Origin of the sequence: Microbacterium yannicii, assembly GCF_024055635.1 — a bacterium.
In the GTDB taxonomy this organism is placed as follows: Bacteria; Actinomycetota; Actinomycetes; order Actinomycetales; family Microbacteriaceae; genus Microbacterium; species Microbacterium yannicii.
In genome coordinates, this window is the sequence record NZ_JAMXMB010000010.1 from 1 (window position 1) to 55,917 (window position 55,917).

The 55,917-nt window shown below is 70.2% G+C and carries 56 protein-coding genes and 2 tRNA genes (1 of these 58 only partly in view); 13 read left to right on the top strand and 45 right to left on the bottom strand.

Annotated elements, in window-relative coordinates; translation table 11 throughout:
• Window positions 1-31: 31 nt before the first annotated feature.
• From NCG93_RS04825 to NCG93_RS04840, 4 genes are all read right to left on the bottom strand, one after another.
• On the bottom strand, window positions 32-301 hold the full coding sequence (locus NCG93_RS04825) for an HPr family phosphocarrier protein (protein ID WP_194415165.1): 270 nt from the start codon (window positions 299-301) through the stop codon (window positions 32-34).
• 63 nt (window positions 302-364) lie between these two features.
• A complete protein-coding gene (locus NCG93_RS04830) occupies window positions 365-2,425 on the bottom strand; it encodes a PTS fructose transporter subunit IIABC (protein ID WP_194415164.1) in 2,061 nt (686 codons plus the stop codon).
• Window positions 2,426-2,454: 29 nt separating this feature from the next.
• Window positions 2,455-3,396 (bottom strand): 1-phosphofructokinase family hexose kinase, encoded by a 942-nt coding sequence (locus NCG93_RS04835; protein WP_194415163.1) that lies wholly within the window; start codon window positions 3,394-3,396, stop codon window positions 2,455-2,457.
• A complete protein-coding gene (locus NCG93_RS04840) occupies window positions 3,393-4,172 on the bottom strand; it encodes a DeoR/GlpR family DNA-binding transcription regulator (RefSeq protein WP_194415162.1) in 780 nt (259 codons plus the stop codon). The genes NCG93_RS04835 and NCG93_RS04840 overlap by 4 nt, the downstream gene beginning before the upstream one ends.
• 92 nt (window positions 4,173-4,264) lie before the next feature.
• On the opposite strand from NCG93_RS04840, the gene NCG93_RS04845 reads away from it, so the two are divergent.
• A complete protein-coding gene (locus NCG93_RS04845) occupies window positions 4,265-5,212 on the top strand; it encodes an aminoglycoside phosphotransferase family protein (RefSeq protein ID WP_252787448.1) in 948 nt (315 codons plus the stop codon).
• A gap of 133 nt (window positions 5,213-5,345) precedes the next feature.
• On the opposite strand, the gene NCG93_RS04850 is transcribed toward NCG93_RS04845, so the two are convergent.
• The 3 genes from NCG93_RS04850 to NCG93_RS04860 all read right to left on the bottom strand — a co-directional run bounded on the left by NCG93_RS04850 (window position 5,346) and on the right by NCG93_RS04860 (window position 8,035).
• A tRNA-Gln gene (locus NCG93_RS04850) sits at window positions 5,346-5,420 on the bottom strand.
• Window positions 5,421-5,489: 69 nt separating this feature from the next.
• Complete coding sequence (gltX, locus tag NCG93_RS04855) at window positions 5,490-7,019, bottom strand: glutamate--tRNA ligase (RefSeq protein WP_194415161.1); 1,530 nt, start codon at window positions 7,017-7,019, stop codon at window positions 5,490-5,492.
• Window positions 7,020-7,030: 11 nt separating this feature from the next.
• The gene (locus tag NCG93_RS04860) at window positions 7,031-8,035 is read right to left on the bottom strand and encodes a LysR family transcriptional regulator (RefSeq protein WP_241742180.1); all 1,005 of its coding nucleotides are present in this window, start codon (window positions 8,033-8,035) and stop codon (window positions 7,031-7,033) included.
• 81 nt (window positions 8,036-8,116) lie between these two features.
• Here NCG93_RS04860 and NCG93_RS04865 point away from each other — a divergent pair, with 81 nt between their 5' ends.
• Complete coding sequence (locus NCG93_RS04865) at window positions 8,117-9,181, top strand: aminotransferase class V-fold PLP-dependent enzyme (protein WP_194415159.1); 1,065 nt, start codon at window positions 8,117-8,119, stop codon at window positions 9,179-9,181.
• Between the two features lie 74 nt (window positions 9,182-9,255).
• Here the strand turns inward: NCG93_RS04865 and NCG93_RS04870 are convergent, their stop codons facing one another.
• The 5 genes from NCG93_RS04870 to NCG93_RS04890 all read right to left on the bottom strand — a co-directional run bounded on the left by NCG93_RS04870 (window position 9,256) and on the right by NCG93_RS04890 (window position 15,248).
• A complete protein-coding gene (locus NCG93_RS04870) occupies window positions 9,256-10,542 on the bottom strand; it encodes an MFS transporter (RefSeq protein ID WP_194415158.1) in 1,287 nt (428 codons plus the stop codon).
• A 75-nt stretch (window positions 10,543-10,617) separates the two neighbouring features.
• The gene (locus tag NCG93_RS04875) at window positions 10,618-11,385 is read right to left on the bottom strand and encodes a fumarylacetoacetate hydrolase family protein (protein WP_194415157.1); all 768 of its coding nucleotides are present in this window, start codon (window positions 11,383-11,385) and stop codon (window positions 10,618-10,620) included.
• Window positions 11,386-11,485: 100 nt separating this feature from the next.
• Window positions 11,486-12,598, bottom strand: a complete 1,113-nt coding sequence (locus tag NCG93_RS04880) for a branched-chain amino acid aminotransferase (RefSeq protein ID WP_194415156.1) — start codon at window positions 12,596-12,598, stop codon at window positions 11,486-11,488.
• 39 nt (window positions 12,599-12,637) lie between these two features.
• Complete coding sequence (locus tag NCG93_RS04885) at window positions 12,638-13,699, bottom strand: 3-isopropylmalate dehydrogenase (protein ID WP_194415155.1); 1,062 nt, start codon at window positions 13,697-13,699, stop codon at window positions 12,638-12,640.
• Window positions 13,700-13,706: 7 nt separating this feature from the next.
• Window positions 13,707-15,248 (bottom strand): MFS transporter, encoded by a 1,542-nt coding sequence (locus tag NCG93_RS04890; RefSeq protein WP_194415154.1) that lies wholly within the window; start codon window positions 15,246-15,248, stop codon window positions 13,707-13,709.
• Between the two features lie 63 nt (window positions 15,249-15,311).
• On the opposite strand from NCG93_RS04890, the gene NCG93_RS04895 reads away from it, so the two are divergent.
• A complete protein-coding gene (locus NCG93_RS04895; protein ID WP_194415153.1) occupies window positions 15,312-15,857 on the top strand; it encodes a TetR/AcrR family transcriptional regulator in 546 nt (181 codons plus the stop codon).
• A gap of 83 nt (window positions 15,858-15,940) precedes the next feature.
• On the opposite strand, the gene NCG93_RS04900 is transcribed toward NCG93_RS04895, so the two are convergent.
• From NCG93_RS04900 to NCG93_RS04970, 15 genes are all read right to left on the bottom strand, one after another.
• On the bottom strand, window positions 15,941-16,450 hold the full coding sequence (locus NCG93_RS04900) for a DUF2867 domain-containing protein (protein WP_252787449.1): 510 nt from the start codon (window positions 16,448-16,450) through the stop codon (window positions 15,941-15,943).
• A 3-nt stretch (window positions 16,451-16,453) separates the two neighbouring features.
• Entirely contained in the window at window positions 16,454-18,058 is a 1,605-nt protein-coding gene (gene serA / locus NCG93_RS04905; protein WP_194415152.1) for a phosphoglycerate dehydrogenase, read from the bottom strand.
• Window positions 18,059-18,228: 170 nt separating this feature from the next.
• The gene (locus tag NCG93_RS04910; RefSeq protein ID WP_241742179.1) at window positions 18,229-18,645 is read right to left on the bottom strand and encodes a bacitracin resistance protein; all 417 of its coding nucleotides are present in this window, start codon (window positions 18,643-18,645) and stop codon (window positions 18,229-18,231) included.
• Between the two features lie 8 nt (window positions 18,646-18,653).
• The gene (locus tag NCG93_RS04915) at window positions 18,654-19,238 is read right to left on the bottom strand and encodes a DNA polymerase III subunit gamma/tau (protein ID WP_194415151.1); all 585 of its coding nucleotides are present in this window, start codon (window positions 19,236-19,238) and stop codon (window positions 18,654-18,656) included.
• Between the two features lie 75 nt (window positions 19,239-19,313).
• Window positions 19,314-20,168: a peptidoglycan-binding domain-containing protein gene (locus NCG93_RS04920; RefSeq protein WP_194415150.1), complete on the bottom strand. Its 855-nt coding sequence runs from the start codon at window positions 20,166-20,168 to the stop codon at window positions 19,314-19,316.
• A gap of 103 nt (window positions 20,169-20,271) precedes the next feature.
• Window positions 20,272-20,988, bottom strand: a complete 717-nt coding sequence (locus NCG93_RS04925) for a copper homeostasis protein CutC (RefSeq protein WP_194415149.1) — start codon at window positions 20,986-20,988, stop codon at window positions 20,272-20,274.
• Between the two features lie 80 nt (window positions 20,989-21,068).
• Window positions 21,069-21,275, bottom strand: a complete 207-nt coding sequence (locus NCG93_RS04930; RefSeq protein WP_194415148.1) for a hypothetical protein — start codon at window positions 21,273-21,275, stop codon at window positions 21,069-21,071.
• An 88-nt stretch (window positions 21,276-21,363) separates the two neighbouring features.
• On the bottom strand, window positions 21,364-23,202 hold the full coding sequence (locus tag NCG93_RS04935) for a 5'-nucleotidase C-terminal domain-containing protein (RefSeq protein ID WP_194415147.1): 1,839 nt from the start codon (window positions 23,200-23,202) through the stop codon (window positions 21,364-21,366).
• A 194-nt stretch (window positions 23,203-23,396) separates the two neighbouring features.
• Window positions 23,397-24,659, bottom strand: a complete 1,263-nt coding sequence (locus NCG93_RS04940) for an alpha-L-fucosidase (protein WP_194415146.1) — start codon at window positions 24,657-24,659, stop codon at window positions 23,397-23,399.
• 158 nt (window positions 24,660-24,817) lie between these two features.
• Entirely contained in the window at window positions 24,818-26,065 is a 1,248-nt protein-coding gene (gene ilvC, locus NCG93_RS04945) for a ketol-acid reductoisomerase (protein ID WP_345508265.1), read from the bottom strand.
• Complete coding sequence (gene ilvN, locus NCG93_RS04950) at window positions 25,965-26,474, bottom strand: acetolactate synthase small subunit (RefSeq protein WP_194415144.1); 510 nt, start codon at window positions 26,472-26,474, stop codon at window positions 25,965-25,967. Before ilvN ends, ilvC begins: the two co-directional genes overlap by 101 nt.
• Before the next feature lie 4 nt (window positions 26,475-26,478).
• The gene (locus tag NCG93_RS04955; RefSeq protein ID WP_194415143.1) at window positions 26,479-28,284 is read right to left on the bottom strand and encodes an acetolactate synthase large subunit; all 1,806 of its coding nucleotides are present in this window, start codon (window positions 28,282-28,284) and stop codon (window positions 26,479-26,481) included.
• 47 nt (window positions 28,285-28,331) lie between these two features.
• Window positions 28,332-30,050 carry a dihydroxy-acid dehydratase gene (gene ilvD, locus NCG93_RS04960; RefSeq protein ID WP_194415142.1) on the bottom strand — a complete coding sequence of 573 codons (1,719 nt, stop codon included), beginning with the start codon at window positions 30,048-30,050 and terminating at the stop codon, window positions 28,332-28,334.
• A 60-nt stretch (window positions 30,051-30,110) separates the two neighbouring features.
• On the bottom strand, window positions 30,111-30,905 hold the full coding sequence (gene otsB, locus NCG93_RS04965; RefSeq protein WP_194415141.1) for a trehalose-phosphatase: 795 nt from the start codon (window positions 30,903-30,905) through the stop codon (window positions 30,111-30,113).
• Entirely contained in the window at window positions 30,902-32,380 is a 1,479-nt protein-coding gene (locus NCG93_RS04970) for an alpha,alpha-trehalose-phosphate synthase (UDP-forming) (protein ID WP_252787450.1), read from the bottom strand. Before NCG93_RS04970 ends, otsB begins: the two co-directional genes overlap by 4 nt.
• 138 nt (window positions 32,381-32,518) lie before the next feature.
• On the opposite strand from NCG93_RS04970, the gene NCG93_RS04975 reads away from it, so the two are divergent.
• Window positions 32,519-32,773 (top strand): hypothetical protein, encoded by a 255-nt coding sequence (locus NCG93_RS04975; protein WP_194415140.1) that lies wholly within the window; start codon window positions 32,519-32,521, stop codon window positions 32,771-32,773.
• A 297-nt stretch (window positions 32,774-33,070) separates the two neighbouring features.
• Here NCG93_RS04975 and NCG93_RS04980 read toward each other — a convergent pair whose 3' ends face one another.
• The 3 genes from NCG93_RS04980 to NCG93_RS04990 are packed head-to-tail and all read right to left on the bottom strand — an operon-like array spanning window position 33,071 to window position 35,707.
• On the bottom strand, window positions 33,071-34,255 hold the full coding sequence (locus NCG93_RS04980; RefSeq protein ID WP_194415139.1) for an acetyl-CoA C-acetyltransferase: 1,185 nt from the start codon (window positions 34,253-34,255) through the stop codon (window positions 33,071-33,073).
• On the bottom strand, window positions 34,252-34,905 hold the full coding sequence (locus NCG93_RS04985) for a 3-oxoacid CoA-transferase subunit B (RefSeq protein ID WP_194415138.1): 654 nt from the start codon (window positions 34,903-34,905) through the stop codon (window positions 34,252-34,254). The genes NCG93_RS04980 and NCG93_RS04985 overlap by 4 nt, the downstream gene beginning before the upstream one ends.
• A 1-nt stretch (window position 34,906) precedes the next feature.
• A complete protein-coding gene (locus NCG93_RS04990; protein ID WP_194415137.1) occupies window positions 34,907-35,707 on the bottom strand; it encodes a CoA transferase subunit A in 801 nt (266 codons plus the stop codon).
• Between the two features lie 187 nt (window positions 35,708-35,894).
• On the opposite strand from NCG93_RS04990, the gene NCG93_RS04995 reads away from it, so the two are divergent.
• Window positions 35,895-36,683 carry an IclR family transcriptional regulator gene (locus NCG93_RS04995; RefSeq protein WP_194415136.1) on the top strand — a complete coding sequence of 263 codons (789 nt, stop codon included), beginning with the start codon at window positions 35,895-35,897 and terminating at the stop codon, window positions 36,681-36,683.
• 15 nt (window positions 36,684-36,698) lie between these two features.
• Here NCG93_RS04995 and NCG93_RS05000 read toward each other — a convergent pair whose 3' ends face one another.
• From NCG93_RS05000 to NCG93_RS05040, 9 genes are all read right to left on the bottom strand, one after another.
• A complete protein-coding gene (locus tag NCG93_RS05000) occupies window positions 36,699-37,592 on the bottom strand; it encodes an alpha/beta hydrolase (protein ID WP_194415135.1) in 894 nt (297 codons plus the stop codon).
• Window positions 37,589-38,341, bottom strand: a complete 753-nt coding sequence (locus NCG93_RS05005; RefSeq protein ID WP_194415134.1) for a 3-hydroxybutyrate dehydrogenase — start codon at window positions 38,339-38,341, stop codon at window positions 37,589-37,591. Before NCG93_RS05005 ends, NCG93_RS05000 begins: the two co-directional genes overlap by 4 nt.
• A complete protein-coding gene (locus NCG93_RS05010) occupies window positions 38,341-39,027 on the bottom strand; it encodes a TetR/AcrR family transcriptional regulator (protein WP_241742177.1) in 687 nt (228 codons plus the stop codon). Before NCG93_RS05010 ends, NCG93_RS05005 begins: the two co-directional genes overlap by 1 nt.
• A 2-nt stretch (window positions 39,028-39,029) precedes the next feature.
• Window positions 39,030-40,658 carry a class I adenylate-forming enzyme family protein gene (locus NCG93_RS05015; protein WP_194415132.1) on the bottom strand — a complete coding sequence of 543 codons (1,629 nt, stop codon included), beginning with the start codon at window positions 40,656-40,658 and terminating at the stop codon, window positions 39,030-39,032.
• The gene (locus NCG93_RS05020) at window positions 40,655-41,722 is read right to left on the bottom strand and encodes a branched-chain amino acid ABC transporter permease (protein ID WP_194415998.1); all 1,068 of its coding nucleotides are present in this window, start codon (window positions 41,720-41,722) and stop codon (window positions 40,655-40,657) included. The genes NCG93_RS05015 and NCG93_RS05020 overlap by 4 nt, the downstream gene beginning before the upstream one ends.
• 152 nt (window positions 41,723-41,874) lie before the next feature.
• Window positions 41,875-42,750 carry a branched-chain amino acid ABC transporter permease gene (locus NCG93_RS05025; protein WP_194415131.1) on the bottom strand — a complete coding sequence of 292 codons (876 nt, stop codon included), beginning with the start codon at window positions 42,748-42,750 and terminating at the stop codon, window positions 41,875-41,877.
• On the bottom strand, window positions 42,747-43,523 hold the full coding sequence (locus tag NCG93_RS05030) for an ABC transporter ATP-binding protein (protein ID WP_194415130.1): 777 nt from the start codon (window positions 43,521-43,523) through the stop codon (window positions 42,747-42,749). The genes NCG93_RS05025 and NCG93_RS05030 overlap by 4 nt, the downstream gene beginning before the upstream one ends.
• A complete protein-coding gene (locus NCG93_RS05035) occupies window positions 43,520-44,338 on the bottom strand; it encodes an ABC transporter ATP-binding protein (protein ID WP_194415129.1) in 819 nt (272 codons plus the stop codon). Before NCG93_RS05035 ends, NCG93_RS05030 begins: the two co-directional genes overlap by 4 nt.
• Window positions 44,339-44,465: 127 nt before the next feature.
• Window positions 44,466-45,665, bottom strand: coding sequence for a substrate-binding domain-containing protein (locus NCG93_RS05040; RefSeq protein ID WP_194415128.1), 1,200 nt, complete (start codon window positions 45,663-45,665; stop codon window positions 44,466-44,468).
• Between the two features lie 203 nt (window positions 45,666-45,868).
• On the opposite strand from NCG93_RS05040, the gene NCG93_RS05045 reads away from it, so the two are divergent.
• The gene (locus NCG93_RS05045) at window positions 45,869-46,327 is read left to right on the top strand and encodes a MarR family winged helix-turn-helix transcriptional regulator (protein ID WP_194415127.1); all 459 of its coding nucleotides are present in this window, start codon (window positions 45,869-45,871) and stop codon (window positions 46,325-46,327) included.
• Entirely contained in the window at window positions 46,324-47,556 is a 1,233-nt protein-coding gene (locus tag NCG93_RS05050) for an MFS transporter (protein ID WP_194415126.1), read from the top strand. Before NCG93_RS05045 ends, NCG93_RS05050 begins: the two co-directional genes overlap by 4 nt.
• A gap of 137 nt (window positions 47,557-47,693) precedes the next feature.
• Here the strand turns inward: NCG93_RS05050 and NCG93_RS05055 are convergent.
• Window positions 47,694-47,769: transfer RNA gene (locus NCG93_RS05055), tRNA-Lys, on the bottom strand.
• 96 nt (window positions 47,770-47,865) lie between these two features.
• Here NCG93_RS05055 and NCG93_RS05060 point away from each other — a divergent pair.
• The 3 genes from NCG93_RS05060 (at window position 47,866) to NCG93_RS05070 (ending at window position 49,980) form a co-directional block, all read left to right on the top strand.
• Complete coding sequence (locus NCG93_RS05060; protein WP_194415125.1) at window positions 47,866-48,735, top strand: inositol monophosphatase family protein; 870 nt, start codon at window positions 47,866-47,868, stop codon at window positions 48,733-48,735.
• A 56-nt stretch (window positions 48,736-48,791) separates the two neighbouring features.
• Window positions 48,792-49,370: a hypothetical protein gene (locus NCG93_RS05065; RefSeq protein ID WP_194415124.1), complete on the top strand. Its 579-nt coding sequence runs from the start codon at window positions 48,792-48,794 to the stop codon at window positions 49,368-49,370.
• A 70-nt stretch (window positions 49,371-49,440) separates the two neighbouring features.
• Window positions 49,441-49,980, top strand: a complete 540-nt coding sequence (locus NCG93_RS05070) for a YaeQ family protein (RefSeq protein ID WP_194415123.1) — start codon at window positions 49,441-49,443, stop codon at window positions 49,978-49,980.
• 44 nt (window positions 49,981-50,024) lie between these two features.
• Here the strand turns inward: NCG93_RS05070 and NCG93_RS05075 are convergent, their stop codons facing one another.
• The gene (locus tag NCG93_RS05075; RefSeq protein ID WP_194415122.1) at window positions 50,025-50,441 is read right to left on the bottom strand and encodes an NUDIX hydrolase; all 417 of its coding nucleotides are present in this window, start codon (window positions 50,439-50,441) and stop codon (window positions 50,025-50,027) included.
• A 49-nt stretch (window positions 50,442-50,490) separates the two neighbouring features.
• Here NCG93_RS05075 and NCG93_RS05080 point away from each other — a divergent pair, with 49 nt between their 5' ends.
• Both NCG93_RS05080 and NCG93_RS05085 read left to right on the top strand, forming a co-directional pair.
• Window positions 50,491-51,972 (top strand): SDR family NAD(P)-dependent oxidoreductase, encoded by a 1,482-nt coding sequence (locus tag NCG93_RS05080; RefSeq protein WP_194415121.1) that lies wholly within the window; start codon window positions 50,491-50,493, stop codon window positions 51,970-51,972.
• Window positions 51,966-52,181 (top strand): putative acetyltransferase, encoded by a 216-nt coding sequence (locus tag NCG93_RS05085; protein WP_252787451.1) that lies wholly within the window; start codon window positions 51,966-51,968, stop codon window positions 52,179-52,181. The genes NCG93_RS05080 and NCG93_RS05085 overlap by 7 nt, the downstream gene beginning before the upstream one ends.
• A gap of 101 nt (window positions 52,182-52,282) precedes the next feature.
• Here NCG93_RS05085 and NCG93_RS05090 read toward each other — a convergent pair whose 3' ends face one another.
• Complete coding sequence (locus NCG93_RS05090; protein WP_194415120.1) at window positions 52,283-53,260, bottom strand: zinc-binding dehydrogenase; 978 nt, start codon at window positions 53,258-53,260, stop codon at window positions 52,283-52,285.
• 237 nt (window positions 53,261-53,497) lie between these two features.
• Between NCG93_RS05090 and NCG93_RS05095 the strand changes: the two genes are divergently transcribed.
• Window positions 53,498-53,818 carry a hypothetical protein gene (locus tag NCG93_RS05095; RefSeq protein ID WP_194415119.1) on the top strand — a complete coding sequence of 107 codons (321 nt, stop codon included), beginning with the start codon at window positions 53,498-53,500 and terminating at the stop codon, window positions 53,816-53,818.
• Window positions 53,819-53,875: 57 nt separating this feature from the next.
• On the opposite strand, the gene NCG93_RS05100 is transcribed toward NCG93_RS05095, so the two are convergent.
• From NCG93_RS05100 to NCG93_RS05110, 3 genes are all read right to left on the bottom strand, one after another.
• Window positions 53,876-54,634 carry an SDR family oxidoreductase gene (locus NCG93_RS05100; protein ID WP_194415118.1) on the bottom strand — a complete coding sequence of 253 codons (759 nt, stop codon included), beginning with the start codon at window positions 54,632-54,634 and terminating at the stop codon, window positions 53,876-53,878.
• A gap of 86 nt (window positions 54,635-54,720) precedes the next feature.
• Window positions 54,721-55,077, bottom strand: a complete 357-nt coding sequence (locus tag NCG93_RS05105; protein ID WP_194415117.1) for a sigma-70 family RNA polymerase sigma factor family protein — start codon at window positions 55,075-55,077, stop codon at window positions 54,721-54,723.
• 59 nt (window positions 55,078-55,136) lie between these two features.
• Window positions 55,137-55,917 carry the 3' portion of an RNA polymerase sigma-70 factor gene (locus tag NCG93_RS05110; protein ID WP_194415116.1) on the bottom strand. It continues 128 nt past the right edge of the window, so only the last 781 of its 909 coding nucleotides appear in the window; its start codon lies off the right edge, out of view; its stop codon occupies window positions 55,137-55,139.

Consider the following 55,917-nt stretch of genomic DNA (forward strand, 5'->3'; position numbering starts at 1 on the left):
CCGAGACGGGGACGCCCGCGGCGACACGGGACTATTGCGCGTCGAGGTCCGTCTCGAGCAGGGCGACCAGCGTGTCGAGCGCCTCATCGGCGCCGTCGCCATCCGCCTTCAACGTCACGACGGTGCCCTGCGAGGCGCCCAGCCCCATCAACGACAGGATGCTGCCCGCATTGAGGTCGGCGCCCCCTTCGACGGCGATAGTGACCGGGACCGACTGGGCCTGCACGGCCTGCACGAACAGCTTCGCGGGACGGGCGTGCAGCCCGGAGCTGCTGGCGATGGTCGCCTGACGTTCTGCCATGGTTCTCTCCTGTCTGCGTCGAACCGCGACGGTCGACTGCTCCGATTCTGTCGGACGACGGCGTCAGGCCGCCACGGGTACGGCCGACTCCAGCGCTTCCGCCTGCTCGAGCTCTTTGCGGCCCACCCACTTCTTCAGCGCGATGACGGCGAACGCAGAGACGATCGTGCCGGCCGCGATCGCCACCAGGAAGCCCCACACGGGGTTGATGGCGAAGAACACGAAGATGCCGCCGTGGGGTGCGAGCGATTGCACCGCGAACGCCATGCTGAGGGCGCCGGTCACGGCACCGCCGACAAGAGACGCCGGGATGACGCGCAGCGGATCCGCGGCAGCGAACGGGATCGCGCCCTCGCTGATGAATGCCGCGCCCAACAGCCACGCCGCCTTGCCGTTCTCCCGTTCGACGGGCGGGAAGAGGTCGCGCGCGAGGACCGTGGATGCCAGAGCCATCGCGAGCGGCGGCACCATCCCCGCGGCCATCACCGCGGCCATGATCAGGTAGGGCGTGGTGTTCTCCGGAGAGGCGGTGGCCAACCCCGCCACAGCGAAGGCGTAGGCGACCTTGTTCACCGGCCCGCCCAGGTCGAAGCACATCATCAGGCCCAGGACGATGCCGACGACGACGATGCCCGATGTGCCCGCCAGCTCGTTGAGCCAATCGGTCAGCCACACCATCAGTGTCGCGATCGGACGACCGAGGAACAGCACCATGAGCCCGGACGCGACGATGGAGGCCAGCAGCGGGATGATCGCGACGGGCATGAGCCCGCGCAGCCAGCGCGGAACGCGCCACGTGCCGATCCACCACGCGGTGACGCCCGCGAGCAGGCCGCCCACGATGCCGCCGATGAAGCCGGCGTTCATCGTCACCGCGATCGCTCCGGCGACGAAGCCCGGCGCGATGCCCGGGCGATCCGCGATCGCGAAGGAGATGTACCCCGCGAGAGCCGAGACCAGGAAGCCCATCGACGCCGCACCGATCGCGAAGGCGACAGAGCCCAGATAGATCCCGAGGCCGCCTTCGGGCAGGTCCCACAGCGAGTTCGTGACGATCACCGTCGTCGCATTGTCCGGCGCCGAGTAGTCGTCCCCGAAGAACAGGAAGCCGAGGGCGATCAGCAGCCCGCCACCGGCCACGAACGGGATCATGTAGCTCACCCCGGTGAGAAGGATCCGCTGGATGCGGGCACCCCACGAGAGCTTCTCACCCGCGACGCTCGTCGCGGCGGCCGCCTCACCGCCGACGCGGGTTGCGTTCGGGTTGTTCGCCGCGGCGACGGCCTCGGCGATGAGCTGATCGGGCTGTTCGATCCCCCGCTTGACGCCGGAGCGGACGACGGGTTTGCCGCCGAATCGCTGCGGCTCGCGGACGTCGACATCGGTGGCGAAGATGACGGCGTCGGCGCTCTGGATGACCTCCGCCGGCAGTGCCTGGTAGCCGCTCGAGCCCTGCGGCTCGACGACCAGGTCGACGCCGGCCTTCTTGCCGGCTGCCGTCAGTGCGTCCGCGGCCATGAAGGTGTGGGCGATCCCCGTCGCGCAGGCTGTGACGGCGACGATGCGAGCGGGCCTGCCGTCGACGGCGAGGCCGGTGGTCTCGGCGGGCGCCACAGGCGTCGTCGCCGCCGCCCCCGCACCTTCCGCCGGCGCCGCCGCGGCAGCGGCATCCCGCTCACCGATCGCCGTCTGCACGATCGCGACGACCTCGTCGTCGGTCGTGGCCGCGCGCAGTCCCGCGGTGAAGTCGGCCTGCATGAGGCTGCGGGCGAGCTTCGACAGCACGGCGAGGTGCGCCTCGGCGGCGTCGGCGGGCGCGGCGATGAGGAACACCAGGTCGGCCGCGCCGTCGGGCGCGCCGAAGTCGACCCCCGGACTGAGGCGGGCGAAGGCGAGCGACGGGGTGGTGACGGCCGCGCTCTTGGCGTGCGGGATGGCGATGCCGCCGGGAAGCCCGGTCTCGTCCTTCTCTTCGCGGGCCCACGCGTCGTCGAAGAGCGCCTGGGCGTCCGTCGCCCGGCCCTCGGCGACCACGCGTGCGGCGAGGGAGCGGATGACGTCGGATTTCGCCGCGCCGAGCGGCACGTCGAGGCTGACCAGGCCTGGGGTGATGGTGTCGGACACGGTGACCTCCTGCGGTCGTGGGGTGGGTTCTAGGCGAGCCGGGCGACGAGCACGTCGTCCGACGGAAGATCTGCGGGGGTCGGCGCTTGCGTACCGGGGAGGGATGCCGCGGCCGCGCCGTAGCGGATGGCGAGGCGCAGCCGCTCCTCGCTGTCGGCTCCCCTCGTCGCGGCGAGCACGTAGCCGGCGAGGGAGCTGTCGCCCGCCCCGACGGTGCTGCGGACCTGGATCCGTGGCGGCCGCGCCAGCCAGGCGCCATCGGCGGTGACCAGCAGTGCGCCGCGAGAGCCGAGCGTGATGAGGGCGGCGCCCACGCGGGCCGGCACCAGTGATCGCGCGACCCCGAGGACGGCGGCGGTGTCGGCGCCGTCGAGCGGCGTGGCGACAAGCTCGCCGAGCTCGTCGTCGTTGGGCTTGATGAGGTCGGGGGCGCCGTCGGCGACCACGGCCGCCAGAGCCGGACCCGACGCGTCGACCGCGATGGATGGGGCGGCGGTGCCGTGGGCGGCGCGCACCGCACGGGTGATTCGCACGTAGAAGTCCTCGGTGACACCGGGAGGCAGCGAGCCGGCGAGGACGAGCCAGGAGGCGCCGGCGGATGCGCTCACGACGGCGTCGACGACCGCGGCTGCCTCGTCAGCCGACAGCTCGGCTCCCGGCAGGTTGAGCTTCGTCGTGACGCCGGCAGGATCCGTGATCGCGAGGTTCGCGCGGACGTGACCGGCGACGGGCACCGGCTGGGTACGGAGAGCGGCCAGCTGGAGCGCCGCCTCGAACGGGTCCCCCGCAGCGAGAGGCAGGACGGCGAGGCAGCCCTCACCCGCGGCGGCGACCGCGCGGGCGACGTTGATGCCCTTGCCGCCGGCATCCTCCCGCGCCGAATCAGCACTCTGGACATCGCCGACCTGTAGCGGAGCGGGCAGCACAACGGTGCGGTCGAGCGAGGGGTTGGCGGTCAGCGTGACGATCATGCGAGCCAGACCTCCACGTCGGCATCCGCGAGCGCGTCCGCCAGTTCGGGGTCGGGTGCGGCATCCGTGACGAGCACATCCACATCCGACAGCGACGCGAACCCCACGAGCAGTTCCGCTCCCAGCTTCTCGGCGTCGGCGACGACCACGACGCGTCGTGCTGATGCGACGATCGCGCGCTTCACGGCCGCCTCGTCGGGGTCTGGCGTGCTGAGACCGAAGGACGCCGACACACCATTGGTGCCGACGAAGGCGACATCCGGCCGCATCCCCCCGATCGCCTGCACGGTATCGGCGCCCACGGCGGCGGCCGTGAGCCCACGCACTCGCCCGCCCACGAAGGAGAGTGAGGCGCCGGGGACGCCGGCGAGGGCGTTGCCGAGAGTGAGCGAGTGGGTGACGACCTCGATGGGAGCGTCAGCGAGGCGCGGAACGAGCGCCGAAGCGACCGCCGCGGTGGTCGTGCCGGCGTCGAGGAACACCGAGCCGGTGAAGTCGCGGCCGAGCGCGTCCAGCGCCCGCCGGCCGATCGCCTCCTTGGCTGTGCCGTGGTGGTCGCGTCGCTCGGCCAGTGAAGGCTCTCGCGTGCTCCCGCGCTCGGGTCCCACGGCTCCGCCGTGCACCCGGCGCAGTGCGCCCGCGGACTCGAGGTGGTCGAGGTCGCGGCGGATGGTCTCGGTGGTGACCTCGAAGCGGTCCGCGAGGTCGACGACGCTCACGCGGCCCTGCGCGGCCAGCAGGCGCTCGATCTGCTCGTGGCGCTCCGTTGCGTACATCTGCACAACCCTCCGTTGGATTCCCACACAATACAACACATATCAACATAAACACAACCATGGTGCAAACACTCGGCGAGTATCTTCGGGCGGTGACCGAGTATCTTCGTACGGTGCCCGACAAGCCCGCCGCCGAGATCGCGATCGACAGCGGCCTGGTCCGCGCGCTGCTGGTGGCCCAAGCCCTCGATGACATCCCCGATGCGGCGGACCTCCCACTCGTGAAGATCGCCGAGGGCTGGGACAGCGAAGTGTGGCGCCTGGGGCACGCCCATGCCGTGCGCCTGCCCCGCCGTGCGCTGGCCGCGCCGCTCGTCCGGCACGAGCAGGCCGTGCTGCCAGGCGTGGCCGAGCAACTCGCGCCGACCGGAGTGCGTGTCCCGTTGCCCGTCGTCGACGGCGTCCCCGCTGCGGGCTATCCATGGCCGTGGTCGGTCGTGCCGTGGATGGAAGGCGAACGCGCCATGGATGAGTCACGCGCCGCACGCGGATCATGGGCGCCGACGCTCGCCCGCGCGCTCGACGCGCTCCACGTCGACGCGCCTGAGGAGTATCCGATGAACCCGTTCCGCGGTGTCCCACTGGCGGGGCGTTCCGAGGCGATCGCGGAACGATTCGACGCCCTCCGCGCGGCAGGCACGCTGGACGCGGAAGCCGCCACCGCATTCGAGGACGTCTGGCGCCGGGGCCTCGAGGCCGCCCCGTGGGACCGGCCACCGGTCTGGATCCACGGCGACCTGCACCCCGGAAACCTCGTCTCGCACGAGGGTCGACTGGTGGGCATCATCGACTTCGGCGACGTGACCGCCGGCGATCCGGCGTACGACCTCGCGGTCGCGTGGCTCGCGTTCGACGGCGCCGGCCGGTCCCGATTCATCGCCGCGGCCGGCTCGCACTACGACGCCGCCGTCTGGATCCGCGCCCATGCGTGGGCCGCCGCGGTGGCTGCCATGCTCCTCGCCCACAGCGACGACAACCCGGACTACTTCGCGCTGGGACGGGATGCCGCGACCGAGGTGCTGGCAGACGCCGCAGGCTGAGGCATCCGCCCGGATCACTGCCTGACGGCCACTCCGCGCAACCGGGACGGCGGCCGGTGCGGGGCATCCAGCGGCCGAGCGGACAAAGCCTTCAGAGAAACGAAAAACCCCCGCTCAGCGGGGGTTTTCTCGTTGGCTGGGGTACCTGGACTCGAACCAAGAACAACGGTACCAGAAACCGCCGTGTTGCCAATTACACCATACCCCAAGGCTGTCAGCCGAAGCCGTGCCGAGGAATGAGTCTACGCGACGCCGGCGCGTGCTCCAAACCGAGGCGTCAGCCGCGCGCGTCGGCCAAGGCGCGCAACCTGCGGATCGACTCGGGCTTGCCGAGCAGCTCCATCGACTCGAACAGCGGCGGCGAGATGCGGCGTCCGCTCAGCGCGAGGCGCAGCGGGCCGTACGCGACGCGCGGCTTCAGACCGAGGCCGCCGTCCTCGATCGGCGAGATGAGGGCGACGGCGAGGGCGTCCTGCACGGCTGCGGCGGTGAAGTCGCTGTCGGGCACCCGCTCGAGTGCGCCGACCGACGCGACGAGCACCTCGTTCGCGTTCACCGGCAGGGATGCGAAAGCGTCCTCCTGGTAGCTCCCGACATCGGTGAACAGGAAGCCCAGCAGCGCGGGCGCTTCGCCCAGCAGCTGCATCCGCTCCTGAACGAGCGGAGCGGCCGCCGCGAGCATCGCCGCCTGCGTCGGGGTGGGGTTCGCGTCGATCAGGCCGGCGGCGGAGAGGTAGGGGACCAGGCGCTCGGCGAAGTCCGCGGGCTCCAGCATCCGGATGTGGTCGCCGTTGATCGACTCCGCCTTCTTCTGGTCGAACCGGGCCGGGTTCGGGTTGACATCGACGATGTCGAACGCGGCGATGAGCTCCTCGAGCGAGAAGACGTCGCGGTCCGGTGCGATCGACCAGCCGAGCAGGGCGAGATAGTTGAGCAGCCCCTCGTGGATGAAGCCCTTCTCACGCTGCAGGAACAGGTCAGCTTTCGGATCGCGCTTCGAGAGCTTCTTGTTCCCCTCCTCGCCCAGCACGAGAGGCATGTGCGCGAAGCGCGGGATGAACGTCGTGATGCCGGCATCCACGAGTGCCCCGTACAGCGCGAGCTGGCGCGCCGTCGACGGCATGAGATCTTCGCCACGGATGACGTGCGTGATGCCCATCAGCGCATCGTCGACGGGGTTCACGAAGGGGTACAGCGGCACTCCCCCGGCCCGCACCAGCACGAAGTCTGGGAACGATCCGGCCGGGAACGTCACTTCGCCGCGGATGAGGTCGACATAGGTGAGGTCCTCATCGGGGACGCGCAGACGCCAGGCCGGCTCACGCCCCTCTGCGCGGAACGCGGCCTTCTGCTCGTCGGTGAGGCCGCGGTCGTGATTGTCGTAGCCGAGCTGCTTCGCGCGGCCGTTGGCCTCGTTGCGCGCGTCGATCTCTTCGGCCGTCGAGTAGCTCTCGTACACGGCCCCCGCGGCGATGAGGCGGTCGAGCACCTCGCGGTAGATGTCGTGGCGCTCGGACTGCCGGTACGGCGCGTGAGGCCCGCCCACCTCGACGCCCTCGTCCCAGTCGATCTTCAACCACCGCAGCGCGTCCAGGAGCTGCAGGTAGCTCTCCTCGCTGTCGCGGGCGGAGTCGGTGTCTTCGATCCGGAACACCAGCTTGCCGCCGTTGTGACGCGCGTAGGCCCAGTTGAACAGGACGGTGCGGATCAGACCGACGTGCGGCAGTCCGGTGGGCGACGGGCAGAAGCGGACGCGGACGTCGGCGCCGGTGGCGGTCGTGGTGCGGGGATCAGGCGAAGAAGGCATCGGGTGAGAGTTTAGTCAGCAGCAGCCGCGCCCGTCGGTGCCGCGGGACGAGCGGATGCCGCGGAAGCGTGCTCGTCGGCGCCGCGCTCGATGAGACGCCCCAGGGCGTCGAGCGTCGCGCGTACCGCGGGCACGCGATCGGCACCTCGAGCCGTCACGGTGTGGATGCGCCGCTGCTCGCCGGCCGGCAGAGGCACGATCGCGACACCGGGAAGGAGCGGGAACGACTCGACAGCCATCCTGGGCAGCGTCGCCACGCCGATGCCCTGGGCGACCAGGCCCTCGACGGCAACGAAGTTGTCCGTCTCGAACGCGATGCGCGGCGAGAAGCCGGCGCGATCGCACAGCTCGAGCAGGTGACCGCGGCAGCGAGGACATCCCGCGATCCAGTCTTCGTCGGCGAGCATGCCGACGTCGAGGGCGGCCGGGCCCGCCGCAGGATGGCCGGTGGGCAGGACGGCGAGCAGCTCGTCCGCGCCGACGGTGTGCACCGAGAGCCCGCGCGCGCTGGAACCGTGCGGGTCGTCCCGATCGCCCGGGTAGCTGAACGTGAGGGCGATGTCGGTGCGATCCTCGCGCACCGCCTCGACGGCTTCCGGCGGCTCGGCCTCGACGTACGTGAGAGAGATCCCCGGATGCCGCTGCGCGAGGTCCGCCAGCAGGCGCGGCACGATCGTGGGCGACGCGGACGGGAAGGCGACCAGCCGCACGCGTGCGGCGCGGAGGCCGCGCAGCTCGGCGAGCTCGCCGGCCGCTGCATCCAGCGCCGTGGTCACTGCCGGTGCGTGCCGCGCGAGGATCCGTCCCGCATCGGTGAGCCGGACGCTGCGTCCGACCCGCTCGACGATGGCGATCCCGAGGCGCTGCTCGAGACGCTTGAGCTGCTGGCTGACGGCCGGCTGGCTGTAGCCCAGCGTGAGGGCCGCGCCGGTGATCGACCCGGCGTCGGCGACGGCCTTCACGACCCGCAGCTCGCGGGCGTCGAAGCCGGGATCGTCCTCGAAGACGTCGGTCATGACCAAATCATAATCTCGAGTTATGTTTCTCATGGAACACCGGCCGTAGACGCAGGGAATCGTCGCCGTCACGCTGGTGGCATGCCCACGATCGCCCACTCGGCCGCGCTCGACGCCGCACGACGCGAGTTCGCCGGCCGCGACTACCTCGCCGCCTGCACGGTCGGCCTGCCCAGCCGGGCGACCCGCCGCGCCGTGATCGCCGACCTCGATGCCGCCGGAGCCGGTCGCCCGGACCTCGCCGCCTACTGCGCCGCCGTCGAGCGTTCGCGAGGACTGTTCGCGTCACTGGTCGCCGTCGGCGCGGACCGCGTGGCGATCGGCTCGCAGACCTCCGTCGCTGCCGGGATGGTGGCATCGGCTCTCCCCCACGGCGCCGAGGTGCTCGTCCCCGACGGCGAGTTCTCGTCGATGGTGCTGCCCTTCGTGCACTCCGGCCGCGATCTCGTCGTGCGGACGGCTCCCCTTCACGACCTCGCCGCGCACGTGCGGCCCAGCACGGCGCTCGTCGCGTTCTCGGTGGTCCAGTCGGCCACGGGTGAGGTGGCGGATGCCGCGGCCATCGTCGCGGCCGCTGCCGCGCACGACGCCCTCACGCTGTGCGACGCGACCCAGGCCGTCGGATGGCTGCCGGTCGAGGCATCCGCTTTCGATGCCGTGGTGTGTCATGCCTACAAATGGCTCTGCGCGCCGCGAGGGGTGTCGTTCCTGACCGTCTCGGACCGGCTCGCCGCACGGATGACCCCCGTCAACGCCGGATGGTACGCGGGCGAGGATCCGTGGGCGTCCTGCTACGGCGGCGAGGTGGACCTCGCCCCCGACGCGCGGCGGTTCGACGTGTCGCCCGCGTGGCAGGCGTTCGTCGGGGCGGCGCCCGCGCTGGCGCTGTTCGCCGCGCTCGATCCGGGGGAACTCCATGCGCACGCGACGGGCCTCGCCGCCGCGTTCCGCGCCGGGCTCGGCATCGCCGAGCCGGAGCGCGCGTCGGCGATCGTCGCCTGGGACGACCCGGAGGGGTGCGACCTCGGCCGGCTGATGTCTGCGGGCATCACTGCGTCCGGACGGTCAGGGCGCGCCCGCGTCGCGTTCCACGTCTTCAACGACGAGGACGACGTCGACCTGGCTCTCGCCGCGCTCGGTCACTGACACCGCCCGCGGCCACGGGGCCGACGAGGCGAGGAACGACGAAGCAGAGGCTCCGCCCGACCTGCGCCGCCCCGTTAGCCACCGGCAGGCGCGTCGCCCACCGGTGCGGGGCGCCGCGACGCCCGCCAGCCCAGCGGCGCGAGCAGCACCGATGCCGCGACCAGCACCAGCACCACGAGGGCGAGGCCCCCGTACCCGATCCCGCCGAGCACCGCGCCGGCCGCGATCGCGCCGAGGCCGCCCACGATGCTCATGGTGAAGTCGCTGATGCCCTGACGCCGGGTGCGCAGCGCCTCCGACGACGATTCGGTGAGCAGGGTCGAACCGGCCACGGTCGATGCGCTCCACCCCAGACCGAGGAGCACGAGCGCGACCGTCACCGCTGTCGTCGAGAGCTGCCCGAACGAGGCGGTGAGGAGGGCCGCGACGAGCAGCACTTGCCCGATGAGGATCGTCGGCACACGTCCGACCTTGTCGGCGAGGATGCCGAAGACCGGCGAGAGCACGTACATCCCCGCGATGTGGAGGCTGATCGTCAGCCCGATGATCGAGAGCGTCGCGGCCTCGGTCGCACCGTGGGTCAGATGCGCCAGGTGCACCGGCGTCATGGCCATTACCGACACCATCGTGCCGTGCGCAGCCGCCACCGCGAAGATCGCGTAGCGGGCGGCGACCGGCCGATCGGCCTTGGCGATGGTGCGGCTTTCTGCCCGCGCCGACGCGACGACACGCTGTGCGAGGAGCAGCGGATCCGGCCTCATGGCGACGAGGTACAGCACGATGGCGAGTCCCTGTGCGACGAGGGTGAACAGGTACGGTCCCGTCAGCGGCGGCATGCCGATCGCGCCGCCGATGATCTCCCCGGGGCCGGTGAGGTTCGGGCCGAGCACGGCGCCCACGGTCGTCGCCCACACCACGATCGACAGATCGCGACCGCGCGAGGCATCCGTGGCGAGGTCTGCGGCCGCGAAGCGCGACTGCAGGTTGGCCGCCTGGCCCGCGCCGATGATGAGGAAGCCGACGAGCAGCAGCGGGAACGCCCGCAGCGAGACGGCGACGATCACCAGTCCCACGCCGACGAGGGCGACCGCCATGCCCGTCGTGAGCGAGCGCCGGCGCCCGCGCCGGCGGGCGATCGCGGCGAGCGGCACGGCCGTCATCGCCGTGCCGAAGGTCACCGCCGCCGCGGCGAGCCCCGAGAATGCGTCCTCGCCCGAGAGTTCGGCCGCGAGCACGGCACCGAGCGACAGCGTGGCGCCGAAGGCCAGTCCGCCGAGCACCTGACCGAGCGAGAGAACCCAGACGGTGCGCCGCTGGACGCCGGCCACCTCTTCGGCGGTCGTCCCGCTGTCGGTCCTCACCCCGACAGGATCGGCGTGCGGTGCGCTGCCGACCTCGTCAGGCTTCACGGGCCGCGTCACGCATCTCGGGTCGTCTCACGCATCTCTCGCCGAGTTGCGCAGGATGCCGAGGCCGGTGATCTCGACCTCCACGGTGTCGCCCGCGACGATCTGGCCGACGCCGGCCGGGGTTCCGGTGAGGATCACGTCCCCCGGCAGCAGCGTGAACGCCGCCGAGGCGAACGCGATCACGTCGGCGAGCGAGAAGATCATGTCGCTGATGGGGCCCTGCTGTCGCACCTCTCCGTTCAGGCGCGTGGTGATCACGGCGGGTCCGTCGACGTCGAAATCCGTCTCGATGGCGGGGCCGAGCGGGCACGACGTGTCGAAGCCCTTCGCGCGGGCCCACTGTCCGTCGGACTTCTGCCAGTCCCGAGCGGTGAGGTCGTTGGCGATCGTGTAGCCGAAGACGTAGTCGAGCGCGTTCTCTGCCGGCACGTTCTTCGCGATGCGGCCGATGACCGCCGCCAGCTCGCCCTCGAAGCTGATGAAGTCGGACCCCTTCGGCAGCACCACGGCGTCGCCGGGGCCGACCACCGTGGTGTTGGGCTTGAAGAAGAGCATCGGTGCCGTGGGGACGTCGTTGCCGAGCTCTGCCGCATGATCGCGATAGTTGCGGCCGACGCAGACGAGCTTCGAGCGAGGGATGACCGGTGCCAGCAGCGCGACATCCGCGAGCGGAACCCGCTCCCCCGTCGTGTCGTACCCGGCGAACATCGGGTCACCGGCGAGGACGACGAGCTCGCCCTCGTCGACGATCCCGAACTTGATGGCGTCGTTGTGGCTGAAGCGCGCGATCCTCACCGGATCAGCCTAGCCACCCGGTCCGACACGGACAGCCCCCGACGGAGAAAGCCCCGAGCCCGCGGAGCGCGCCGGCCCGGGGCATCCGGAGAACCAGTGATCAGCCGTCGAGGCGCGTCAGCCACCCGTGGCGATCGGCCACGCGCCCGTACTGGATGCCGGTGAGCTCCTCGCGCAGCGACAGCGCCAGCTCGGACGCCGCATCGCCCTCATGCACGATCTCGTAGTCGTCGGCCACGAGCTTGCCGATCGGCACGATGACCGCCGCCGTGCCGCACGCGAACGCGCCCACGATGGAGCCGGATGCCGCGCCCTCGCGCCACTCGTCGATCGAGACCTTGCGCTGCTCGACGACGAGCCCGCGATCCTGTGCCAGCTGCAGCACCGACGCCAGCGTGATGCCCTCGAGGATCGAGTCCGACTCCGGGGTGATGAGGCGGCCGTCGTCCGTCACGAGGACGAGGTTCATGCCCCCGAGCTCCTCGATGTAGCCGTCGTCGAGGAAGAGCACCTGCTGGCAGCCCTTCTCGTACGCCTCGGCCTGCGGCAGCAGGCTCGACGCGTAGTTGCCGCCCGTCTTCGCCGCGCCTGTGCCGCCCTTTCCGGCGCGCGCGTAGCGGCTCGACAGGGCGATGTTGACGGGCTGCACGCCCCCGGCGAAATACGCTCCGGCGGGGCTGGCGATGAGGTAGTACCCGACCTTCTTCGCCGCGCGGACTCCCAGGAACGCCTCCTTCGCGAACATGAAGGGGCGCAGGTAGAGGCTTGTCTCGGCGGCGGTGGGAACCCACGCGCCATCCACGGCGATCAGCTCGCGCAGCGACTCGAGGAAGTACTCGGCGGGCAGCTCCGGCAGAGCGAGGCGCTGAGCCGAGCGCTGCAGGCGCGCCGCGTTGCGGTCGGGACGGAACGTCCAGATCGACCCGTCCGCGTGGCGATAGGCCTTCAGTCCCTCGAAGATCTCCTGCGAGTAGTGCAGCACGGCCGCAGCCGGGTCGAGCGGGATCGGGCCGTACGGCTGGACGCGCGGCCGGTGCCATCCGCCCTTCTCGGACCAGCAGATGTCGACCATGTGGTCGGTGAAGTGCTGTCCGAAGCCGGGATCGGCGAGGATCGCCTCGCGCTCGGCATCGGGCGTCGCCTCGGTGTTCCGGGTGACGTTCCAGACGAGGCCTGCGGCCGAGGGCGCCTGGAGGGGAAGGTCGATGGTCATGGGTGGAATCCTCTGTCGGTAGGACGACGTGATCTCAGGTTACGCCTGGAGCCGGGCGACGATCGCGTCGCCGATCTGCGTCGTCGTGCGGGTCGCGCCCGCGTCGGAGCCGCGTGCGGCAAGATCCTCCTCGACCGCGGTCGTGACGCGGCGGGCCTCGTCCTGGAGCCCGAGATGGTCGAGCAGCAGTGAGACGGAGAGGATCGCGGCCGTGGGATCGGCCTTCTGCTGGCCGGCGATGTCGGGCGCCGATCCGTGCACGGGCTCGAACATCGACGGGAACGCGCCGTCGGGATTGATGTTCCCCGAGGCTGCGAGGCCGATGCCACCGGTGACGGCGCCGGCCAAGTCGGTGAGGATGTCGCCGAAGAGGTTGTCGGTGACGATCACGTCGAAGCGACTCGGGTTCGTGACCAGGTAGATGGTGGCCGCGTCGACGTGCACATAGTCTACGGTCACGTCGGGGTGCTCGAGCGCGACCTCGTCGACGAGGCGCTTCCAGATGCCGCCGGCGTGGACGAGCACGTTCGTCTTGTGCACGAGCGTGAGCTTCTTGCGGCGACGCTCGGCCAGGTCGAACGCGTAGCGCACGACCCGCTCGACGCCGAACGCGGTGTTCACGGAGGTCTCGTTGGCCACCTCGTGCGGGGTGCCGGTGCGGATCGATCCGCCGTTGCCGACGTACGGCCCCTCGGTGCCCTCGCGGACGACGACGAAGTCGATGTCGCCCGGTGCGGCGAGCGGTCCGGGCACCCCCGGGTACAGCTTCGACGGCCGCAGGTTGACGTAGTGGTCGAGCTCGAACCGCAGCTTGAGCAGCATTCCGCGCTCGATGTTGGCGTTCTTGAGGCGGGGATCGCCCGGGACTCCCCCGACCGCACCGAGCAGGATCGCGTCGTGCGCCTTGATCGCCTCGAGGTCGTCGGCAGTCAGCGTGTCGCCGGTGTCGAGGAAGCGGCCGGCGCCCAACGAGAATCGAGACTTCTCGAAACGGATGCCGCTGCCCGCGGCCGCGGCATCCAGCACCTTCTCCGCCTCGGCGATGACCTCCGGACCGATGCCGTCACCCGGGATGACGGCCAGCTTCACGACGCGCGACATAGTGCTCCTACGACTTCTGGCGGGATCCTCCCAGGGTAGTGGCCGCGATGACCCCCGCGACCACGACCAGGACGGCGCCGATCAGCGCGGTGACGGTGACCCCGGCGTCGAAGGCGGCCGCTGCCGCCTCGAAGAGCGCCTCCCCAGTGTTGCCGCCGATCTCGCCCGCAGCGTGCACCGCACCGGCGAGGGTCTCCGACGCGGCCCCGGCCGCGGCATCCGGGACTCCCTCGGGCACGACGAGGTTCGTCCGGTAGAGCGCGGTGAGGATGCCGCCCAGCACGGTCGTGCCCAGCACCGCACCCAGTTCGTATGCGGTCTCGGAGACCGCGCTCGCGGCACCCGCCTTCGCAGGCGGAGCGCTGGAGAGCACCAGCTCGTTAGAGACCGTCTCGGCCGCGCCGATGCCGATGCCGAGGGAGACGAAGGCCGCCACGAGGGCTCCGATGCTCTCCGGCCCCGTGGCGAAGGCCACGGTCACGTACCCTGCGACCGAGAACACGAGCGCCACCGGAACGACGACGCGAGCGGGCCACTTCTTGGAGATCGGCACGACGGCCAGGCCGGCGACGATCATCATCGCGAGGCCGGGCACGAGCGCGAGGCCCGCCTGCATCGGCGAGAGGCCGACGATGAGCTGCAGATGCTGCGCCACGAAGAAGAGGAACCCGACCAGAGCGATGACGCTGAGGAGGTTCACCATCAGCGCGCCGCTGAAGGTGCCGCGACGGAACAGCCGCATGTCGAGCATCGGCGTGCGCGCCCGCAGCTGCCGCCGCACGAACAGCACACCGAAGCCCAGTCCGGCGACCATCGGAAGCCACGCAGCGAGCGTGAACCCGTGCACGGCGAGCTCCTTGATGCCGTAGACGACGGGGATCATCGTCGCCATCGAGAGGGCGATGCTCACCGGGTCGATGCGGCCGGGCTTCGGATCGCGGCTCTCGGGAACGAGCAGCGGCGCGAGCACCAGCAGCGGAATGAGCACGGGCACCGAGAGCAGGAAGACCGAACCCCATGCGAAGTGCTCGAGGAGGAGTCCCCCCACGATCGGGCCGAGCGCCGCGCCGGCCGAGAACATGGCGGCCCATACGGCGATCGCGAGGCGGCGCTGGTCGCGGTCGGTGAAGATGCTGCGCAGCAGCGACAGCGTCGAGGGCATCAGCATCGCACCGAACACGCCCATGCCGGCGCGCGCGGCGATCAGCCATGCGGCGCTCGGGGCGAAAGCGGCGAGCACCGAGACCGCAGCGAATCCGGTCGCGCCGATCAGCAGCATCCGCCGTCGCCCGAACCGGTCGCCGAGCGTCCCCATGGTGACGAGCAGCCCGGCCAGCACCAGCGGATAGGCGTCGATGATCCAGAGCTGCTGCGCGCTCGACGGCCCCAGCTCGAGCGCGATCGACGGCAGGGCGAAGCTCAGCACGGTGTTGTCCACCGAGACGAGGAGCACGGGCAGCATGAGCACGACGAGCGCCGCCCAGCCGCGCCAGCCGACCCGGCGTCCCTGAGCGTCGGCGAGCGAGAGTTCTTGTGTGAGAGTCATCATTTCTATACCGTCCAGCCGGTATAGTATCAGGATGCGGCAGCCCCTGTCGATACGATCGACGCCATGAGTCGTCCTCCCCTCGCCCGCGAGAAGGTGCTCGACGCCTTCGAGCAGATCCTCATCGAGGAGGGCGAGCGAGCGGCGACCATGGACGCCACCGCCAAGGCGGCAGGCGTGTCGAAAGGCGGGCTGCTCTACCACTTCGGCACGAAGGAGTCGCTCGAGTCGGCGATCATCGATCGCCTGCGGACCCTCGTCGCCGACGATGTCGCCGTCATGGCCGCCGCGCCCGAAGGGCCGATCGCCTACTTCCTGCGCACCTCGGTGATGGCCAACGATCCGATCGACCGCGCCATTCTGGCCACCTCACGGCTGGCTCAGGGCGGGGATGCGGTCGCCAGCGATGCGCTGCGAGACGTCCGGGAGCAATGGGCCGCGGCCCTGCGCCCGCACACGAAGGACGCGGTGGCCCTCGACCTGGTGATGCTGGTCAGCGACGGCCTCTACTTCAACAACGCCCTGGCGGGCGGGTCGATCCCGGGACCCGTCCCCCGCGGTGCTGCCCTCGACGCGCTCATCGCCCTGGTCGAGGGCGCGACGCGGGGCTGAGCTCACCGAGCGCTGCACTCACCTGCGAGCGCGCCACTTCGCGACGGCGCGCTCGCAGGAAAGTGCAGCGTTCGCGTCGCGGTTCAGCGTCGGGTGAGGGCGCGACGGGCACGACGGAGCATCGCGTGCACGACGAGCGGGTGCGCCAGTGAGACCGGAGAGAAGTACACGCGGCCGCGCCAGTCGTTGAACGTCACAACCGTGGTAACGCGCACGACGGCGGCCGCGGCATCCACCCCCACTGCGCAGCGGAAGGTGAGGTGCTTGTCGGCGTACTCGATGAGCGCCTCTTCGCCCACCACCTCGCGGACGTCGAACACCCCGCGCGGCGCGGCCTGCAGCCCGAGGAGCGGGGCGAGCGCCATGCGCAGCCCCATCGCAGCCTTCACCCACGCGGGCGCAGACGACGGCCGGAACAGGGTCTCGGCCCAGACTCGCGGATCGTCGGTGCTGCGCGGCGGCTTGGATACGAGAATCACGTCGCCGTAGTCGAACCGCGACAGTCCCTCGAACGCCAGGCTGCGGAAGACGGGGCTCACGCCGGACGCGCCCACGGGAGCGGCCGCCTTCACGGATGCCTCCCCCGGTGCCACCGTTCAGTCCTCGGTGACCTCGATGCGACGGAACAGGTCGGCGCCCACCGACTCGCGCATCTCGTCGAGAAGCTCCTCGGGGACCGGCGAGTCGACGGTCAGCACCGAGAGGGCGCGCCCGCTCGCGTCGGCCTGCGCCACCTGAAGCCCGGCGATGTTGATGCCGGCGCTGCCGAGCTTCTGGCCGTAGATCGCGACGATTCCGGGACGGTCGGCGTACCGCATGACGAGGTGGTGGCGCTCGATGGGCACCTCGATCTCGTAGCCGTTGATGCCGACCACCTTGGGGACCATGCGCGTGCCGGCGAGCGTGCCGGCGATCGTGAGCACGGAGCCGTCGGCGAGCGTGCCGCGGAGGATCGTGATGTTGCGGTAGAGCGGGCTCTCGGCTTCGACGATCAGCCGCGTCTCGATGCCCCGCTGCTCGGCGAAGAGCGGCGCGTTCACGTACGAGACGTTCTCGCTGACCACGTTGGCGAGGATGCCCTTGAGGGCGGCCAGCCGGTAGACGCTGACGTCGTAGGCCGCGAGCTCGCCGCGCACCTCGATGTCCAGGCTCGTGAGGGCGCTGTGCGCCAGACCCGTGAAGAACTGACCGAGCTGCTCGACGAGCGAGATGCCGGGGCGCACGAACGGGTCGATGACACCGCCCGCGACGTTGACGGCGTCGGGCACGAGGTCGCCCTCGAGCGCGAGCTTGACGGACTTCGCGACCGAGACGCCCGCCTTCTCCTGCGCCTCGTCGGTCGAGGCGCCCAGGTGCGGCGTGACGACGACGTTCGGCAGGCTCAGCAGCGGGAACGCCGTGCCGTCGGGTGCCGGCGGCTCGCTCGTGAAGACATCGAGCCCGGCGCCGGCGATCTCGCCGGTGGTCAGTGCCGTGTACAGCGCCTCCTCGTCGATGAGGCCCCCGCGGGCGACGTTGACGACGAACGCCGTCTTCTTCATGAGGCGGAACTGGTCGGTGCCGATCATGCCCGTGGTCTCGGGCGTCTTGGGCATGTGGATCGTGACGAAGTCGCTCTGCGCGAGCAGGTCGTCGAGTTCGAGGAGTTGCGCGCCGAGCTGCTGCGCGCGCGTCGGGGTGACGTAGGGGTCGTAGGCGACGACCGAGACGCCGAACGCCTGGAGCCGCGCCGCGATGAGGGCGCCGATGCGACCCAGGCCGATGATGCCGACAGTCTTCTCGAAGAGCTCCGTGCCGGTGTACGAGCTGCGCTTCCAGGCGCCACCGGCCAGCGATGCGTGCGCGGCCGGGATGCGGCGGGCGAGGCTGAGGATGTGTCCGACGGTCAGCTCGGCCGCCGAGATGATGTTCGACGTCGGCGCGTTCACGACCATGACGCCGGCCGTCGTGGCCGTCTTGATGTCGACGTTGTCGAGTCCGACGCCGGCGCGCGCGACCACCTTGAGGACGGGAGCCGCGGCGATCGCCTCGGCATCGACCTTGGTCGCCGAGCGGATCAGCACCGCGTTCGCGTCGGCGAGCGCCGCCAGCAGTGCCGGGCGGTCGGTGCCGTCGACGTGGCGCACGTCGAAGTCCGGGCCCAGGGCGTCGATCGTGGCGGGAGAGAGTTCTTCGGCGATGAGGACGACAGGCTTCGGCACGGGTGGTTCCTTTGGGGGCGGTGCGCGAGCGCGCGGAGCAGGGCAGACCGGATGCCGCGCCGCACGCCGTCGGGGGCGAGGCCTGTGCCAGCCTACCGCCCGTGTGGCGGCCCGCCCGACCGTGTGACGCGGGCCCGCCCCGGCGGCGACGGCTTCAGGCGTCGGGAGATTCAGCCGAGGAAGGAGGCCGAGTTGAGCGTGGTGTACGCCACGACGTTCAACCAGAACACCGCGACCAACGCGAGGCCGGTGAGCATCACGAGCAGCAGCTCGTGCGGCGCACGCCGATATCCGATCGCGAAGGCACCGCCCCACACGATCAGGGGGAACACCGCGGCGAAGATCCAGATGAACCAGCCGAGCGCGTTGAGCGTGAGGCCCGCGTCGGCGAACACCTGGAGGGTGGCGACCAGGTTGCCGATCGCGTTCCACACCGCGTACGCGTAGAACAGGCCGATGATGCCCGCGATCGTGGCGACGAGCCAGGTGGGCGTCCTGCCCCTCCGCGTCGCGGCTGCGGGGGTGTTCGTGGCGGGGCCGGAGGCTCGCGACGCGCCGGCGTCGTCCGCAGAAGGTGCGGGAGTCACGGTCTCGTTCATTGTCCGATCGCCCCGATCATCACGAAGGGCCAGGGCAGCAGCACGATCACGCCCACCGCCAGCCACGCGAACCGCACCCATGCCCGTGAGCGGCGCGTGAGCAGGAAGGTCGTCGCGAACCACAGCACGGGCGCGAGCACGGCGAGCCACAGGCTCCCCTGGTACATCACGTCGAGCACCAGATACTGTGCGCGGCCCTGCAGTCGCAGCCCGCCGATGAGCCAGCCGATGGCGTACAGGGCGTAGATGCCGCCGAGCACTCCGAGGGCGACGAGCGTGCCGTTGCCGAGCGATCGTGCCTCCGGCGCGGGCGCGGGCGCGGCATCAATGGCGACGTCGGAGATGGAGCCGTCGACGGATGCCGCATCCGCCGCGCTCCGGGCCGCCACCGTTTCGCTGCCCCTGCCGACGGCCGTATAGCCCTTCGGAAGCACCGGTGCCTGCGCCGGCGCTTCCGGCGCGGGATCGGCCGTGGGGTCAGGTTCAGGTGCAGGCTCGCGCTCGGCGGCCGCGCCGATGTCGAGGGTGGGGTCGTCGTCGCCGTCCCACGTCAGGGCGTCGTCGTCGCGTCCGGTCGTCACCGTCTCAGAGTAGTGCTGCGCTGGCACGCCACCGAGAGCCGAACGGCGTTGCGGCGGCCCTCGGCGGACGACGTGTCACTCGAACAGGCGCAGCATCAGCGTGTGCCAGGTCTGCGGGCCGACGATGCCGTCCGCCGGCGGCAGGAAGACCTGCTGGAACTCACGGACGGCGGCGTCGGTCTGCGGGCCGAAGTCGCCGTCGACCGTCACCCCGGCGAGGAGCGTCTGCACCGCACGCACCGCCTCGCCCTTCGCGCCCGCCGGCCCGTCGCCCTGCTTCACCGTGATGATGAGGCTCGGCCAGTCCAGCTGTCCGAGGGTGGTCGAGATCTCCACGGCGCGCAGGGTCTGCTGGAAGGCGCGCGCAGCCTGACCGCTGAGGGGTCCGAACGCGCCGTCGGCGGCGATGGTCGCGCCGTGAGCGCGCAGGAGGTGCTGAGCGGCGAGCACGCGCCAGTTCGTCGCCTGCGATGACCCCTGCTTCACGAGCGCCCAGGGGCGCTCCCCCGGCACGAATGTGCTGAAGAACGACCAGGTCTCGCGTCCCGCGACGCCGTCGAGGGTGAGTCCCCACGATTCCTGGAAGAACTCGACGCGTTCTTTGGTGATCGGACCGAAGTTCCCGTCCACGACGAGCGGCGGTTCCCCCGGCGAGCGTGCCAGCCCGAACTGCTGGACGGCGCGGACGGCGTCCCCTGTGGACCCCTGTTGGACTGCGATCACCAGCCGCGGCCAGGTGATGGGGCCCACGATGCCGTCGGACGGCACGCCCTGCGCGGTCTGGAATGCACTGACGGCTGCGGCGGTCGCGGGGCCGTACACACCATCGACGGTCACGGCATGGCCGTGCGCGCGCAGCAGAAACTGGATGCCCGGGACGATCGCGGCGGATGATCCCGCTCCGACGGTGCTCCACGGTTCGACGTTCATGACGGCTCCTCTGATCGGTGTCCGATGCGGGGGCTTCGCCCCACTGGCTTCCGAGGCGTCGCCGGGGCGCCGTGATACGTCGGCGCCAGAACGGCGACGCGCCTCAGGCGGCCGCCGCGACGGCCGCCGCGACGATCGCCGCATCGGTGACGTCGTGCCCCTCGGAACCGCCCCCGGGCCCGGACGGCGCGTCTCGAGCGATGCGCGACCGTGCCGACAGGTGGACGGCGTCGACGCCTGCGGCGAAGAGTGCCGGGATGTCGGCCGGCTGCACGCCGCCGCCCGCCATGACCTCGACAGCGCCCGACCGTGCTGCGAGATCCGCCAGCGCACGCAGCCCGTCGATGGACCGGGTCGCGCCGCCGGAGGTGAGCACACGGTCCACGCCCTCCGCGACGAGCTGGTCGAAGACGGCGCCGGGGTCGGCGGCGGCATCGACGGCTCGGTGGAACACCAGCGCAGCCGAGCCCGCGGCATCCCGCCATGCTCGCAGCGTGGCGACGTCGAGGCTTCCCGCTGCCGTCAGCGCCCCGACGACCACCCCGCCCGCGCCGCGCTCGACGCAGGCGCGGATGTCGGCCGCCGCCACCGCGACCTCTTCGGGGCTGTAGACGAAGCCGCCGCCGCGGGGACGGACCAGGACGTTGACGGTCGACGGATCGACGGCCGCCAGCACGCTCTCCAGGGTCCCCAGCGAGGGCGTCAGGCCGCCGACGTCGAGCGCCTGGCACAGCTCGAGACGCGTGGCCCCCGCCTCGAGCGCTGTCCGCGCACCCGCGGCATCTTGAACGGCGATCTCGACGGGGCGGTGTGCAGGCATGCGGCGAGCATATAGCGGGGGCGAGCGGGGCACGGGCAGAGTGAGACCCGCCGCTCCCCGGGCGGCGGGTCTCTACGGATTCAGGAGAATCGCAGTTGGCGCGGCCTCGCGAAGAGGCCGCGGAACCAGACGCCGGCACCGGCGATCACGTGCCCCGTGGGGCTCACGGGAGTGATGGTGGCGCCGCGATCGGCGATGCTGTGGAGAATCTCGTTCTCGCGATCGAGGGCGACCGCCCGCTCGCGATGGAGCCGGTCGGCCGTGAAGATCAGGGCGATGCCGTCCATGGCCGTTCCTTTCGTGGTGACCGCCGGGTCGGCGATGCTGTGATGCTCTGAGTGACGGGCCCCTCCCGGTGATACGCCGCGTCGCCCGTCAGAAGACCGGGGTGCCGGCTCGCACGAGCTTCCAGTTCACGACGTGGAAGTCGGCGGGGTCGATCACTCCCGTGTCCGACGCGTAGGCGACGATCGCCTCGCGGATCGCGACCTGGGCGTTGTAGACCACCGGTGCGCCCGCGATGTGCGGGAAGCCGCCGCCGCCGGACTGACGGTAGTTGTTGACGGCGACGACGAACCGCTGGTCGGCCGCGACGGGCACACCCGCCCACGCCAGGTTCGCGATGCGTGAGCCCTGCGGCTGTGAGATGTCGATGTCGTAGGTCACGCCCGACAACTGGTCGAAGTTGTAGTCGGGGGTGTTCAGCGCGTTCGTCCACGACGCCGGTGCAATGGGTGCGTCCGGGGCGACAGTGAGGAAGTACTTCGCCGAGTACTCGAGATAGTCCTTGATCTGGGCGCCCGTGAGCACCGATGCCAGCAGCGTGTTGTCGTAGATGTAGAGGCCCGCGACATCCCTGATGGTCACCTGACCGGCGGGGAACGTCGCGGCGCGGTTGAACGGCGCCGCGATCGAGATGATTGGAAGGGATGCCTCGGCCGAGCCCGCGATCGCCTTCGACACCGTCTCGATCTGCACGTGGTTGACGTAGTCGAGGATCGCGGTGTCCTTCCAGCACGACTCCGCGGCCGACAGCGTCTCGGTGGACGTGGCGACCGGCGTGTTGACATAGGCGACGACGGCGTCGTGCTGCGCCTGGACGACCGCCACCAGCGCGGGGTCGTCCTCGACGGTGTTCGCGTTCACCGAATGCGCCGACGCCGACAGCACCGTCCAGGATCCGCGTGAGAACGCGAGGTCGAGGTCGAACACGCTGAGCCGCTGCCCCCACTTCGCGGGCTCGCTCATCACGACCTGCTTGCCTGTCGCCGTGTTGGTCACGATGCGCTGCGGCACGTCGTTGTGCGCGTGACCGAACAGGATGACATCGATGCCGGGCACCCGCTCCGCCAGCAGCGCCGACGCGTTCTCGACCGGCAGGTCGCTCCCGTACGACGACAGTCCGCTGTCGCCCGCGTGCACGCTCACCACGACGACGTCGACGCCCCGGCGGCGCATGACCGGCACCCAGCGCGCGGCCGACTCGACGACGTCGAGCACGTCGACCTGCCCGCTGACGTTCGCCTTGTCCCAGATCACGATGCCCGGGTTGGTGAGACCGAGCACGCCGACCCGGATCGGCGGCAGCCCGCGGCCTGCGTGCAGGGTCTTGATGACGAACGGCTCGTAGCGGGGCACCGTCGTGCCCGCGTGCACGGCGTTCGCAGCGAGGGCGGGCGCGTCCAGCTGCGAGATCCAGTTGTCGAGGAAGTCCAGGCCGTAGTTGAACTCGTGGTTGCCGAGGGCGACGGCGTCGTAGCCGATCGCGTTGAACTGTGCGGCCATCGGGTGGATGGCGCCCGACGTCGTGACGGGGTCCACCGTCGCGAAATAGAACCCGAGCGGGGTGCCCTGCAGCGTGTCGCCCGCATCGAACAGCAGCGTGCGCTCACGCCCGACGTCTGCCCGCACCTGGTTCACCAGGCTCGACACCCGCGCGAGTCCGATGGCGTTCTTCGCGCTGTCGCTGTACGCGGCGTCCTTGTAGTAGTCCCAGTTCAACGCGTTCGCATGGATGTCGGACGTGCCCATGATGGCGATCTTGACCAGCTTCTGGCCGGGCGCAGCGACGGCCTTGGGCGCGGTCCCCCAGCCGGCCGCTGCCAGCACACTCGCCGCCGAGGCGCCGACGAGGAAGTTTCGCCGGCTGAGGCCTGAGCGCGGCGGGGTGTCCGCGAGCGGCGGCAGGTCGTGGTCGGGCGCGTTGTCAGGCATGTGTTCTCCCATGGCGAGGATCACATCACGCGCGTGTGCTCCGCGACAAGGATCCGCTCATGAGGAAACTCTCAGCGAGGCGTGGTGCGTCGGCACGGGGCGACGAACTCCACTCGCACCGAACATCCGATGTTAAGTCCGTGCGTCCTCGCGCGGGCACCGGTCGTCTGTCTGCTGCGCTCGCCGCGATGCACTCAGCCCGCATCGAGGGTGAGCTCGACGACAGGAACGACGACGTCGGGCCGCACGACCGGAAGGTGGATCGAGAGCGTGCCCTCCGCCTCCCCCGCCGGGATCAGGTTGCCGGCCGTCTGCGTCGGATCGGCGACCGACGTGCGCAGCCACGACCCGTCGTGAAGGAACCGCGCGTACGACACCTTGCCGGCGAGGTCGGGCAGGTGCACGAAGCCGAGCGGCCACGACAGCAGGTGCAGGTAGAGCTTGCTGCCACGGCGCGTGTAGACGCCCTCCCGCGGAGGCGTGAAGTCCGCATGCCCCGCGCCGACGATCGCGCCTCGGTGCAGCCGCATCCACTCCGCGATCTCGGAGAGCGTGCGCTCGTCCCGTGGCGCGATCGCGCCGCGACCGTCCGGGCCGATGTTGAGCAGCATGTTGCCGTCCATCGACACCGAGTCCGCGAGCATCTGCACGAGGAGCGTCGCAGACTTCTGGTCGGCGTTGTCGCGGTGGTAGCCCCACGAGCCGTTCATCGTCTGGCACGCCTCCCAGACCTGCAGCTCGCCGTCGACCGTGAGCGGGGAGGTCGGCTGATACTGCTCCGGCGTCACGAAGTCTCCCGGGATGCCGAGGCGATCGTTGACGAGCATCTCGGGCTGGAGTCGGCGGCACATCGCCAGAAGGCCCTCGGCATCCCAGTCCTCCGGTCCCTTGCCGGCCAGACCGTCCACGGTCTCGGGAGACGTGAAGTCGAAGAAGAGGTAGTCGATCCGGCCGTAGTCGGTGAGCAGCTCGCGCACCTGCGCGTGCAGGAATTCGCGATAGCGCGCCATGTCGCGGCCCTGGTTGAGCGCCGCGACGTCGTCACCTCGGCGCGGATGGTTCCAGTCGACGGTGAAGTCCGGGTGATGCCAGTCGAGGAGCGAATGGTAGAGACCCACACGCAGCCCCTCCTCCCGAAGCGCGTCGACGTACTCGCGCACGAGGTCGCGGCCGCACGCGGCGACCGCGTTGAAGTCGCTGACTGCCGTGTTCCACAGCGCGAATCCGTCGTGGTGCTTCGTGGTCAGGACGACGTAGCCCATGCCCGTCGCCTTCGCGCGGCGCGCCAGCGCCTGCGCGTCGAACAGGTCGGGATCGAAATGATCGAAGTACTGGCGATAGTCCTCGTCCGTCAGCCGTTCGTAGTTCTGCACCCACTCGTGTCGCGCCGCGGCGCTGTACAGACCGAAGTGCACGAACATCCCGAGCCGCGCGTCGTCGAACCACTGCTGTCGCATTCTCGCCCACTCACCCTTTCGCCTGTGCGTCCTCTCCCATCCTGACACAGACATCCGATGTTTGCGTCAGGCCGAGCCCGGCACCCGAACGCAAGAGCCCGGCCCCTTCCGGGGCCGGGCTCTTGGAGCCCCGCGCTACGCGCGAGGCGGAGCGTGCATCAGCGCGCGGCGCTGCCCTCGACGTAGTCCTCGTCCTGCTGCTTCCAGGCGAAGAGCGAACGCAGGTCCTTGCCGACCGACTCGATCGGGTGGGCAGCGGCCTTCTCGCGCAGCGCGAGGAACTCGACGGCGCCGTTGTCCTGGTCGTCGATGAAGCGCTTCGCGAACGCGCCCGACTGGATGTCGGCGAGCACGGCCTGCATGTTCTCCTTGACGTGCGGGTCGATGACGCGGGGGCCCGAGACGTAGTCGCCGTACTCAGCCGTGTCGGAGACCGACCAGCGCTGCTTGGCGATGCCGCCCTCCCACATGAGGTCGACGATCAGCTTCAGCTCGTGCAGCACCTCGAAGTACGCGATCTGCGGCTGGTAGCCGGCCTCGGTCAGCGTCTCGAAGCCGTACTGGACGAGCTGCGACACACCGCCGCACAGGACCGCCTGCTCGCCGAACAGGTCGGTCTCGGTCTCTTCGGTGAACGTCGTCTTGATGACGCCGGCGCGCGTGCCGCCGATGGCCTTCGCGTACGAGAGCGCGGTCGCCCACGCCGAGCCCGAGGCATCCCGCTCGACGGCGATGATGTCGGGGATGCCGCGACCGGCGACGTACTCGCGGCGCACCGTGTGGCCCGGCGCCTTCGGGGCGACGAGGATCACGTCGACGCCCTCGGGCGCCTCGATGTAGCCGAAGCGGATGTTGAAGCCGTGCGCGAACGCCAGCGTCTTGCCGGGGGTGAGCTTGTCCTTGATGCTCTCGTTGTAGATCGAGCGCTGGTGCTGGTCGGGCGCCAGGATCATGATGAGGTCGGCCCACTCGGCCGCGTCGGCGACCGACTTGACCTCGAAGCCCTCGTCCTGCGCCTTCTCGGTGGACTTCGAGCCCTCCTTGAGCGCGATGACGACCTCGACACCCGAGTCGCGCAGGTTCTGGGCGTGGGCGTGACCCTGCGAGCCGTAGCCCACGATCGCCACCTTCTTGCCCTGGACGATGCTCAGGTCGGCATCGGCGTCATAGAAGATCTCAGCCATCTTCGTGTTTCTCCTTGATGTTGTGGTCTTTCGGTCCCTGAGCCTGTCGAAGGGCCGGTGGTTCGGTGTCGGACGCTTCGACAGGCTCAGCGACCGTGGAAAGGTGTCAGGGCGCGCTGGGTCAGCCGCGCAGGACGCGCTCGGTGATGCTCTTGCCGCCGCGACCGATGGCGACCAGGCCGGACTGCGCCAGCTCCTTGATGCCGAACGGCTCGAGGGCACGCAGGAAGGCCTCGACCTTGCCCTTGTCGCCCGTCACCTCGACGACGAGCGCGTCGGGAGCGTAGTCGACGATCTGCCCGCGGAACAGGTTCACGACCTCGAGCACGTTCGAACGCGTCTGGTTGTCGGCGCGCACCTTCACGAGCATGTGCTCGCGCTGGACGGATGCCGAGGTGTCGAGCTCGACGATCTTGATGACGTTGATCAGCTTGTTGAGCTGCTTCGTCACCTGTTCGAGCGGAAGCTCGTCGACGTCGACGACCACGGTGATGCGCGAGAGTCCGGGGACCTCGGTGACACCGACGGCGAGCGACTCGATGTTGAAGCCGCGGCGTGCGAACAGCCCGGCGACGCGGGTCAGCAGACCCGGCTTGTCCTCCACGAGGAGGCTCAGCACGTGACTCGTCATGGCCTCAGTCCTCCTGCTCGTCGAAGGCGGGCGAGTGGTCCCGCGCGTACTGGACGTAGCTGTTGCTGACACCCTGTGGCACCATCGGCCACACCATGGCGTCCGCGCTCACCACGAAGTCGATGACCACGGGCCGGTCGTTCGTCTCGAGGGCGGTCTGGATCGCGGCATCCACGTCCTCTTCCTTCTCGACGCGGATCGCGAGGCAGCCGTACGCCTCCGCGAGCTTCACGAAGTCGGGGATGCGCACGGTGCCGTGCCCGGTGTTCAGGTCGGTGTTCGAGTGACGGCCCTCGTAGAACAGCGTCTGCCACTGGCGCACCATGCCCAGCGACGAGTTGTTGATGATCGCGACCTTGATCGGAATGTTGTTGATCGCGCAGGTCGCGAGCTCCTGATTGGTCATCTGGAAACAGCCGTCGCCGTCGATCGCCCACACGACGCGGTCGGGCTCGGCCACCTTGGCACCCATCGCCGCGGGCACGGAGTAGCCCATCGTGCCGGCGCCGCCCGAGTTCAGCCAGGCGTTCGGACGCTCGTACTTGATGAACTGCGCAGCCCACATCTGGTGCTGGCCGACGCCGGCGGCGTAGATGCCCTCGGGGCCGGTGAGCTCGCCGATGCGCTTGATCACGTACTGCGGCGACATGAGGCCGTCGGTGGGCTGCGAGTACCCGAGCGGGAACTCGTCGCGCAGGCCGTCCAGGAACGACCACCACTCGGCGATGTCGGGCGCGGCCCCGTCGCTCAGGGCGCGGAACGCGGCGTCGAGGTCGACGAGGACGTCCTTCAGGTCGCCCACGATCGGGACGTCGGCCGTGCGGATCTTCGAGATCTCGGCCGGGTCGATGTCGACGTGCACGACCTTCGCGTTCGGGGCGAAGAGCGCTGCCTTGCCGGTGACCCGGTCGTCGAACCGCGAGCCGAGGGCGACGAGCAGGTCGGCCTCCTGGAGCGCGAGCACGGCGGGGACGGTGCCGTGCATGCCGGGCATGCCGAGGTGCTGCGGGTGCGAGTCGGGGAAGGCGCCGCGCGCCATCAGCGTCGTCACGACGGGGGCCCCGGTCGTCTCGGCGAGCGAGCGCAGCTCTTCGGAGGCGCGCGCGCGGATCACGCCGCCGCCGACGTACAGCACCGGCTTCTTGGCCTCGGCGATCAGCTGCGCCGCCGCCTGGATCTGCTTGCCGTGCGCCTTGGTCACCGGGCGGTAGCCGGGAAGGTCGATCTGCGGCGGCCAGACGAAGGGCGCCTCGGCCTGCTGCGCGTCCTTGGTGATGTCGACGAGCACCGGCCCCGGACGGCCGGTCGATGCGATCTCGAACGCCGCCGCGAGTGCTCCGGGAATGTCCTCCGGGCGCTTCACGAGGAACGAGTGCTTCGTGATCGGCATCGTGATGCCGACGATGTCCGCCTCCTGGAAGGCATCCGTCCCCATGAGGGTCGAGAACACCTGTCCGGTGATGCAGACGATCGGCACCGAGTCCATGTAGGCATCGGCGATCGCCGTGACGAGGTTGGTGGCGCCGGGACCGGAGGTCGCGATGGCGACGCCGACGCGACCGGATGCCGCAGCGTACCCCTCGGCGGCGTGACCGGCGCCCTGCTCGTGGCGGACGAGGATGTGGCGCACCGACTCGTCGTCCATGAGGGGGTCGTAGACGGGCATGATGGCCCCGCCGGGAAGACCGAAGACGTCGGTCACCCCGAGCAGGTCGAGCGAGCGGACGACCGCTTCCGCGCCCGTGAGCACGGGCGTCGAGGCGGTGCGGGCTGGCGGCCGGGGAATGGCCGCGGCGGTGTCGGCTGACATGGTGAGATTCCTCACAGACGGGTCGGACGGGATGCCGGGAACCAGGCTCAACCGGTGGTCGCGCCCTCCGCAGCGGAGCGCACGAGTCGGGAGTACTTGGCAAGGACGCCACGGGTATAGCGCGGGGGAAGCGGCTCCCAGCCAGAGCGGCGGGAGTCAAGCTCAGCCTCGTCGACGAGTAGGTCGAGAGTGCGAGCCGCGATATCGACCCGTATCAGATCACCATCGCGCACGAAGGCGATGGGACCAGCGTCCACCGCTTCGGGTGCTATGTGGCCGATGCACAGGCCGGTTGTGCCGCCTGAGAATCGTCCGTCCGTCAAGAGTAGTACATCTTTTCCGAGCCCTGCGCCCTTGATGGCCGCCGTGATGGCCAGCATCTCGCGCATGCCGGGGCCGCCCTTCGGGCCCTCGTAGCGGATCACGACGACGTCGCCCGCCTGGATGGCACCGGCTTCGAGGGCATCCATCGCCGCGCGCTCGCGCTCGAACACGCGGGCCGGGCCTTCGAACACATCGGCGTCGAAGCCCGCGGACTTCACGACGGCGCCTTCCGGCGCGATCGACCCGTGCAGGATCGTGATGCCGCCGCTGGCGTGGATGGGGTTGTCGAACGTGTGGATGACCGTGCCGTCGACCGGGTCGGGCGCGAGGTCGGCCAGGTTCTCGGCGAGCGTCTTGCCGGTGACGGTGAGAGCGTCGCCGTGCAGCAGACCCTCGTCCAGCATGGCCTTCATGATGACCGGGATGCCGCCGTGACGGTCGACGTCGTTCATGACGTACTTGCCGAACGGCTTCATGTCGGCCACGTGCGGGACCTTGTCGCCGATGCGGTTGAAGTCGTGCAGGCTCAGGTCGACGTCGGCCTCACGGGCGATGGCCAGCAGGTGCAGCACGACGTTGGTCGAGCCGCCGAGCGCCATCGCCAGGGCGATGGCGTTCTCGAACGCCTCCTTGGTGAGGATGTCGCGCGTCGTGATGCCCTGGCGCAGCAGGTTCACGACGGCCTCGCCCGAGCGGTGGGCGAAGTAGTCGCGGCGGCGGTCCGCCGAAGGCGGTGCCGCGGAGCCCGGAAGACTCAGGCCCAGCGCCTCGGCGACCGAGGCCATCGTGTTCGCCGTGTACATGCCGCCGCAGGCGCCCTCGCCGGGCGCGATGGCGCACTCGATGCGCTTGAGGTCCGCCTCGCTCATCTTGCCCGCGAGGCAGGCTCCGACGGCCTCGAACGAGTCGATGATCGTGACGTCCTTCTCGGTGCCGTCCGAGAGCTTGACCCATCCCGGTGCGATCGATCCCGCGTAGAGGAAGACACTCGAGAGGTCCAGCCGCGCGGACGCCATCAGCATGCCGGGGATCGACTTGTCGCAGCCGGCGAGGAGCACCGAGCCGTCGAGGCGCTCAGCCATGATGACGGTCTCGACGGAATCGGCGATGACCTCGCGCGAGACGAGCGAGAAGTGCATGCCCTCGTGGCCCATCGAGATGCCGTCCGACACCGAGATCGTGCCGAACTGCAGCGGGTAGCCGCCGCCGGCGTGCACGCCCTCCTTGGCGCCCTGCGCGAGCCGGTCGAGGCTCAGGTTGCAGGGGGTGATCTCGTTCCAGCTCGAGGCGATGCCGATCTGCGGCTTGTCCCAGTCCGCATCCCCCATGCCGACGGCACGGAGCATGCCGCGCGAGGTCGTGGCTTCGATGCCGTCGGTGACGACGCGGCTGCGGGGCTTGATATCGATGGTGTTGTCAGCGGGCGAATGGGGCTGGGCCATTGGCTCAGTCTATTCCCGCGGGCCCACGCGCTCGCCCGCCATGACGCTGGCCGGGGACGCTCACCCCCGCACGCGTGTGCGCTCGGTCGCGAGGAGCGTCAACAGCTCGGCGAGGGCGGCGATGTCGGGCACGCGTACCGCGGCCGCCGTCGGACCGTCGCCGACGCGCACGCCCAGGTCGTCCGCGCCCAGGCTCGCCAGCGCGTCCTCGTCGGTCACATCGTCTCCGGCGAACAGCACGGCCGTCGCTCCCACGCGCTCGCGCAGCTCGGCGATCGCGGAATCCTTGCCCTCGTGGCGGAACGCGAACTCCACGATGTTGTGCCCGCTCCGTCGACGCCAGTGCGGCGCCTCCGCCGCGACGATCTCGTCGGCGAGGCGATTCGCCTCAGCCGCGGCCTCCGCTGTCGCCCGCCGGGTGTGGACGCCGAACCCGAAGGTCTTCGGCTCGATCCAGACGCCGTCCAGGTGCGCCGTCGCCGCCTCGGCGTGCGCGCGCAGCGCGTCGCGGAGCGCGACATCCGCCTCCTCTTCGCCGTGGCTCTGCAGGCCCTCGCCCGGGATCCAGAACTCGGCGCCGTGGGATCCGGCCAACAGCACGCGCGACGCATCGTCGTGCTCGGCGATCACCCGCAGGTCGACGAGACTCCGGCCCGAGACGAACGCCACGACCGTGTCGGGTGCGGCGACCACGGCGTTCACCGCGTCGCGCGCGGCAGGCAGCATCCGTGCATCCATCGGCTCGTCCTCGAGCGGCGACAGGGTGCCGTCGAAGTCGAGTGCGACGAGGAGGAGTTCGGATGCCGCGACCCCGGCGATCGCCTGGCGCACGTCGTCCGCGAGGTCCACACTCATGCGCGTGCCTCCGCCGATCGGTTGAGCGCGGGGAACCGGTTGCGCTCGCGCGCCCCGTCGAGGGCGTCGAGGAAGGACTGCGACCACCGTGCGACGTCGTTCTCCACGACCTTGCGCCGCAGCGCCCGCATACGGCGGCCCTGCTCGGCAGAGGGCATCTCGATCGCACGCATGATCGCGTCCTTCATGCCGTCGATGTCATGAGGGTTGATGCGCACCGCGCTCGGGAGCTCGTCGGCGGCGCCGGCGAACTCGCTGAGCACGAGCACGCCGCGGTTGTCGATGCGCGACGCGACGTACTCCTTGGCGACGAGGTTCATGCCATCGCGCAGCGCGGTGACGAGCATGACGTCTGCCGCGAGGAACAGCGCCACCATCTCCTCCCTCGGGTAGGCCTGGTGGAGGTAGCGGATCGCGGTGTGCCCCATCGTGTCGTGGTCGCCGTTGATGCGGCCGACGGTGAGCTCGATCTCGTCACGCAGCTGCATGTAGGCGGCGACGCGCTCCCGGCTGGGGCTCGCGACCTGCACGAGCGTCACGTCCTCGACCGCGATCTTCCCGTCTTCCAGCAGCTCGCCGAACGCCTTCATGCGGTGCCGGATGCCCTTGGTGTAGTCCAGGCGATCGACGCCGAGCAGGATCTTCTTCGGGTTGCCCAGGCTCTCGCGGATCTCCTTCGCGCGCGCCCGCACATCGTCCTGCCGGGCGAGCTCGATGTAGGACGACGCGTCGATCGAGATCGGGAACGCCTTCGCGAGCGCACGCCGGGTGGTGCCGTCGGGATTGGGGACGGTGATGCCCGAGGCCTTCGTGTCGTACCGCAGCTGGCGACGAACGGCCCGGGCGAAGTTGCCCGCGTCCGCGACCCGCTGAAAGCCGATGACGTCGGCGCCGAGCAGCCCCTCCAGCACCTGGCGGCGCCACGGCAGCTGCGAGTAGAGGCCGTATGCCGGGAAGGGAATGTGGTGGAAGTAGCCGATCGTCAGGTCGGGGCGCGCCTGTCGCAGCATCTGCGGCACCAGTTGCAGCTGATAGTCCTGCACCCAGACGGTCGCTCCGTCCGCCGCCACGGCAGCGGCGGCTTCGGCGAACCGGCGGTTCACCTTCACGTAGGCGTCCCACCAGACGCGGCGATAACGGGGCTCGGCGATGACATCGTGGTAGAGCGGCCAGAACGTGTCGTTCGACATGCCCTCGTAGTAGAGCTCGACGTCTTCGGATGTCAGCATGACCGGCACCAGATGCGTGCCCTCGAACTCGAAGGGGTCCACCTCGATGTCGGGCTGCCCCGGCCAGCCCACCCACGCGCCATCGGCCCGGCGCATCACCGGCTCGAGCGCGGTCACGAGCCCGCCCGGCGAACGTCGCCAGCTGGGCTCGCCGTCGCCGTCGGCAACGCGGTCGACGGGCAGGCGATTGGCCACGACCACCAGTTCGGCGATCCGGCCGGGCGAGGGAGGGTGGGGTTGTGTCACGCGGGCTCCTGACGTTTCGTGGACTCGGCAACGGCCCCAGGCTAACAGCGCCCCCCTCCCGCCCAGATGCCCTTGACGCGCGACGCAGGGCCATGTCAAGGGGCGCATCGGCCACGACTGCCGCGCTAACGTGGCCTCATGCGCAAGTACCTCTTCGGCACCGGCATCATCACGGCGTTCACCGGCGGGCTGACGCTGCTGAGAGGCCTTCGTGAGAATGAGCCGTTCACGTGGCGCATGGCGCTGGCATGGCTCAGCTGGGGGATCTCACTGGCGCTCGCGGTCGGCGCTGTCGTCGACGTGCGCCGGGCGTCGCGCGGCGTGCTCATCGCGAACGACTCCCCCGTCCACGGCCGCGAGAAGAAGCTGCTGAAGCGCCGCCTCGACAGCTGATCGGCGCCGGCAGCTTCGATCGCTCATCGAGCACCCACGGGACGCAGCGCGCCCCTGCTCCGGTCGCTGAGCGAGCGCCAGCGAGACGAAGCGCAGGCTCCCCCGCCCCGCCGGCACCCACGGGACGCAGTGCGCGGCCCTGCTCCGGTCGCTGAGCGAGCGCCAGCGAGATGAAGCGTGGGCTCGCCCGCCCCGCCGGCACCCACGGGACGCAGCGCGCCCCTGCTCCGGTCGCTGAGCGAGCGCCAGCGAGACGAAGCGTGGGCTCGCCCGCCCGGCCGGCACCCGCCACAGCCCTCAGCGCGTGAGGATGAGCGCGTCGCCCTGGCCACCGCCGCCGCAGAGCGCGACCGCGGCGGTGCCCCCGCCGCGGCGAACCAGCTCGTGCACTGCGTGGACGACGAGGCGGTTGCCGGATGCCCCGATCGGGTGCCCGATCGCGATGCCGCCGCCGTGCGGGTTGACGACCTCGTCGGAGAGTCCCAGCTCGGCCTGCGAGCGCGCGACCACGGCGCCGAACGCCTCGTTGATCTCGACGATGTCGAGGTCGGATGCGACGATGCCCTGCTTGGCCAGCGCCTTCTCGATCGCCCGGGCCGGCTGGGCATGCAGCGAGTTGTCGGGACCTGCGACCTGGCCCGAGGCACCGACGACGGCAAGCACGTCCCACCCGTTCTCGTCGGCGTGGGAGCGCGTCGTGAGCACGACCGCCGAGCCGCCGTCCGAGATCTGCGACGAGTTGCCCGCCGTGATCGAGCCGCCCTGGGCGAAAGCGGGGCGAAGACCCGCGAGGGTGTCGACCGTCGTATCGGGCCGGACGCCCTCATCCTTCGTCACGATGACCGGGTCGCCCTTGCGCTGCGGGATCTCGACCGGCACGATCTCGGCGTCGAAGACGCCCTCGGCCTGCCCTGCGGCGGCGCGCTGATGAGAGCGGGCGGCGACGGCATCCTGAGCCTCGCGCGTGATCTCGAACCGCTCGTTGTGGCGCTCCGTGGATGCACCCATGCTCTCGCGGTCATACGCGTCGGTCAGCCCGTCGTACGCCATGTGGTCGAGCACCTCGATGGAGCCGTACGCCCAGCCGTCGCGCGAGCCCATCAGCAGGTGGGGCGAGCGCGTCATCGACTCCATGCCGGCGGCGACCACCACGGTCGCGTCACCCGTGGCGATCATGCGGGCGCCGTCGATGATGGCCGTGAGCCCCGACAGGCACACCTTGTTGACGGATCCCGAGTGGACCTCCCACGGGATGCCGGCTCCCACCGCCGCCTGCCGCGCCGGGTTCTGTCCGCTGCCGGCGGCGAGCACCTGGCCCACCAGCACGGCGTCGACGGCGTCGGCCGGGATGCCGCCCTTCTCGAGCGCGCCGCGGATGGCGGCGCTGCCGAGCTGCACCGCGGTGAGCGGAGCCAGCTGGCCCTTGAGGCGTCCCTGCGGAGTCCGCGCGGCCGCGACGATGACGACGTCCTCGTGGTTCATGCTTCCACCTTAAGTTCGTCCGAGACCCGCAGCTCCGGTTCGGTCGCGGCGATCACCTCGGCCACCGAGACACCCGGGGCCGTCTCGACCAGCACGAGTCCGGCATCCGTCACATCGATGACCGCGAGGTCCGTGATGATCCGGTCGACCACACCGCGACCCGTGAGCGGCAGCGAGCATTCGTTCACGATCTTCGCCGAGCCGTCCTTGGCGACGTGCTCCATCAGCACGATCACCTTCGCGGCGCCGTGCACGAGGTCCATGGCGCCGCCGGGACCCTTCACCATCTTTCCGGGGATCATCCAGTTGGCGAGGTCGCCCGACGCCGAGACCTGCATGGCGCCGAGGATCGCGGCGTCGATCTTGCCGCCGCGGATCATGCCGAAGCTCGTCGCGGAGTCGAAGAACGCGGCGCCCGGGAGCGTGGTCACGGTCTCCTTGCCGGCGTTGATGAGGTCGGGGTCGACGTTCTCCTCGGTCGGGTACGGACCGACGCCGAGGATGCCGTTCTCGGACTGCAGCACCACCATCACGCCCTCGGGCACGAAGTTGGGCACCAGCGTCGGCAGGCCGATGCCGAGGTTGACGTACGACCCGTCGGCGAGCTCGGCAGCCGCGCGGGCGGCCATCTCGTTGCGGTTCAGCGGCATGTCAGGCTCCTTCGGGAATCTCGCGCGCGGCGGCCTGGGCGACGCTGACCGTGCGCCGCTCGATGCGCTTCTCGATGTCGGACCCGACCTCCACGATGCGGTGCACATAGATGCCGGGAAGATGGATGCTGTCCGGGTCGAGTTCGCCCGGTTCCACGAGCTCCTCCACCTGGGCGATGCAGACCCGCCCGGCCATGGCAGCGAGCGGGTTGAAGTTGCGCGCCGCCTTGTTGAAGACGAGGTTGCCGTGGCGGTCGCCCTTGAGCGCGTGCACCAGTGCGAAGTCGGTGACGATCGCTTCTTCGAGCACGTAGTCGCCCGGCGTGCCGGCGACGTCGAAGCGGCGCACGTCCTTGACCGGCGACGCGACGGCGATGCTGCCGTCGGCGGCGTAGCGGCGCGGAAGCCCGCCTTCGGCGACCTGGGTGCCGACGCCGGTCTGCGTGTAGAACGCGGCGATGCCCGAGCCGCCCGCACGCAGCTTCTCGGCGAGCGTGCCCTGCGGCGTGAGTTCGAGCTCGAGTTCACCGGAGAGGAACTGCCGCTCGAACTCCTTGTTCTCTCCGACGTAGGACGACGTCATCTTGCGGATGCGCTGGGCGTTCAGCAGGATGCCGAGGCCCCAGTCGTCCACGCCGCAGTTGTTGCTGACGATGCTGAGGTCGCTCGTCCCCTGCGCGAGCAGCGCTTCGATGAGGGCGATGGGGTTGCCCGAGAGGCCGAATCCCCCCACCGCGAGCGAAGCGCCTTCGGGGATGTCGGCGACAGCTTCGGCCGCCGAGGCCCAGGTCTTGTCGATCACATGCACTCCCTCGTGTCTGACTGATCCGCAGCAACTCCTTCCGATCCGGCCATCGCCTGCCCAGACGCGGTGGAGATCACCGGAACTGCGTCGGATCGGAGGAGTTGTGTCAATCCTGCGCCGCCCGGTGCGGGTTCGGCGCGTCCCCACTTGCCATGTGGAGCCTTCCTCGCTTAGCGTCCATATTGTGGACACCGAGCCGAAGCGCATCATCCCGGGCGCCCAGTCGATCGCCCGCGCAGCCCACTTGCTGAGGCTCGTGACGTCGGGCGGCGACGACGGGATGCCGGTGGCCGAACTCGCCCGCCGCGCCGAGCTCACCCGCCCCACGACGCACCGGCTGCTCGCCGCTCTGCGTCAGGAGGGCCTCGTCGACCAGGACGAGCGCACCGGACGCTGGATGCCGGGCCCTGAGCTGTTCCTGATGGGCACCGTCGCGGCATCCCGCTATGACGTGACCGGGATCGCCCGCGACATCGTCCGCTCACTCGCGGTGCGCACCGAGGAGAGCGCGTTCCTCTCCGTGCGCCGCGGCGACGAGACCGTGTGCCTGCTGCGGGAGGAGGGCAGCTTCCCGATCCGCTCGTTCGTGCTGTCGGAAGGGGTCCGCTTCCCGCTGGGCGTCGCTTCGGCGGGCCTCGCGATCCTCGCCTTCCTGCCGCCCCACGATGTGGACGCCTACTTCGAGCGTCATCCCGAGCTTCCCCGTGAATGGGGGGCCGCGCACAGCGAGCCCCGGCTGCGGACGCGGCTGCGCGACACCCAGGAACGCGGCTACGCCGTGAACCCCGGTCTCATCGTCGAGGGCTCGTACGGCATCGGCGCGGCGGTCTTCACACGCGAGGGCCACCCCCAGTGGGCGCTGAGCCTGACGGGCGTGGAGTTCCGCTTCGGCCACGACCGGCTCCCGGAGCTCGGCCGAACCCTCCTCGCCCACGCGCACCAGCTGACGATGCGCATCGCCGCCGCGCGCTGACGACCTGCCGGCGGTTCAGACCGCGGCGGCGAGCTCGGCTCGCACCGTGCCGGCGACCGCATCCGCTCCCCGCTCGGAGAGCACGATCGTGTAGTGGTTCACGTCGTCGATGTGCAGGTGGCGGACGCCAGGGTGCGCGGCCCGCAGCTCGGCCATGCGCTCCGGCGCGTACAGTGGCGGGACCTGGTCCAGCAGGCCGCGTTCGGCGGTGAGCAGGACGGTGGGATGCCGCAGGGCCGCGAGCGCCGTGGCGATCGCCGTTCCCGTGTTCTGGTCGATCGAGTCCTCTTCGAGCGTCGCGTAGCTCGTCGCGGGACGCAGCTCGGGCGCGTCGCCGACCAGGTCGTAGGCGAGGTACGCCTCGAGCATCGGCGACCAGTCCCGCCGGAACGCCGGGTGCTCCCGCCAGAAGTCGAAGTACGCATCGACCGACGGGAAGCGCATCGCGAGGCGGTCCGCCGTGGGTCCGAGCACTAGCCGGATGACCTCGTCCGCGGTCAGTCCGGCGGGCACGTCGAGTGGCAGCCCGCCGTCGACCAGCACCACGCGCGACACCCGTTCGGGATACCGATCGCCGAAGACGAGGCCGACGAACGCGCCCATGGAGTGCCCGACGACGAGGACGCGCTCGACGTCGAGGGCATCCAGCACCGCAGCGAGATCGGCCGCGTGCGCCTCGAGTCCCGCACGGCCGGTCAGGTCGTTGCTCCGCCCGCGACCGCGCAGGTCCGGCGCGATCAGACGCATGTCGGGAAGCCGGTCCGCCACCGCGCGCCATGACAGATGGGATGCCGTCACCCCATGGATCAGCAGCACCGCCGGCGCTTCGGGGTCGTCATCGGGTTCCCAGACGCCCACGCGCAGGTCGCCCCCCGAGACCGGCACATCGACGGTGCGGTAGACGCTCATCGGGCCGTCCATCCGCCGTCCATCGTGTACGAGGCTCCGGTGACCATGCCCGCCTTCTCCGACGCCAGCCAGCCGGCGAGGGAGGCGACCTCGTCCGCCTCGACGAGCCGTTTGACGGCGCTCTCGGTGAGCATGATCTTCTCGACGACTTCGCTCTCGGGGATGCCGTGCACCTTCGCCTGGTCGGCGATCTGCTTCTCGACGAGGGGCGTGCGCACGTAGGCCGGGTTGATGCAGTTGCTGGTGACGCCGTGCGGCGCGCCCTCGAGCGCTGTCACCTTCGACAGCCCTTCCAGACCGTGCTTCGCCGACACGTAGGCCGACTTGAACGCACTGGCGCGCAGGCCATGCGCGCTGGAGATGTTGATCACGCGCCCCCATCCCCGCTCGTACATCGCGGGAAGCGCGGCGCGGATCAGGAGGAACGGCGACTCCAGCATGAGCCGCACGATGAGGCGGAACGCCTCGGGATCGAATTCCGGGATCGGCGCCACGCGCTGGATACCCGCGTTGTTCACGAGGATGTCGACGTCGAGGCTCAGATCGTCGAGCGCGGCGGTGTCGGCGAGATCGACCACCCAGGTCTCGCCGCCGACGGCGGTCGCGGCATCCGTCGCGGCGTCCTGATTGAGGTCGGCGATGACGACATGCGCACCGCGTGATGCGAACTCGTGCGCGCAGGCCAGGCCGATGCCGCTCGCTCCGCCGGTGACCAGGGCGCGCTTGCCCACCAGGTCCTTCTCCGCCATCACGCTTCCTTCCCTCCGTCGCCGCTGCCCGTTCGAGGGGCGAGCGCGTTGTCGATGATTCGGGTCATCCCGGCGAACACCACCGGGTCGAGCTCTGCGGGCGGCTTGCCGTCGGCGTCCCGCTCCCACAGCAGGAAACGCATGCCGATCAGCTCGCCCATGCCCATCAGCGCCCACGCGGTGGTCTGGGGGTCGAGGCCGCGGTCGACATCGCCCGCGGCCTGCGCCGCGCGCAGACCCGCCTCGTAGCCCTCGACGATGCGGGTGTAATGGAGGCGCAGCACCTCGGGCGAGACGAACTCCGCCTCGCGGACGACCCGGTACAGCGCCGGGTGCTCGGCCGTGAACCGGAAGAAGCCGGCGAAGCCCGCGCGCTCCGCCTCCAGGCGCGAGGACGCGCCGGCCATCGCCTCAGACATCGAGTGCCGCACCCGGCGGTTGAGGTCGAGCACGAGCGCCTCGAAGATCGCCTGCTTGCTGTCGAAGTACAGGTAGAACGTGCCGAGTCCTATGCCTGCGCGCTCGGTGATCTTGACGATGGATGCCTCGTGGTAGCCCTGTTCGGCGAACACCAGCTCGGCCGCCTCCAGGAGGCGACGCCGGGTGGCCTCGCCGCGCTTCGTCAGCGGTCGGCCGGTCGCAGACGAGACCGGCGCTTCCTCGTGGTCGACGAGTTCCTCGGACATGCTCATCGAGCCTCCCCCTCCGTGGCTGACTCCGTGGCTGCGCCCTCGACGCGGCCGCTCTCCCCCGGCTCGCTCCGACCGGAGCAGCCCATCAGCATCCTGGCCCGGTCACGCAGGCGCGAACGGGCGAGCTTCTCGATCGTCGACCGCGGCAGCGCCTCGACGAGTTCCACGTGCACCGGCACCTTGAATGCGGCGAGGTTGCGACGCGCGTGGGCGAGCACCTCGTCGACCGAGAGAGCGGCACCGGTCGCGGGCACGACGAACGCGACGCCCCGCTCGCCCCAGACCGGGTCGGGTACTCCGACCACGGCCGCCGCCTCCACGAGCGGATGCAGGCACAGCGCGTACTCGACCTCCGCCGGGGCCACGTTCTCTCCGCCCGAGATGAAGATGTCCTTGAGCCGGTCGACCACCCGGAAGACACCGTCGGCATCACGCGACACCAGATCGCCGGTGCGCAGCCAGTCGCCGCTCATCGCACGTGCAGTGGCGGCGTCATCGCCCAGATAACCGGCGAAGACGCTGGGTCCGCGCACCCACAGCTCACCGATAGCCTCACCCTCGAGCGGAAGCTCCGACACCGGATCGACGACACGCACCGAGACGTGCGGATACGGTCGTCCCACCGCGCCCGGAGCGCCCGCGGCCTCCGCCGCCGGCAGATGCAGCACGTTGGGCGCGGCTTCGGTGAGTCCGTATCCCTGGGTCAAGGGGATGCCGCGCGCCGTCCACGCCTCCTGCAGCGACGCCGGCATCGTCGCACCGCCGACGAGGGCGAGACGCAGGGACGCCACGTCGCTCTCCTCCCATGCGCGGTCGTCCACGAGCATCGCGTATTGCGTGGGAACGCCCATCATGGCGCTGACATGCCGATCGGCGACGAGCTGGAGCACGCGTGCCGGTTGGAACGATCGTTCGAGCACGACTGTCGCACCGACCCACCATGCCAGCAACGGCTGGCAGTTCCACGCGGCGACGTGGAACTGCGGCAGCATCGCCAGCACCACGTCGTCCTGCCTCAGCGGCAGCGCCTGCGCGAGAGCGAGGTTGTTCCAGAAGCAGTTCGCATGGGTCAGCACGACGCCTTTCGGCGCCGCTTCGCTGCCCGAGGTGAAGATCACGAGCAGCGGGTCGTCGTCGCGCACCGGTCGGCGGGACCGCCGGTGCGAGCTGCGCGGGGCGGATCTCTCGACGCCCGTCGTTCCGAGCTGCGCAACCGGTGCCGTCGCAGCAGCGACGCGCAGCGCTTCGCCGGCGAGCGCGGCGTGCTCGTCCTCGACGAGTACCAGCGCGGGGTCGGAGCGGGTGAGCACGTCGGCGAGCTCGCGCGGCGTGAGCCGCCACGACAACGGCACGAACGCGATCCCCGCGATCGCGCACGCGAAGAACGCCACGACGTGGTCCGTGGAGTTGCCCGAGACCGTGGCGATGCGGTCGTCCGGACCGTAGCCCGCGTGGCGCACGGCATCCGCCAGCGCCGTCGCCCGGGCGGCCAGCGTCGCGTAGTCCGTCGTCACGCCCCTGTCGTCGATCGCGATGCGGTCAGGAGAGCGCGTCGCGCGGTCGACGATCCAGCGGCCGATCGTGTGCGGTCCGTCGTCGATGTCGGGATCGGCGGTCCAGGTCATGCGCCCACCCGGTCTGCGGTGGCGCCGGCGGCCGGGGTTTCCGTCTCGTCGGCGTCGTCGAGCCGGCGCAGCGCACCGCGCACCTTCTCGCCGCGCCGGCGGCGGACTGCCGCGTCGATCGTGCCGGCGATGCCTCCGGGAAGGAACATCACCACGACGATGAACAGCACGCCGAAGAGGAACAGCGGCTCCGACAGCGGCACGCGCAGCACGTCGGGCAGTCCCGCGATCGCGTCGGACCCGGCGAGCACCGTGAGCCGCTGATCGAGCAGCGTGTAGAGCACACCGCCCACGATCGCACCCCACCGGAAGCCCACGCCACCCAGCACGACCATCACGAGGACGGTGATCGTGAGATCGGCCGACACCGACCGCGGCACGGTGCCCGACTGCAGCAGCATGTAGGCGACGCCGGCGAGGCTCGCCATGCCTCCGGCGATCACGAAGACGATCAGCCGCACGCGGTAGGGCGACAGGCCGAGCACGCGCACGCGCTGCTCGTTTTCCCGCGTCGCGCGGGCCAGGTGGCCGAGCCGCGACGTGTCGACCCAGAGCGTCACGAGGTAGACCACCACGAGCACTCCGAGAGCGAACCAGTAGAGGTTCCGGGTGTTGATCACCCCGATGAGGAAGTCGGGCACCTGATCCGTGTTCAGGCTCAGTCCCTCCTCGCCGCCCGTGATGTGCGAGTTGCGACGCACCAGCACCGAGCCGGCCTGGGCGAAGGCGAGCGTCACCATGGCGAACGGAATGCCCGACACGCGCATCGACACCGCGCCGGTCACCAGGGCGATGACCATGCCGCCGATGAGAGCGATGAACACCCCCGGCCACAGCGGCACGCCGAAGTGCTCGAGCGCGATCCCGAGGCCGTATGCGCCGGCGCCGAAGTAGAGGGCGTGGCCGAATGACAGCATCCCACCAGATCCGAGCAGGAGGTTGTACGACAGCGCGAGCGCCGCGAACACCATGCACAGCGAGAGCAGTGCCAGTGTGCCCGGCATATACGTCGGGGTGGGCAGGATGCCGGGCAGCGACAGGTTCAGCAGCGGCAGCACCGCCATGAACACCACCAGCGCGACGCCGACGATAGCGGGAACGTACTTTCCCGGTCGCCGAGCCTCTTCTCCCGGTCGCTGAGCCTGCTCTCCCGATCGCCGGTCCTGTTCTCCCGATCGCCGGGCCTGTTCTCCCGGTTGCTGAGCCTGTCGAAGCGTCATGCCTTCCTCCCGAGGAGTCCGCTCGGGCGCACCAGCAGCACGAGTGCCAGGAGGATCACGACGATGAAGTCGCCGGTGCCGCCGAGATAGAAGTTCGCGAACTGCTGCAGCACCGCCACCAGGACGGACGCGACCGCCGCGCCCGTGAGCGATCCGAGCCCGCCGACGACGGTCACGATGAACGCGAAGATGAGCAGCGTCTGCCCGAGGTTCGCCGACACGAACGTCGAGTAGTGCATCGCGAGCACGCCGCCGATGCCCGCCGCCGCCCCGCCGATCGCGAAGACGAGCGTGAACGAGCGCCGCACGTCGATGCCGAGCGCCGTCACCATCGAGCGGTTCTCGACCCCGGCCCGGATGATCATGCCGTAGCGCGTCTTCTGCAGGAACAGCACCAGCGCGACCAGCACGAGGACGGCGGCGATCATGAGCACCCAGTACGTGTTCGGGATGCGGGCGCCGAGCACCTCCGTCGTCTGCTTGAGCCACGGAGGCCCCGCGATGTGGATCGGGTCGGTGCCCCAGATGCCCTCGAACAGCGCGACGGCAGCGAACGAGAGACCCACGGTGACGAGCACCTGTTCGATGTGGCGCTCGTACAACGGCCGGATGAGCACGAGCTCGGTCAGGGTGGCGAACACGGCGCCGACGCCGGCGCCGGCGAGCAGCGACAGCAGGAACGACCCCCAAGAAGCGGTGCCGAGCGCCTGCGCCACCATCCAGCCCATGAAGGCGCTCAGCGTCAGGAAGGCGCCGTGCGCGAAGTTGAGGACGTGCATGAGGCCGTAGATGAGGCTGAGGCCGCTTGCGACGAGGAAATACAGCGCGCCGAGGCCGACGCCGGTGATGAGGGTCAGGACGAGGGTGCTCATTTCGACTCGCTCCGCTCGTTCAGTGCGTCGCCGGCATCATCCTGCTCCACGTGGACGCCGAGGAGGCGGCGCGTGAGGTCTTCGTCGTCGAGGATGTCGCGTGCCTTGCCGACGTGGGCGACTCGTCCTCCGGCGATCACGATGGCGTCGTCGGCCAGCCGCCGCACGACCTCGAGGTTCTGCTCGACGAGCAGGATCGGGACGATCTTGGACGCCTCCTGGAGGGCGTCGGCCACCTCCGTGACGATCTTCGGCGCGAGGCCCTTGGTCGGTTCGTCGACGAGCAGCAGGATGTTGTCGTTGATCAGCGCCCGCGCCACCGACACCATCTGCTGCTGACCGCCCGAGAGCGTTCCCGCCTGCTGGTCGCGCCGCGCCACGAGGTCGGGGAAGAGCTCCGCCACGAACTCCCGACGGGGCTGCCGCTGTCGCTCGGCCAGGGCGAGGTTCTCGGCGACGGTGAGCCGCGCGAAGACCTCACGGTCCTCCGGCACGTAGCCCACGCCGCGACGGACGATGCGGTGTGTGGGCAGTCCGTCGATGCGCTCGCCGGCGAGCCGCACCTCGCCGCGTCGCGAGATCAGGCCGAGGATGCCTCGCAGGGTCGACGTCTTGCCGACGCCGTTGCGTCCGAGCACGGCAGTGATGCCGGTGGCGGGGACGTCGAACGAGACGTCTTCGACGACCTGCTGGCCCGCGATCGTGCAGCGCAGGCTGCGGACGGTGAGGACGGGAGGAACGGTCGTCGCCCCGTCAGGGGATGCCGTGGTCATGCGGCCTCCGTTCCCGTCGACCCGGTCCCGAGGTAGGCGCTCTGCACGAGAGGGTTCTCCATGATCCGCTGCGGGGTGTCGTAGGCGATGATCGTGCCGAAGTACATGACGGCCACCTTCTCGACGAGGCCCATGAGCACGTCGATGTGATGCTCGACCATCAGCAGCGTGCAGCCCTTCTCGCGCTGCATCGCCCGGATGTTCTCGACCAGCCCGGGCACGTCGCCGGACCCGACGCCGGCCATCGGCTCGTCGAGCAGCACGATGCTCGACTCCGTCGCGAGCAGCACCGCGATCTCCAGCTTGCGCTTGTCGCCGTGCGAGATGTCGCCCGCCATCGCGTCGCGCATATGGCTGAGCCCGACGACCTCGAGCTTGTCGCGGGCCAGCTCGGTCGCGGCATCCGTCCGGCGGGGAAAGCGCAGCAGCGACCCGGAGCCGCCGAGCGAGACCTGGGCGGCCAGGCGCACGTTCTCGAGCACCGACAGCTTCGGGAAGAGGCTCGCCGTCTGGAACGTGCGGCCCAGGCCGGCGCGCGCTCGCGCCGGCACCGAGGCGTTCGTGATGTCGCGGCCGTCCAGCACGACCCGGCCGGCGGTGGGCTTCATCAGCCCCGATATGACGTTGAACAGCGTCGTCTTGCCGGCTCCGTTCGGACCGATGACTCCCACCAGGGATCCGGCCGCGATGTCCAGTTCGACGTCTTCGAGGATGGTCGCTCCGCCGATCTGCAGGCCGAGGCCTTCGATCCGCAGCGGGGAGCCGCGGCGCGCGGTCTCGGCGTGCGACGGCGGGGACGGGACTGACGTGCTCATCGGAGCAGTGCCTCTCGTTGGGGCGTGTCGTCCGGCGACGAGCGCAGCGAGCAGACGACGCGTGTCGCCACGCGTTGAGCCGTCTCGCTGCGCTCGTTCGGGAACATGGGCTCGGGAGATGCCGCTGCTACTCGGCTTCGGCCGGCGCCACGTCGTCGGCCGAGACGGTGTCGACGAGCTCGGGCACGAACGTGCCGTCCTTCGCGACGAGCTTGGCCTGGTACATCTCCTGAAGGAGCGCGTGATCGCTCGCGCGGACCGTCATGGCGCCCTTCGGCCCGTCGAACTCGAAGCCCTCGAGCGCGGACACCATCGCGTCGACGTCGCCCTTGCCCTCCTTGATCGCCTGGACGATCATGATCGCGGCGTTGAAGCCGTCAGGGCTGAACAGGTCGGGCGTGCCGCCGGCGTCCTCGATCGCCTTCACCATCGCGGTGTTGACGTCGTTGTCAGGAGCGCCCGGGAAGTAGTGGTTCAGGAAGTTGATCTTCTCCGATGCCTCGCCGTAGGCGCCGAACGTCGCCGAGTCGCCGAGCCCGGTGACGACCGGGATGTCGTCGAGGACGCCCTGCTGGCTCATCGCCTGCCACATCGCACCGGATGTCGCACCCGCCCACGCGACGAACACCAGGTCGGGATTGCCGGCGAGCACCTGCTGGGCGAACGGCGTGAACTCGGTTGCGTCCTCGGCGACGAGCACCGCGTTCACGGTGGCGCCCTTGCCGCCGAGGATCGCCTCGACCGCGGCGACGTTGCCCTGGCCGAAGGCGTTGTCCTGGGCGAACACCGTCACGGTCTTGCCTTCGATGTCGTCGAGGAAGGTGCCCGCGGTGGCGACGTCCTGCGCGCTCTGGCGTCCGGAGCGGAAGGTGTAGTCGTTGATCCCCGTGATCGCGTCGGCGGCAGCCGGGCCCGAGATGTACAGCACCTTGTTCTGCTCCGCCTGCTCGGCGACCGCGAGCGCGACGCCCGACGATGCGGTGCCGGCGATGATGTTGACGCCCTCGCCGATGAGCTCCTTCACGGCGGTGACAGCCTTGTCGGGGTCGCCCGCGTCGTCGCGGTTCTCGATCGTGATGGTCGTGCCGTCGATCTCGTTCGTGCCGTCGGTCGCATAGTCGAGGCCGGCCTCGAACCCGTCGAGGTACTGCTTGCCGTAGCCGGCGAGCGGACCGGACTCGCTCGTGACGATGCCGACGGTGACCTCTTCCGGCCCGGCGCCGTCGGTCGACTCTCCGCTCGGCTCGGCCGACGGCGCACACGCCGCCAGGGCGAGCGCTGCCGTGACGACCACGGAGCCCAGGAGCAACTTCTTCGTAACCCGCATGTGCGTGCCTTTCCTCATTGGAAGGATCTGGTGCCTCGAACCGGTGCTTCGCTCAAACATGAGAGCCGATTCAGGTTCTTGCAATCTATGAAATCCGGGGGGTCCACCGCAAGTCGAGGGCCGCGCGATCGCGATGTCGTTATCCAAACGGGACGTTCGCCAGCTTTCATACCCTCGATATATATCGAAGGTATACTTGTCGGGTGACACACGACCAAGGCATCGAGACCCTCATCGTGGCCGCTCACGCGCTGACGCGCGTCGCGGCGCTCGAGACATCCAATGAGACCCCCGCCGCTCAGTGGCGCACGCTGACGATCCTGCGTGACCACGGCGCGCTGCGCATCGGCGAACTCGCCCGTCTGAGCCGAGTGACGCAGCCCGGCATGACGCGCCTCGTCGGCCAGATGACCGAGCACGGGCTGGTGGAGAAGACGACGGATGCCGCGGACTCGCGCGCGACGGTCGTCGACGTGACACCGCTCGGCCTGGAGGCACTGCACACCTGGCTGCTGCAGCTGACGGCCGCCCTGGCGCCGCACTTCGACGACCTCGCGCCGGAGGAATGGGACGCACTGCGGACGACGGCGGACGTGCTGACGCGCAAGCTCGACCGCACGCGCACGGCTCCCGTCGCCGGCACGGCGGAGGCGACCCGATGAGCGGGCACGGCCACACCACAGTCTCGGTCTGGCGCCAGCCGGCACAGGTCTGGGCCGTCGCGTTCGCGTGCGTGGTCGCCTTCATGGGCATCGGCCTCGTCGACCCGATCCTGCCGGCCATCGCCGAGTCCCTCCAGGCCAGCCCCGTGCAGACGGAGCTCCTCTTCACCAGCTACCTCCTGGTGACAGGGCTCGCGATGCTCATCACGAGCTGGATCTCGAGTCGCATCGGCGCGAAGGCGACGCTGCTCATCGGTCTCGCACTGATCGTCGTGTTCGCTCTCCTCTGCTCGCTGAGCGGCAGTGTGGACGCGATCATCGGCTTCCGCGCCGGTTGGGGTCTGGGCAACGCGCTCTTCATCTCCACGGCACTCGCCACCATCGTCGGCGCGGCGTCGGGCGGCAGCAGCGCCGCCATCGTCCTCTACGAGGCGGCTCTCGGCCTCGGCATCGCGATCGGCCCGCTCCTCGGCGGCCTCCTCGGCGAGCTGAGCTGGCGCGGCCCGTTCTTCGGCGTCGTCGTCCTCATGGCCATCGCCTTCGTCGCGGTGCTCGTGCTGCTGCGCGGCCCCGCCGAGAAGGTGGCCCCCGTACCCCTGTCGGCACCGTTCAAAGCGCTGCGCATCCCCTCGCTCGCGGTGCTCGCCGTGACGGCACTGTTCTACAACATCGGTTTCTTCGTGCTGCTGGCGTTCTCGCCATTCCCCCTCGGTTTCGGGGCGATGGGCATCGGCTTCACGTTCTTCGGCTGGGGTGTCGGGCTGGCGGTCACGAGCGTGTGGGTCGCGCCGCTGCTGCTGCGCTTCCTCGCACGGACGACCGTCATGCTCCTGACCCTGCCGCTGCTGGCCATCGACCTCGTCGTCGCCGGCATCCTCGTGGAGGACCCGACGTCGCTGGTCGTCTGCATCATCGTCGGCGGCCTGCTGCTCGGCATCATGAACACCGTGCTGACCGAGTCGGTCATGGAGGCGACCGACCTCCCCCGTTCCGTCGCCTCGTCGTCGTACTCTGCCGTGCGGTTCCTCGGCGGCGCCGCCGCTCCCCCGCTCGCCGCGTGGCTGTGGCACGCGTACGGTCCGACGGTGCCATACCTGTTCGCCGCGGCATCCATTCTCATCGCCACCGCGACGATCCTCTTCGGCCGCCGCGCGCTCGCCCGCATCGACGAGCGCGAAGCGGATGCCGCGGACGAGGCAGCCGCCGTGCTCGTCGGCGACGCGGCCTGACGCGCGAGTCAGCAGAAGGGCGGTCCGTGAGGACCGCCCTTCTGCGTCTGTACGGCAGCTCGGCAGCACCCGTGAACTTCGAGCGGCGGAAAACGAAAACCGCCTTCCGCAAGGTCTGCGGGAGGCGGCTTTCTGAGTGGTGCACCCCCTGGGACTTGAACCCAGAACCCACTGATTAAGAGTCAGTTGCTCTGCCGATTGAGCTAGAGGTGCATGGTTCCCGACGAGGCGAACCGAGGACCAACATTAGCATCACGATCGCGTCTCGTGAAATCGAGACGGGAACGCCCCGGCTATCCTGGATCTGTGATGACCCCTCCCCCCTCGTCGACGTTCGACACGCCGTTCGAGGGCGATCTGGGACCCGATCTCGAGCTGGCGCTTCGCCTCGCGGACGCGGCGGACGCGGCATCCATGTCGCGCTTCGATGCGGCGGATCTCGACATCCGGCTGAAGGCCGACGCGAGCCACGTGACCGAGGCGGATCTCGCCACCGAGCGGGCCCTCCGCGCACTGATCGAGACGGAGCGCCCCGCCGACGGCATCTTCGGCGAGGAGTACGGGATCACCGGCGACTCGAACCGGCAGTGGATCATCGACCCCATCGACGGCACCGCCAACTACCTCAAGGGCATCCCGATGTGGACGACCCTCATCGCCCTCGCGATCGACGGCGTGCCGCGCGTCGGCGTCGCCAGCCAGCCGGCGATCGGCCGGCGCTGGTGGGCCGCCACCGGCCTCGGCGCTTGGACCAACACGCCGTCCGGCGGCACCCGGCGCCTGAGCGTCTCGTCGGTCGATGCGATCGCCGACTCGAGCGTGAGCTTCCAGAGCATCGGACAGTGGCGGGATGCCGGCAAGCTCGAGGCCCTCGAACGCCTCACTGCGTCGGTGTGGCGGGACCGCGGGTACGGCGACGCGTGGCCGTACATGCTCCTCGCCGAGGGACGCCTCGAGCTCGTCGCCGAGTTCGGCGTCAAGGAGTACGACATCGCAGCGCTGGTGCCGATCGTCACCGAGTCCGGCGGCCGGTTCACGTCGTTCGACGGTCGCGATTCGCTGGCCGCAGGCTCCTCCCTTGCCACCAATCGTGTGCTCCACGACGCGTACCTCGACCTGCTCCACGGCACTGAGAACCACTCGGCCGACAACCACTCGGCCGAGAACCCCGCCGCCTGATCCCGCTCCGCCCCCTCCCTCCCCCACCCACCTCCCTTCCCCCACGGAGACCCCCGATGCCTGCCCCCCGCATCCTCGGCGCCGCTGCCGCCGTCGTCCTGACCACCGTGCTGCTGTCGGCATGCTCCGGCAGCCCGGAGGCCGCACCGGAAGAGACGGGAAACGCCGTCACACCGACTCCGGCCGCTCCCGAACCGTCCGCGACGCCCGAGCCCGAGCCTGAGGCCGCCGAAGACCCGACGTGCGAGAGCCTCGTCGGGACGTCGGTCGTCGCCAACTACGAGAGCGTCGGCTGGACATCGCAGGCCTCGCCGCTGTACATCGGCAGCACCGAGATCGAGGACGGCCTGCAGTGCATGTGGGCCGACTTCGACGGCCCTGCGGGCGATCACGGCCAGATGTTCGGCTGGGCGCCGCTCTCCGACGATGAGGCCGCAGACGCGCAGGACGAGCTCGTCTCGCAGGGGTGGCTGCGTGAAGACGACGCCGCCGGCGTCTACATCACGGAGAGCGCCGAGACCGCGATCGCCACCGACGACGCGGGCTACGGCATGACGTACTTCTTCACGGATGGGCAGGTGCTCGTCTCCGACACGAAGCAGGGGCTGCTGCTGATCGAGTGGCCGAAGAGCTGACGACAGCAGTCGACCGGCCGATCGCCCGCCAGCGCGAGCCAGCCCCCTCCACCGCGTAGGCTCGAACGCTATGGCGATCGGCGTGACGATGTACACCTTCGACATCCAACTGGCGGACGTCGATCGGGGCGTCTACGAGGATCTGTCGATCCGCGTGGCGCGGCATCCGTCCGAGACCGACGCCTTCATGCTGACCCGGGTGCTGGCCTACTGCCTCGAGTACGAGGAGGGCATCGCGTTCAGCGAGGGCGTCTCGGCGACGGACGAGCCGGCGGTCCTGGTGCGCGACCTCACCGGCGCCCTGGTCGCGTGGATCGAGGTGGGGGCTCCGGATGCCGCACGCCTGCACACCGGCAGCATGCAGGCCGAGCGCACGAGGGTCTACACGCATCGCGACCCGGGGAAGGTCGCCGCGCCGTGGGCGGGCAAGCGGATCCACCGTGGCGATGCGATCCTGCTGAACAGCTTCGATCCCGGCTTCGTCGATGCCGCCACGGGAGTGCTGGCGCGCCGCAACACGATGACCGTGTCGATCACGGAGCGGCGGATCTACCTCGACCTCAACGCGACGAGCTTCGAGACCGACATCCACACGCAGACCGCCGCCTGACCGCACGGCGGTCCGACGCAGCAGCGTGACCGGACAGCGGCGCCTCAGGCGGGCAGGAAGTTCTCGCGCGCCAGCGGGGCGATCTCGAGTCCGTCGGCGTCCTTGCTCGTCACCCAGCGCAGCTCCTCGATCTCGGCACCGATCACCGGCACCTGAGCGCCGATGTCGGTCTCGAACACCTCGGCGATCACGAGGAAGCCCGGCTCGTTGGCCGCCGCGGCGGTGTACGAGCCGAGCGGCCGCAGGGTATCCGCCTCCACCGCGAGGCCGAGCTCCTCCAGCAGCTCTCGGCTCAGCGTCTGGCTCGGGGACTCCCCCGGTTCGGGCTTGCCGCCCGGCTGCATGAACGCCGTCGTCCCGGCCTTGCGCACCAGCAGCAGTTCATCCCGCTCGTTCACGATGACAGCGGCAGAGACATGGATGCTGCGGTCGTGGGCCGGGGCGGCGTCCGAGGTGTTCACGATGGCACGCTAACAGCTACCGCGCATCGGTCGCGGCGTAGAATCACGTGTGCTTCCCGATTCCTCCACCCCCGCCGACCTGCCGCCGAGCGGCATCGACCCGGACGAGCTCGCGACGACTCTGCGCGTGCTCGACAGCATGGCGGGGCTCGACGAGACGCACCCCGACTTCGTCGCCGTACGGCGGGCGACGGCCGCCATGTTCAAGGCCGTGAAGAAGGTGCGCCGCCGAGAGATCCGCGAGGCCATCGCCGAAGCGGACCGCGCCGTCGTCGCGGCCACGGCCACCGGAGCGCCGGACCGGATCGACGACGAGACCCGCGGCATCCCGATCTCCACCGCGACGACCGCGCCCACCGCCGGCACCCTGATCAAGGCGCGCGGCTGCTACATCTGCAAACAGCCGTACACCGTGGTCGACGCGTTCTACCACCAGCTCTGCCCCACCTGCGCGGCGATGAGCCACGCCAAGCGCGATGCCCGCGCCGACCTCACCGGCAAGCGCGCACTGCTCACCGGCGGTCGGGCGAAGATCGGCATGTACATCGCGCTGCGCCTGCTGCGCGACGGTGCGCACACGACGATCACCACCCGCTTCCCCCGCGACGCCGTGCGCCGCTTCAGCAGCCTGCCCGACGCGCCGGAATGGATCGACCGCCTCAAGGTGGTCGGCATCGACCTGCGCGACCCCGCGCAGGTGATCGGATTGGCGGAGGATGTCGCGGCCGCCGGCCCGCTCGACATCCTCATCAACAACGCCACCCAGACGGTGCGTCGCTCCCCCGGCGCTTATCAGCCACTCGTCGACGCCGAGCTGGCGCCGCTCCCCGAAGGACCGCTGCCCGAGCTGATCACCTTCGGCCACACCAACGATCGGCACCCGCAGGCGCTGGAGCGCTCGGTCACCGCCCACCCCATCCTCGCCGCGGCCGCCGCACGCGCCGACGAGCTCACCGAGCAGGCGATGACGGCCGGCTCCAGCTCGCTGGAGCGCCTCGCCGCAGGCACGGCGATCGACGCCGGCGGCCTCATCCCCGACCTCGACCACTCCAACTCGTGGGTGCAGAGCGTCGACGAGGTCGACCCGCTCGAGATGCTCGAGGTGCAGCTGGCCAACACGACCGCGCCGTTCCTGCTCGTCTCGAAACTGCGACCGTCGATGGCCGCGAGCAGCGCTCGTCGCACGTACATCGTCAACGTGAGCGCGATGGAGGGCGTCTTCAACCGGGGCTACAAGGGGCCGGGGCATCCCCACACCAACATGGCGAAGGCGGCCGTCAACATGCTCACCCGCACGAGCGCGAGGGAGCTCTTCGAGACCGATCGCATCCTGATGACGAGCGTCGACACCGGCTGGATCACCGACGAGCGGCCCCACCCGACCAAGGTGCGGCTCGCCGAGGAGGGCTTCCACGCACCCCTCGACCTGGTCGACGGCGCGGCACGCGTCTACGATCCGATCGTGCGCGGCGAGGCGGGCGAGGACCTGTTCGGCGTGTTCCTCAAGGACTACGCCCCCGGCGCGTGGTGAACCTGCCCGAACCGGGCCGCCGCGTGGTCGTGCGGTACCTGCTGCCGACCGGGCAGGCGACGGACGCACTGGGCGAACTGCTGAGCGCCGATGCCGAGACTGTCGTGGTCGACGGCAAGCGCGGAGTCGAGCGCATTCCCCGCGGTGCGATCATCGCGGCCAAGGAAGTGCCGCCGCCGCCGGCTCCTCGCCGGCCGACAGCACGCTGATCGGCGGAGCCCAGCCGCTCTCGCGGACCCTTTCCCTGCGGAGAGCGCCGCGGACGCGCCAGCCGGACCGCAGCCCGGCTGAGCGCGCGCGACCGACGGGCTCAGAAGCGGAGCAGCACCTTGCCCGCTCGTCCCGGCACGGCGCTCGCCGCCGCGGCGGCCCGGGCCTCTTCGAACGGGTAGACGGCATCCACCGGAAGCGCGACCTCGCCCGAACCGATGCGCTGCACGAGCTCGGCGAACAGGGCGCCGCGGGTGGCGGCATCCATCGTCCTGCTCACGGTGCTGCCCCAGAAGCCCTTCACCGTCGCCTGCTTGAAGATGAGGTCGCCGGCCGAGAGCTTCAGGGTGCTCGACCCCATGGAGCCGAACGAGACGAGCGTGCCGCCCTCGCCGAGGAGCGACAGGAGGTCGCCGGCCGCCTCGCCGCCGACCGAGTCCACGGCCGCGCGCGGCGCATTCTCGCCCAGGATCTCCGCAGCGCGCTCGCGCCAGCCGTCGGATTCGGTCGAGACGACATCATGGATGCCGAGGCCGGCCAGCTCCGCCACCCCCGCGTCGCGCCGCACGAGCCCGAGGACGCGCACGCCGCGCGCCGCGGCGAACTGGGCCACGAGCTTGCCGACGGCGCCGTTGGCGGTGTTCTGCACGATCCAGTCGCCCGGCTTCACGGCGAGGAAGTCGAGAAGGCTCAGCGCACTGAACGGCATGGAGATGAGCTGTGCGGCCGTCTCATCGTCGATGGAGTCAGGCACGGGGATGAGGCCGGCCGCCTTGGCGACGAAGTACTCGCTCCACACACCGAACGTTCCCCCCGTGGCGACGCGCTGTCCGACCTGCAGCTGCTCGACGCCCTCGCCGAGCGCATCGACGACGCCGTACGCCTCGGTTCCCGAGGCCGCAGGCAGCTCGGGCTTGAAGCCGTAGGTGCCGCGGATCGTCCACAGGTCGTGATTGTGGATCGGAGAGAGCACCGTGCGCACCCGCACCTGACCCGGACCCGGCTCGGGGAGCGGTCGCTCGCCGACCTCGAGAACGTCGGTCGCGTCGCCGAAGGTGGAATGGATGAGTGCGCGCACGGTGGTGCTCCTAACGAGATTCATGGCGGCCGGTTGAGCCGCCACTCGGTGTTATAGCCCAGGATGCCGGGAACGCATTCCCGGCGCCCGACCTTCGGCGCGTCTGTGCGTTGATGAGCGGTCAGATGACCGCCCTGCCGGCGGTTAGCCTGGGAGCCGACCACGAGAGGCCACCCGAGTGAACCGACGAGGCATTCCCCGGATCCCGCGCGACGATGCCGTCGCCGCGAGTGCGACATGAGCACCACCGGCGGCGCGACTCGCCGCATCGAGCTGACCCTGCACAAGCCGTGGTTCGCCCTCTACGCCCGCATCAAGCCGACCCTCGTGATCGCCGGTCGCGGCCAGCCGGCCCAGTGGGGCCTCGGCACCTGGCAGGTCCCGGCGGACGAGACCGTCGTCGTCGGAGTGTTCCTGTTCAACCGACTGTGGCGCTTCGGCCACGCCGAGTTCGCGCTCGAGCCGACGCATCCGCCCGCACTGCGGTACACGGCTCCGGCGCTGCCGTTCGGCCGCGGCCGGGTCCGCCTGAGCACTCCGGCGGGTGCAGTGCGCTGACCGGTCAGAACGAAGGCCCGGGCCACCGATCGGTGGGCCCGGGCCTTCGTCACATCCTCAGTCGCGCGGCGGGTTCGCCGGCAGCCACTCGTCCAGCGTCGTGGCGAACACCTGCACACCGTCGACCGGCATGAGGGTGCGCTCCTGCATGCGTGCGCCGAAGTAGGGGGCCTCGGGGTCGGTCACGACCTCGCGCGGGTCGCCGCGGAACGCCAGGCCACGGCGGACCAGCTCGTCGAGTCCCATGACCTCCGGGCCGGCGATCTCGACGTCGGCGTTCAGAGGTGCGCCGGCAGCGGTGCGCGCGACGGCCGTCGCGACATCCTCCGCGGCGATCGGCTGCATGAGGTTGTTCGGCAGGTGGATGCCGTCACCGTTGCCCGACACGGTGGCGATGCCGCCGATGAACTCGAAGAACTGGGTGGCATGCACGAGCGAGTAGGGAATCCCCGACGCGCGGATGAGCTTCTCCTGCGCCGCCTTGGCCGCGAAGTAGTCGATGTCGTTGGGACGGTCGGTCCCGACGATCGTGAGGGCCACGTAGTGCCCGACGCCCGCCTCACGCGAAGCCGCCACGAGGTTGTTCGTGGAGGTGGTGAAGAACTCCATCACGTCGTCGGGTGCGAACGACGGCGAGTTCGACACGTCGACCACGACGTCCGCGCCCTGCAGCACCTCGGCGAGACCCTCGCCGGTGATCGTGTTGACGCCCGAGTTCGGCGACGCCGGTACGGCCTCGTGCCCGTGCTCGGTGAGCTTCGCGACGACCTTCGAGCCGATCAGTCCCGAGCCGCCGATGACGACGATCTTTGCCATGATGTGCCTTTCGTTCGAAGAGCGCGGGGAAGAGGTGTGCGCTCATCAGCTAGGACAGGGCGGTCGCTCGATCTGTGACAGCCGCGTCACTCCGCGTGCCAGCGCGTCAGTTTGCCCGGATTCACCACGAGCCACGCCTGCACGATGAGCCGGCCGCGCACACGCATACCCAGGACGCCTGTGACCTCACCGTGTCGGCAGACGACGAGCCCCGGCATCCCGTTCACCGAAGCGATGCGCACCGACACCTCGGAGTCGAGCAGCACGCCGGACAGGTACCGCGTGACCTCCTGCGCACCGCGGAGCGCAGCCGATGGCGCGGCCACGATGCCGCCTCCATCGACCGTCAGCTCGACGCTCGGGTGCATCAATCCCCCCAGCTGCCCCGGGTCGCCGCTCTCGACGGCGGCGGCGAGCGCGCGCGCGACGCCCTCGTGCTGCACGGCGCTCGTCCTCGAACCCCGCGGAAAGACGTGCAGCCACGACGCGCGACGTCGTCTGGTCACGCCCCGACCGGGGCGACGTGCCCGAGCTTGTCGGGGCTCATCACCCAGTGGATCTGACGGATGCCGTCCTCCGACGCGGTGATCATCGCCACCGTGGTGACGACCCCGTCCTCGGAGAGCGTCGCCGCGGGCTGTCCGTTGAGCTCGACCCAGTCGATGGTCTTGCCGATCCAGAAGTGGCTCGAGAAGGCTGCGACGAACTTCGCGACCCGGCTGCGGCCGGCCACGGGGATGCGGGCCGCCAGCTTGACGCCGTTGCCGTCGGTCGTGCTCACGACGTCTTCTGCGAACAGCCGCTCGAGGCCCGTCACGTCGCCCTGCTGCGCGGCGACGAGGAACGCCTCGAGCAGGCGTCGCTGCTCGGCGGCCGCGACCTCCGCCCGGCGAGCGGACGCGAGGTGCTTCCGGGCACGGCTGACGAGCTGACGCGCGCTCGCGACAGTGGCACCGATGACGTCGGCGATGCGCTCATAGGGGTAGTCGAGCGCTTCTCGCAGGATGTACGCGGCGCGTTCGGTCGGCGTGAGCTTCTCGAGCACGAGCAGGATCGCGAACTGCAGCGCTTCTCCGCGTTCGGCGCCGAGCGCAGGATCGTCGTCGGTGTTGACCGGTTCCGGCAGCCACGGCCCGATGTACGTCTCACGACGCGCGTGCGCGGACTGTGTCGCATTGATGGAGAGCCGCGTCGCGACGGTCGCGAGGAACGCCGCAGGCTCGCGGATGTCGGCGCGATCGGCGTTCTGCCAGCGGATCCAGGTCTCCTGGACGATGTCTTCG

Coding starts and splice junctions, on each gene's coding strand:
- NCG93_RS04885 (WP_194415155.1), bottom strand. CDS start 13,699: ATGTCGCGCGTCGTGAAGCTGGCCGTCATCCCGGGTGACGGCATCGGT.
- NCG93_RS05010 (WP_241742177.1), bottom strand. CDS start 39,027: ATGTCCGAGGAACTCGTCGACCACGAGGAAGCGCCGGTCTCGTCTGCG.
- NCG93_RS04955 (WP_194415143.1), bottom strand. CDS start 28,284: ATGTCAGCCGACACCGCCGCGGCCATTCCCCGGCCGCCAGCCCGCACC.
- otsB (WP_194415141.1), bottom strand. CDS start 30,905: ATGAGTGTGGACCTCGCGGACGACGTGCGCCAGGCGATCGCCGGGGTC.
- NCG93_RS05070 (WP_194415123.1), top strand. CDS start 49,441: ATGGCGATCGGCGTGACGATGTACACCTTCGACATCCAACTGGCGGAC.
- NCG93_RS04930 (WP_194415148.1), bottom strand. CDS start 21,275: ATGGACGGCATCGCCCTGATCTTCACGGCCGACCGGCTCCATCGCGAG.
- NCG93_RS04835 (WP_194415163.1), bottom strand. CDS start 3,396: ATGATCGTCACGCTGACCGCCAACCCCTCGCTCGACCGCACCGTTGTG.
- NCG93_RS05065 (WP_194415124.1), top strand. CDS start 48,792: ATGCCTGCCCCCCGCATCCTCGGCGCCGCTGCCGCCGTCGTCCTGACC.
- NCG93_RS04935 (WP_194415147.1), bottom strand. CDS start 23,202: ATGCCTGACAACGCGCCCGACCACGACCTGCCGCCGCTCGCGGACACC.
- NCG93_RS04825 (WP_194415165.1), bottom strand. CDS start 301: ATGGCAGAACGTCAGGCGACCATCGCCAGCAGCTCCGGGCTGCACGCC.
- NCG93_RS05025 (WP_194415131.1), bottom strand. CDS start 42,750: ATGAGCACCCTCGTCCTGACCCTCATCACCGGCGTCGGCCTCGGCGCG.
- NCG93_RS05050 (WP_194415126.1), top strand. CDS start 46,324: ATGAGCGGGCACGGCCACACCACAGTCTCGGTCTGGCGCCAGCCGGCA.
- NCG93_RS04860 (WP_241742180.1), bottom strand. CDS start 8,035: ATGACCGACGTCTTCGAGGACGATCCCGGCTTCGACGCCCGCGAGCTG.
- gltX (WP_194415161.1), bottom strand. CDS start 7,019: ATGCCTTCTTCGCCTGATCCCCGCACCACGACCGCCACCGGCGCCGAC.
- NCG93_RS04895 (WP_194415153.1), top strand. CDS start 15,312: ATGAGTCGTCCTCCCCTCGCCCGCGAGAAGGTGCTCGACGCCTTCGAG.
- ilvD (WP_194415142.1), bottom strand. CDS start 30,050: ATGGCCCAGCCCCATTCGCCCGCTGACAACACCATCGATATCAAGCCC.
- NCG93_RS04880 (WP_194415156.1), bottom strand. CDS start 12,598: ATGACCATCGACCTTCCCCTCCAGGCGCCCTCGGCCGCAGGCCTCGTC.
- NCG93_RS04985 (WP_194415138.1), bottom strand. CDS start 34,905: ATGCCGCTGAACCGCAACGAGATGGCCGCCCGCGCGGCTGCCGAGCTC.
- NCG93_RS05100 (WP_194415118.1), bottom strand. CDS start 54,634: ATGGCAAAGATCGTCGTCATCGGCGGCTCGGGACTGATCGGCTCGAAG.
- NCG93_RS05015 (WP_194415132.1), bottom strand. CDS start 40,658: ATGACCTGGACCGCCGATCCCGACATCGACGACGGACCGCACACGATC.
- NCG93_RS05005 (WP_194415134.1), bottom strand. CDS start 38,341: ATGGCGGAGAAGGACCTGGTGGGCAAGCGCGCCCTGGTCACCGGCGGA.
- NCG93_RS04920 (WP_194415150.1), bottom strand. CDS start 20,168: ATGAACGTCGAACCGTGGAGCACCGTCGGAGCGGGATCATCCGCCGCG.
- NCG93_RS05060 (WP_194415125.1), top strand. CDS start 47,866: ATGACCCCTCCCCCCTCGTCGACGTTCGACACGCCGTTCGAGGGCGAT.
- NCG93_RS04840 (WP_194415162.1), bottom strand. CDS start 4,172: ATGTACGCAACGGAGCGCCACGAGCAGATCGAGCGCCTGCTGGCCGCG.
- NCG93_RS04925 (WP_194415149.1), bottom strand. CDS start 20,988: ATGCCTGCACACCGCCCCGTCGAGATCGCCGTTCAAGATGCCGCGGGT.
- NCG93_RS04975 (WP_194415140.1), top strand. CDS start 32,519: ATGCGCAAGTACCTCTTCGGCACCGGCATCATCACGGCGTTCACCGGC.
- NCG93_RS04890 (WP_194415154.1), bottom strand. CDS start 15,248: ATGATGACTCTCACACAAGAACTCTCGCTCGCCGACGCTCAGGGACGC.
- NCG93_RS05020 (WP_194415998.1), bottom strand. CDS start 41,722: ATGGCGGTGCTGCCGCTGCTGAACCTGTCGCTGCCCGGCATCCTGCCC.
- NCG93_RS05040 (WP_194415128.1), bottom strand. CDS start 45,665: ATGCGGGTTACGAAGAAGTTGCTCCTGGGCTCCGTGGTCGTCACGGCA.
- NCG93_RS05000 (WP_194415135.1), bottom strand. CDS start 37,592: ATGAGCGTCTACCGCACCGTCGATGTGCCGGTCTCGGGGGGCGACCTG.
- NCG93_RS04940 (WP_194415146.1), bottom strand. CDS start 24,659: ATGCGACAGCAGTGGTTCGACGACGCGCGGCTCGGGATGTTCGTGCAC.
- NCG93_RS05035 (WP_194415129.1), bottom strand. CDS start 44,338: ATGAGCACGTCAGTCCCGTCCCCGCCGTCGCACGCCGAGACCGCGCGC.
- NCG93_RS05030 (WP_194415130.1), bottom strand. CDS start 43,523: ATGACCACGGCATCCCCTGACGGGGCGACGACCGTTCCTCCCGTCCTC.
- ilvN (WP_194415144.1), bottom strand. CDS start 26,474: ATGACGAGTCACGTGCTGAGCCTCCTCGTGGAGGACAAGCCGGGTCTG.
- NCG93_RS04865 (WP_194415159.1), top strand. CDS start 8,117: ATGCCCACGATCGCCCACTCGGCCGCGCTCGACGCCGCACGACGCGAG.
- NCG93_RS05095 (WP_194415119.1), top strand. CDS start 53,498: ATGAGCACCACCGGCGGCGCGACTCGCCGCATCGAGCTGACCCTGCAC.
- NCG93_RS04980 (WP_194415139.1), bottom strand. CDS start 34,255: ATGAACCACGAGGACGTCGTCATCGTCGCGGCCGCGCGGACTCCGCAG.